Here is a 49,887-nt window from a genome sequence, read left to right as displayed (position 1 = left end):
GCACGTGCCGGTGCCGGCGACCGTACGCTCACGCTCCCGCGATCGCTGCCCCGGCCTCCCGGCACACGGGGCAGCGGTCCTTCCCGTCCCGTGAACTCCGGATACACCGCACGCCGCCGAGCCCCGCCCCCGCGCTCGCCCTCCCGGCGATGCCGCAGACAGTCGGCCGGCACGGTCCCGGAAATCGCGATCGACCCGCCACTGAACGTGGCGACGAGCGTGCCCCAGTCCACGTCTGCCTCCCCACCAGTCCTGCGGCCGCGCTCAGCCCCCGACAGCCGCCTGGTACTGCTCCGCCGTGAGGAGGTCGTCCGTCGGCTCGTCCTGGGCCGGGGTCAGCTTGAAGAGCCAGACTCCGTACGGGTCGGTGTTGACCGTTTGCGGGGTGGCGACGGCGTCCGCGTTGGTGGCGACGATCTCGCCGGCGAGCGGCGCGTAGATGTCGTTCGCCGCCTTCACCGATTCCACCGTGCCGACGGCCTCCTTGCGGGAAACGGTCTTTCCGGCGTCGGGCAGTTCCAGGAACTCGATGTCGCCCAGGGCCTGCCGTGCGTAGTCGGTGAGGCCCACCGCGAGGACGCCGTCGCCCTCGTCTCGGACCCACTGGTGGAACAAGGTGTAGCGCAGGTCGGTGGGAATGTTCGACATGCTCGGGCTCCATTCGGCACACGCGGCACACTCGGCACACGTACGTACCGTCCACGGCGGACGATCACTAGAGCAGCTTGCCTGTCCGGCGGCCGTTGGGAGACGGTTTTTGGACACCGGGGAGATGTGAAGAAACACACCGTCACAGGTTGCGGGCGATCGTGCTGATGACCTCGTCCAGGGCGATCTCCTTGAGCCCCGTGCCCGCCACCGAGGGGACGAACAGGGTCTTGTCCCAGGTCTCCGCGATGTCGCGCCACGGCTTCTGCTCCGGCGCGAAGATCAGCAGTCGCTTGGCGGACTGGTCCATCACGGCGCCGTCCTGGCCCTCGCGGCCCCACTGGTCGTGGAGTTCGTCCAGGCTGCGCGGGTAGACGTCGACGTCCTCGGGGGAGGCGGACGCTCCGGCCCCGCGTCGGGGCGACCACCACGGCGGGCGGGCCGAGGGGGACTTGGCGGTGCGCCGGCGAGGGGTGTGTCTGCCCAGGGGGTGGGCCGGCGCGTCGGTGAAGAGGACGACGATGTGCCGCCGGTCGTCGCTCGACTCGTTCCTCGCCGACCAGGGCGACCGGACCGCGAGCGCGAGCGCCTCCAGGCCCGACTCGGGGACGTCGCCCCCACCGGTCGCCCTGAGCCCCGCGATGAACTCCGCGAACTCCGCGTCCTGTTCGGGCAGATCGAGGAACGAGGTGCGCTCGATGACGCGGTCGCGGTCCGCGCCGAAGTCGCGGAAGGCGATCACCCGTAACCGCATGCGGCCGATGTCCATCCCGCGCCGGGCCATCACGGCCTTCAGCCGCCCGTGGAAGGACAGCGCCCCTTCCTTCACCTGTTTCAGGACCGGGGACATGCTGCCCGTCACATCGATGCAGAGCACGATGTCCACAGCCCAGCCGTCTGTCGCCGGAGCGTCCGGCATCGCCCCACCCCCGCCGCCGAGTTGCCCGCGCCGTTGCGCGGACATCAGGCTGAAAGGGTGGGGGAGGCGGCGGCGTTTTGGGAAGGGTGTGTGCCCGACGCGGTTGCCCGACGGGGTGGTGTCCGGCACGGGACTCCGTGCCGGACACCACCCCATCACGCGCGCTGTGCTCAGCAGGCCCCCAGGTCCTGCCAGACACCCCACTCACCGGTGGTGCCGGGCTCCTCGCCCTGCGTCCACCACTTGGCCTTCCAGTGGTGGCCCTTGTGCGACACCTGCATACCGCCCGTGTAGACGGACGTGGCGTTCCACGGCGTGGCCGTGCACTGGTGGCCGTTTCCGCCGGTGATGGTCAGCGTGTACGTGGCCGAGTGAGCGGCGGAGGCGTTGGAGCCGGTCACGGTGAGGGTGTATGTGCCCGACACGGCCGCCGAGGTCGTCGACACCGTCAGCGTGGACGAGCCGCCCGCCGTCACCGAGGTGGGGCTCAGGGAGGCGGTGACCCCGGCCGGGGCGCCGCTGACGGTGAGGTTCACGGACTGCGCCTGGCCCGCCGTGACCGCCGTCTTGACCGTGGTGGTGGCCGAACTGCCCGCCGTCACCGAGCCGCTGGCGGGCGAGGCCGTCACCGAGAAGTCATGGGAAGGAGCAGTGGTACCCGAGGTGAAGGGCTCGAAGATGTGGCTGAAGTCCCAGGTGTTCTGCTGGATACCGGAGCAGTTGTCCGCGGCCGCGCCGCCGGGGCAGCCGCCGTTGTCGCGCTGGAGCGCCCAGAACGAGAGGGTGTTGATGCCCTTGGAGACCGCCCAGTTGTAGACCTGGGTGGCGTTGGCCGGGGTGAACGTCTCGGCGGGCCCGAAGTCGTCGACGCCCGGCATCTCGGTGACGCCGATCATGCCCCACAGCTGGGCCGAGGTCTTGCCGGGGTACAGCTGGGCGAGCTGGTTGTACAGCCCCTGGGCCGCCGTCTGGGTGTCGTTGGCCATGTTGTGGGAGGCGTTGTCGTAGTAGTCGAACGTCATGATGTTGGCGACGTCGACACGCGCCCCGTTGCTCACCGCGTTGCGGAGCACGGCGAGGCCGCTGGAGGCGAGACCCGAGGTGGTGGTGGGGAGGGTGTACGAGATCTCGACCTTGCGGCCGTTGGCCGTCGCCCAGTCCTGGACCTGCTTGATCGCCTTGTTGCGCCGGTCGATGCCGGCGCTGTTGTCCAGCGAGTCGACCTCGATGTCCATGTCGAGGCGGGAGAGGTCGTAGGTCGTGATGACCTTCTCGTACGCGGCGGCGATCTGGCCGACGTCGGTGCAGCTGTCGGCGATCTCGGTGCCGGTGGTGTCCGCGGTGTAGCCGCCGAAGGAGGGGATGACGTCCCCGCCGTTGGCCTGGATGGTCCTGATGTCGCTGCCGAAGGTGGACGAGGCGATCGGCATACCGCTGTTGCCGTTCCAGTACGGCGTGCAGGAGCCCTTGGACGCCGTCTGGATGAACGCCATCGTCAGGTGCTTCGCGCCGGACTGGGCAGCCAGCGCGGCGGGGCTCTCGCCGGTCCAGGCTTCGAAGTAGGGGGCGAAGACATGGGCCGGCAGAGGGGTCGCGGCCTGGGCGGAGCCACCGCCGAGCACGGTGAGGCCCGCCGTGGCCACGGCGGTGACGGTCGCGGTCAGGACCGCGCGGAGGGTACGCATGCGTCTCATGTCCGTCCAAGGTGTGAGGGGGGCGTCCGCCAATTCCCGTGGGGCGCGGCGGTGTTGGATAGGGGATATCTCCGCGATCAGAGACATGTCAATGGACTGGACCAAAATAGGACTAGACCAATTTCGGGGGATGGGCGGCTGCGGCGTTGGTCACCGGGGATGCGGCGCACTGGACCACTGGCCGTGGGAATTTCGGGGGAGAGGTGGTGCGGGGCGGCGCGGTGCCCCGGCGGCGTCACCCGTACGCCCCATGCCGTTCGCAGCCCCCCGCCGCCGTGGGTACGTTCGGACCGTCGATCGTTCACACCCGCCCGCCGCCCAAGGAGAAGCGCTCATGGCCGGTCTCGTACGGAAGAGTTTCGATGCGCCGGAGGAGGTCCGTCCGTTCGAGGACGGCAAGGGGCGCCTGGAGCTGGTCAATGTGGGCGGGGGGCAGGTCGGCCGGGCCACGTTCGAGTCGGGCTGGAAGTGGTCCGAGCACGTCAAGCCGATCGCGCAGACCGACAGCTGTCTGGTCGCCCACGCGGGCTATGTCGTCTCCGGCCGCATGAAAGTCGTCATGAACGACGGCCAGGAAGAGGACTTCGGCCCCGGCGACTACATGAACGTCGCGCCCGGCCACGACGCCTGGGTCCTCGGCGACACCCCGTGCGTCGTCGTCGACTGGATGGGCTTCTCGGACTACGCCAAGAGGTAGCCGCACGCACCCACCCCCACACGCGTACGCACCGCGCCTCCTCCGCCTGGAGGGGGCGCGGTGCGTCGCGACTGCCGCGCGAACGGCCGGTTTCCGTCTGTCCGTTACGCCGTTGCCTCGCGGCGGAACAGTGCGGTCCACAGGAACGGCTCACCGAAGCGCGGGGAGTCCGGTGGCTCGTTGCGCATGCGGCGCAGTTCGACCTCCGCGAGGTCGGAGAAGATCCAGCGCAGGGACTCCGGGGTGTAGGCGAGGCCGCCATGGAGGCCGTTCTGGCGGTAGAAGTCGCCGTCGGGGAGTTCGGATCCCATCTCCCCGGACGCGAAACAGCTGAGGGCGAGATGGCCGCCGGGCGCCAGCGTCCGGTCGAGCAGGTCGAGATAGCTGATGCGCCGGTGCGGCGGCAGATGGTGGAAGCAGCCGGAGTCGTAGACCAGGTCGTACGGGCCGGCCAGCACCGTGTCGGCGAGCGTGAACGCGTCACCGCGGTGGAACCGGATGTCGGCCCCCGCCTCCTTGGCGCGCTCCTCGGCCCAGTCGATGGCGCCCGGGGACAGATCGACCGCGTCCACCTCGAAGCCCAGCGCGGCGAGGTGGAGTGCGTTGCGGCCCGGCCCGCAGCCCAGATCGAGCGCCCGGCCCGGAGTGATCAGCCCGCGGTCGAGATACGAGACGAGGTTCTCGTCCGGCTTCGCCACGAAGAACGGCACCGGCTTGGTGTGGTCCGCGTAGAACTCGTCCCACCAGGTCGCCGCGCCGGCTGTCCAGCGGTCGGCCTCGGGTGCGAACAGGCCGTCCATGAGCTTGAGCACGTCGTCGATGGTGCGGATGTTCCGGTCCATCCGGTCCCCCCTTTCCCTGTCCCGTGATCGTAGGTATGACGGACACGAAAGGCCAGATCAGGCGGGGTGTGGGGAGGCCGTGGGCGGCCGCTTGAGGGCCTTTCATGATCATGGAAAGGGTCCCACCCGCGGGTGGGGGCGCGATGCCGCCCCAGAGCCTTCCCGCGGCCTTCTCGGGGGGGATTGCCGAGGCGGTTGGGCGGGGATTCTCAAAACCAGTTGGCCGGTGTTCGGGGTGAGCCGATACTGGCGCGATGTTCTCGGACGACGATGCCGCCGCACTCTACGACCTGCTCAGTCCCTGGGACCCCGCACGATGGCCCGCCGACGCGTACTACGACGGGCTCGTCATGGCCGCGGGTTCCGTCCTGGACGTCGGCTGCGGTACCGGCGCGATGCTGCACCGGGTGCGCGAACACGGCCACACCGGGCGCCTGGTGGGCCTCGACCCGGACCGGGCCGCGCTCGCCCGGGCCCGGCTCCGTACCGACGTCGAGTGGGTCGAGGGAACGGCGGCGGACGCCCGGTGGGAGGGGGAGTTCGACCTCGTGACCATGGTCAGCCACGCCTTCCAGTGCCTCGTGGGCGACGACGACCTGCGGGCCTCGCTCACGGCGATCCACGCGGCGCTGCGCCCCGGGGGTCGCTTCGCCTTCGAGACCCGCCATCCCCGGGCACGCGCGTGGGAGGAGTGGAACCCGGCGAACGCGACCGAGGTCGTCGACGCCGCCGGGCGCGAGCTGCGCGTCTGGTACGAGGTCGAAGCCGTCGTCGGGGACCTCGTCACCTTCACCGGGACGACGGCCGGGGCCGACGGCACGGTGCTCCGCGTCGACCGTACGACCCTGCGCTTCCTCGACGCCACGACGCTCGACGCCTTCCTCGACGACGCGTGGTTCGACATCGAGGCCCGCTACGGAGACTGGCACGGCGGCCCCGTGACCGACTCCAGCCGCGAGCTCGTCACCGTGGCCCGCCGTAGGTGGACGGGACCGGTGGCGGGCGGCACCGTCAGCGGTTCAGCGGCCGGGACCGGTGCCCCGATGCCTCGTCTATCTCGATGTGGGCCTTCTGCAACAGCTGGGACGCGAGGTCCATCAGGACCCGCGAGCCCGCGATCTCCTCTCCGACCCGCAGCTGCTCGGGGTCCGAGGGGTGGCGCATGGCGTAGCCGTGCCCCTTCACCTCGGTGCCGTCACCGAGTCTGACCAGGCCCACCGCGCTGGTGCGGTCCCCGACCTCGGAGAACTCCAGCTCCACATGCCACCCGACCAGTGTGGTCATGACGGATCACCTCCAGGACTCGCCCGTACCTCCAGGGTCCCTCCGCGGCGCCCCGGCCGCGACGCGGAGCCGGGGTGCGGCGGCCGCCAGGCGTTCCTACCATGGATGCCAGACCCCGGAGGACGCGATGACCAGCGAGCCCGACCCGCATCTGGCCATGATCCGCGACGTGGTGCCCCGGACCCCGGAAGGCTGCGAGGACTGTATGCGCCTGGGCTCCCCGTGGGTCCATCTGCGGCTCTGCCTCATCTGCGGCCACGTCGGCTGCTGCGACTCCTCCCCGCTGCGCCACGCCCGCGCGCACGCCGCGAGCGAGGAGCACCCCGTTGTGCGCTCCTTCGAACCCGGCGAGGACTGGCGCTGGTGCTTCGTCCACGACGCCCTGGTCTGACGTCGGGGCGCGGGCCGTCGACCATCCCACCACCTGAACAACGTGCCGCGCCGTACCCAACGTTGGGGATACCGGGCGCCGGGCACGTGGTTCGACGATGGACGGGCGTCACGGCGACGGGGGCAGTGGAGTACGGACGGAGACCGGTTCGGCCCGGGGGAGACGGTGGCGCGGCGGGGCGAGCGGTGCTGGAGGGCGCGTTCTCGCTGCTGGAGGCGCCGGCGCGGGTGGGGGAAGGGGGACTGCGCGAGCCGGCGGCCGGCGCGGGGCCGTCCAAGACCACCGTGCACCGCATGCTCGACCAGCTCGTGGTGCTGGACGCGGTGGAGCGCCGGCCGGGCCGGTAGCGCACAGGCCGGCGATCGTCCGGCCGGGGCGGGCCTGGAGCCCCGGCCGGCCGCTGCGCACAGCCGCCGCCGTGCCGCTGCGGCACCTCGCCGCGGCCACCCGCGCCGGCGTCAGCGCGACGGCGCCGGGCACCGGGAGCCCGCTGGTAGTGGCCGCGCTGCCCGGCGAAGTGGACGACGTCTTCCCGCTGTGGGCCGGCGTGGTCCTGCCGCCCGGGAGCGCCGCCGAGGTGGTCCTGGTGGCAGGCGGACCGGCCGCGGCGCCGTCCGAGGGCCACCGCGCCGCGCGCCGGCGGCGAGGGATCGAGGTGGCGCGCGAGCAGGGCACGGCCGTCGACCATGACGAGGCCGACGTGCTGGTGGCCTGTCTGGCGGCGCCCGTCCGCGCCCCCTCGGGACAGGTCGTCGCCGCGCTCGCCGGGTCCGTCCTCGACCGCCGTCTGCTCGCCGGCGCGGGCGAACCGCTGCGCCGTGCGGCCCGCATGATCGGCGCGAATCCGGTACGGATGCCGCAGGCGTGGCAACTCTGGGGCACGGGCGCGGTGGCCGCCGAAAACGGTCGCCGCCGAAAATCGTGGGGGCGCGGCCCCGGACCGTGTTTCCATGACGCGGTGAAGAGCGAGAACACCGACCTGTCCGGCGCCCGCCCGGCCCCGTACGTACGCCCCCGAACGGATCACGACCTCGACGCGTGCGTCCACACGCTCGCCGCCGTCCACGAGCACGACGGCTACCCGGTGAACTGGCCCGACCGCCCGGGCGACTGGCTAGCCCAGCCGTCGCTCCTCTCGGCCTGGGTGGCGGAGCTGGACGGCCGAGTCGCCGGTCATGTCGGTCTCTCGCTCAGCGGTACGGGGGATGTGGCGCCCGGTCTTTGGAGCGCGCGCACGGGGGTGAGCCGCGACGCGACCGCCGTGGTCAGCCGGCTGTTCGTCGCTCCCGAGGCGCGCGGCCACGGGCTCGGACGGCTGCTTCTGGCCCGGGCGGTGAGCGAGGCCCGTGCCCGCGGTCTGCATCCGGTGCTCGACGTGGTGGCCTCCGACACCGCGGCGACGGCACTGTACGAACGCCTGGGCTGGGAGCTGCTGGCCGAGGTCGAGCAGGAGTGGGGGCCCCGGCAGAGGGTGGCCGTCCGCTGCTATGCGGCGGGCGGCTGACGGCGCCGGGGCTCCACCCGCGCTCAGACCGCCGCGTGCGTCTCGCGCAGGAAGTCGACGAGTACGCGGTTCACCTCGTCGGGGCGCTCCAGGCCGGGCAGATGGCCCGCCCAGGGGAGTTCGAGGTGGCGGGCATCGGCGAGCAGAGTGCTGAGGTGGACGGCGATCTGCCGGAAGTCCGCGAAGTCGTGGTCGCCGGAGACGAGCAGGGTGGGGGCGGTGATCGCGGAGAGGTCGGGCTCGACCTTGATCTGGCCGAACTCCTCTTCGGCGGCCAGCTGGACGTCGAAGGCGTTGCGCTGCATCCGGCGTACCAGCTCGCGGGCGGCCGCGTCGGCGTCGGGGCCCACCCAGGCGTCCACGTTGAGGTCGGTCGCCCCGGCGATGTCACCGGCCTCGATCAGCGCGTCCTCGCGGTCGCCGAACGCCTCCAGTTCGGCACTGGGTTCGTGTCCGGCCAGCGCGGTGCAGAGCAGCGTCAGCGAGGTGACCCGCTCGGGCCGGCGGGCCGCGATCTCCAGCGCGACCCGGCCGCCGCCGGAAGACCCGATCAGCGCCGTGCGCTCGATGCCGAGCGAGTCCAGCAGGGCGACGACGTCCTCTGCGTTGTTGTACGGCCGGTCGGGCATCGGCGTCTCGCCGAAGCCCCGGAAGTCGCAGCGCACGACCTGGTAGCCGGCGCCGACGAGCGCGGGCACCTGCGGGTCCCACATCCGCCGGTCGCAGACGGTGGAGTGGAGCAGGAGCACTGCGGGGCCGCTTCCGACCACATCATGGGAAAGAATCACCGGGCCACAGTAGATGATCACACGCGCGCCGCACGCCCCAATTTTCCGGCCGCACGGTAGTCCGCCGGATTCTGTGCCTCGGTACCGTCGGCTGCCGTCGGCAACGTGGCCACGGGCCACCAGAAGTCATCCCGGTTGCCGTCCTCGGTGGGGGTGTCGGTCTCCGGCTGTTCGCCGGTCGGGCGTCGAGTCATACGGTCAAGTGTGGTCGGTGAGGCGCCCGTTGAGGAGTCGATTTCTAGAACAGTTTTCTACAGATTGCTACGCTAGGGTTGCCGTCATGGCAGACAGCATCCCGATCGGTGCCCCCTGGGGCACCCCAAGCGCCCGAGGTCGACGCGGCGGGCACGGTACGCACCGAGCGGGGCCCGGTCATGTCGCCTAGGCAGCAGCGCGGTGAGGTCACCATCGACCGCCTGCTGACCGCCGCGTTGCGGGTGTTCGCCGAGTCGGGCCAGCAGGGATTCACCGTCAGTGCCGTCACGCGCGCCAGCGGGGTCAGCCTCGGCAGCCTCTATCACCACTTCGGCAGCTTCGACGGTCTCGCCGCCGCTCTCTACACCCGGTGCATGGAGCAGCTGTTCGACGAGATGACCGCCGTGCTCACCCGGGCGCGTACCGCCCGCACCGGCGTCCGCGCGCTCGTCCAGTGCTATCTGCGCTTCACCGAGGAGCACCCGGACGTCGCCCTCTTCCTGCACGCCTCCGCCTACTCCGGCTACCTCGCCGCGCACGCCGACGAGATCCGCAGGGCCAAGGCGAACAAGCTGGCCGCCATCGCCGCCTGGCTGGGCCCCCGAGTCGAGGCCGGCGAGATCGCGCCCCTCCCCTCGCCCCTGATCGACGTCCTCATTCTCGGGCCCCCGGCCGAAACCGCCCGCCGCTGGCTGTCCAGCACGTACGACATCGATCTCGCCCAGGCGTACCGGATCCTGCCCGACCGGGTCTGGCGCTCGCTTCAGCCGGACTGACCGGAGGGGACGCGGGCGGGGGCCGGGGCGGCGGGCACGGCCCGGCGCGCGCTCCTGAGCGTCGCGGGGCCCATCGCGTACGAGGCCACCAGGATCATCCCGCCGAGCAGCAGCCATCCCGGGCTGCCCCAGTCCACCAGGAGCGCGGTCAGCAGGAGCGGGCCCAGGGTGCGGGCGACGGTGACGCCCGTGCCGAACAGGCCCTGGTATTCGCCGATCCGGTCGGCCGGTGCCAGATCGAAGCCGATCTGCCAGGAGCCCGCCGAGTGCAGCATCTCGGCGACCACCAGGAGCACCGAGCCGCCGACGAGCGCCGCGGCGGCCACCCACGGTTCGTCGCCCGCGGCCGACAGGGCGAAGACCGCGCAGGCCGCCAGCATCACCGCGCCGGAACGGCGCACGGCCCGCACGGCGCTCTCAAGTCCCTTGACGTTCCGGGCTGTTCGCACCTGAAAGAGCATCACCGCACCGGTGTTGAGCACGAACAGCGCCGATACCAGCCACGCCGGTGCGGCCGTGCGCTGAGTGATCCACAGCGGAATCCCCAGGCTGAGCAGCGGCATCCGCAGGAGCAGCACGGTGTTGAGGAGCGCGACGACGACGTACGGGCGGTCCCTGAGGACCGTCGGGCCGCCGGGCCCGCCGGTGGGCGACGGCACGGGCGCGACCCGGGGGAGCCGTGCGAGCAGCAGCGCGCACACCAGGAAGCTCGCCGCGTCCAGGGCGAAGACCGTGAGGTACGCGCCGGTCGTACCGGAGTGCAGGGCCACGCCCCCGAGCGCCGCGCCCACGGCGAGCCCCGCGTTGAGCGTGGCCTGGAGGCGCGCCAGTGTCGCGGTCCGATCCCCCTCGGCCACCAGCCCGGCGAGAAGCGACTGACGGGCCGCCGACAGCCCCGACTGGGCCGTGGCGTAGAGGCAGGCGGCCAGGAGGAACGGTACGAAGGAGCGTACGACCAGGAACGACGCCACCGCCGCGCTGGTAGCCAGGGCGAGCAGCACCGCCGTCCCCCGGGGCCCGCGCCGGTCCGCGAGCCGTCCGAGCGGTACGCCCGCGACCGAGCCGACCGCCCAGGCGAGGGTCAGCCCCAGGCCGATGCGCGCCGGGGCGAGGCCGACGACGCGCGTGAAGTACAGGGCGGAGGTGACGAGGTACGCGCCGTCGCCGACGGAATTGGTCAGTTGGGCCAGCGCGAGAAGGCGCCGGGGGCCTGTGGGGGACACCGCTCTGGTCGTCATGCACTGGACACTATGGCTCTGGTGGCCCCTTCCTCTGGTCCATTTCCCATGGGTGTGAGTGGGCCATTTGCCGACCGCCGGGGGGTCGGTGGATCACGCCGCGTCCCGGGGCCTGCGGCGGTGGCGGGCGGCGGGGCCGTGTTCGGTGTGCGGCGTAAGCCGCGGGGGCAGGGCCTTGGTGCTGCCCTTCGGTACGGCGTGCAGATGGCGCCCGCGCTTTCGTACCGCCCCGGGGTCGCCGAACATGCGTTCCTCGTAGCGCGCGAGGGCGAGCAGCGCGCCCAGCATCAGGGGCGGGATCAGTACGGCCACGATGACCACGACGACTCCTCAAAGGCGGACGGGTCCGCTGGACCGCGTAGCCCCGGACGCGCATCGAAAACATCGAGGTGGCGGGGAGGGGGGTGACGAGAGTGATGTTTTCGATTGGAGGAGCCAGGTAATGGGTGACGTATGGTGCAAATTGGCTACACGATGATGACCGAGCAGACCGGCCCCCGCGCCCTCGTCTCCGACCTGGTCGCCGCGGAGCGCGCGGGCTTCGACTTCTCCGTCACCTCCGACCACTACTTCCCCTGGCTGGAATCCCAGGGACACGCGTCCTACGCGTGGAGCGTGCTCGGCGCGGCCGCCCAGGCCACCGCGCGGATTCCGCTGATGACGTACGTGACCTGCCCGACGGTCCGCTACCACCCCGTCGTCGTCGCGCAGAAGGCGGCGACGATGCAGCTGCTGTCCCAGGGGAGGTTCCGCCTCGGCCTGGGCTCCGGGGAGAACCTCAACGAGCACGTGGTGGGCTCCGGCTGGCCCTCTCCGCAGGTCCGCCTGGAGATGCTGGACGAGGCCGTCGACGTCATCCGCGCCCTCTTCGAAGGCGGCAACGTCAACCATCAGGGCGCCTTCTTCGACGTGGCGAACGCACGGCTGTGGGATCTGCCGGACGAGCTGCCGCCCATCGGGATCGCCGTCTCCGGCGAACGCTCGTGCGCCCTGGCGGGCCGCTCCGCCGACCTCGTCATCGCCACCGAGCCCAAGTCGGAGCTGCTCGATGCCTTCGACCGGCACGGCGGCAGCGGAAAGCCCCGCGTGGGCCAGCTGCCGGTCTGCTACGACACCGACCGGGACGCGGCGATCGCCCGCGCGCACGACCAGTTCCGCTGGTTCGGCTCCGGCTGGCCGGTGAACTCGGAGCTCCCGGGGCCGTCCGGCTTCGAGGGCGCCACCCGGTTCGTCACCCCGCAGGACGTGGCGAAGGCCATCCCGTGCGGCGACGACGTCACCGCCTTCGTCGAGGCGGTACGCCCGTTCGTCGACGCGGGCTTCACCGAGGTCGCCCTCGTCCAGATCGGCGGGGAGCACCAACTCCCCTTCATCCACTGGGCCGAGACGAAGCTACTGCCCGCCCTGCGCGAGCTGTGACGCCGCCTCGGGGCCGAGCCGGGCCCGAGGCGGCAGGACGGTGTACCCGGGGTTCTCGGCCGAGGCGATCCGGGCGGCGTACACGCCGAGCCCGCGAGCAGCGCGAGCCCGTTCGCGCGGCCACCGCACGCCGGCGCCCGCCCAGTACCGAGCCGACCGCGCCGCGGGCGGTAAGGGTGCGGGCCGCCCGGAGGAGGGCCCCGGCTCGGCCCTCGCGCCAGGTCTCGGCGACCATGCCGAGGCGTCGCCGGGCCGCCCGGGTCGCGGCCGTCTCGGCGAGCGCCGCCGGCGCCGCCGCACACCGGGCCGGGGCCACCTCGTGCGGGAGCCCGACGGCCAGGGCCGTTCCGGCGGCAGTAGCGGTCGCGGTCGCGGCGGAGAGACAGGGCAGTGCGCGGGGGGCGCCGTGCCGGGCGGGCCGGTCGCCGAACCGCTCGCGCACGCCCATGGGGCTTCCACTCGTGTCTGCCGTCCGCGGCCCTGGCGGCCGCACCGCTCCCAGACTCACCCGCCGGAGCCCGGGCCCCGGCGTCGGGGAGCCGCGGCGGGGTACCCGTTCGGCCGACCCCGATGCCCGCGGGGCGCGGTCAGCCCGTGAGGATGCCCGGCAGCGCGAGCGCGCCGAGCAGGGCGGTGCCCGCCAGGAGCCAGGCGACGTAGTCGCCGATGTGGCCGGAGTGCAGCCGCCGCAGCGGCTCGGTCCAGCGGTACGGTTCGGGGCGCGCCTGGCCGCGTACGGCTGCCGCGGCGAGGCCCGCCGCCAGCACCGCCGAGGCGAGCCCGAGGAGTACGCCGGGCGGGTTCCAGTGCGGCGCGTGGTGCGCCTCCACGCCGAACGCCCGGCCGGTCGCCTCCGCAAGGCCCGGCACCAGACCCGTCGCCAGCGACCCGGCGAGCAGCACCGCGGGCACGCCGGTCATGGTGGCGGGCACCCGCCCGATCCGGCCCTCGGTCTCCGGCTCCTCGTCCTCGCCGCTCGTCTCGTACGCCGGTTCGCTCAGGGGCGGGGGCCCCAGGCCGAGGAAAACCCGGGCGGCCACCCTGAGGACGGCGCCCGCGGTGATGGCCGACACGGCGACGAACAGCACGGTGAAGCCGCCGCCCGCCGCCTCCTCCGCGACCGACTTGCCCAGTCCCGTGCCGAACGGCGGCAGCCCCGCGAGAGCCAGCGCCCCCACCGTGAAGAGGACCGCGACGACCGGCAACTTCCGGGCACGGCCGTGCAGTTCGTGCTCGTCGACGCTGCCGTAGCGGTCGAGCAGGATGCCGGTGCAGGCGAACAGGGCGGCCTTCGCGCCCGCGTGGCCCAGGACGTACAGCGCCACCCCGCCGCTCGCCTCCGGCCGCAGCAGGCCGATACCGATGAGGAAGAGCCCGGTGTGGGCGACGGTCGAGTAGGCGAGCAGGCGCTTGATGTGGCGCTGCTGCCAGCACATCACCGCGCCGACCAGCGCGGTCAGCGTGCCCAGCACCACCAGCGCGCGCGTCGCGTCCGGCGCGGGCAGCCCGCCCGGTCCCGCGAAGACGGTGGTGTGGACGCGCCACGTGCCGTACACCCCCAGCTCCACCATGACCCCGGACAGCAGCATGCACACCGGCGTCGGCGCGACCGCGTGTGCGTCGGGCAGCCAGAAGTGGAACGGCGCGGCGGCCGCCTTCACCAGGAGGCCGGTCAGGACGAGGGCGAAGGCGGCCAGGGTGAGTGCGTCCGGCCCGCCGTGCGCGTCCAGGCGCGCCCCGATCTGCCGCATGCCGAGTTCGCCGGTGCGGGCGTAGAGCAGCACGATGCCGGTCAGCGTGGCGTACGCGCCCAGGGAGTTGACCACCCCGAAGGTGAGCGCGCCCTGGACCGCCTTGGCCTCCTCGACGCGGTAGCCGGTCAGGGCGTACGCCACCACGCTCATCAGCTCGAAGAAGACGAACGCGTTGAAGAGGTCGCCGGTGAGCGCGAAGCCGCACATGCCCGCCTGGAAGAGCAGGACGAGCGCGGGGAAGGAGCCCGCGTGGCGTCGCGGCGGCTCGTCGAAGTAATGCCAGGAGTAGACGAGCACGGCGACGACGAGGACGGACACCAGGGCGGCGAGCCCGGTGCCGGGGCCGTCCCCGACCAGGACGATGCCGACGCTCGCGCCGTCCTCGGGGCGCCAGCCGCCGACCCACTCCTCGGCGCCGGGCGAGGAGCGGACGAGCAGGACGACCGCCAGTACGGCCGTCGCCGCCGCGGTGCAGGCGCCGATCGACTCGGCGGCGACCCGCGGCAGTCTGCGCCCTGCGGCCACCAGGGCGGCGGCGCCCAGCAGCGGCAAGGCCACGACCAGCGGCAGCAGATGGTTCATCCGCGCAGCTCGGAGAGCTCGTCGGGATCCACCGTGCCGTGGCGTTTGGCCACCTGCATCACCAGCGCGAGCAGCAGCGCGGTCACCGTCGCCCCGACCACGACATCGGTGAGGGCCAGCGCCTGCACCACGGGGTCGACGACCGGCCGCGAGCCCGGTGCCAGATCGGAGTGGACCGGCGCCGTGGCCCCGTCCCGGTAGCCCACGGCGAGCAGCAGGACGTACGTGGAGGACTGGCAGACCGCCAGACAGCCCACCGCGTGGACCAGATGGCGGCTGGTGGCGAGGCCGTAGCAGCCCGCCAGGAAGATCCAGCCGGCCACCAGATACGGCAGTACGGACATCACCGCGCGCTCGCGCCCCCGTTCATTCCCCTCGTTCCTTCCCGGTTCCGGTGCTCTTCTCGATCTCCACGGCCTGGTCGAGGAAGCGGGCGAGCAGTACCACCACCGCACAGCCCACCTCCATGCCGACCGCCGCGTTCAGCAGCGGCACGGTCCCGCCCGACGCCAGGGTGTTGAACGTGCCGTACGGCAGCAGGGTGTTGGCGAGGAACGCGGAGCCGCCGACGAGTCCCGCGACGCCGAGGATCAGATACGCCGCCTCGCCCGCCGCGTCCCCGACCTCGTACAGCCCGACTGGCCGGATCCGCTCCAGAGAGCGGTAGTCCGCCCCGATGTAGAGCAGGTGCAGTGCGGTCGCCACGACCACGCCGCCCTGGAAGCCGCCGCCGGGGCTCAGTTGTCCGTGCGCGATGACGTAGAGGCCGGTCAGCAGCGCGACCGGCAGCATGATCAGCGCATAGCGGCGGACGGCGGCGGCGACCTTCTCGGGGGCGGGGCGCACATGGTGTTCGTCGCGGGTCTGGCGCAGCAGGACGACGGTCCCGAGCACCGCGGCGAACAGGATGGTCTCCTCGCCCAGGGTGTCGAAGGCCCGCTGGTCGAAGTTGACGGACGCGATGGTGTTGGAGGTGCGGCGGGCGAGGGAGGCCTTGACGGCGCGCTCCCCGTACGGGTGGACGTCGCCGCCGAAGCCCGGCAGCCGCAGATACGCGGCCGCGAGCAGCACGGCCACGCCGAGGCTCCCCACCGCCAGCACCCACATCCGCAGCCGCCGGCTCACCGGCCGCCGTCCTTCTCCTGGCCCCGGCGACGGACCTTGCGTACGGACAGCAGGATCAGCAGCGGGGTGAACGCCGAGCCCACCGCGAGCTGGGACAGGGCCACGTCCGGCGCCTGCAGGACGGTGAACAGGACGGCAAGGGCGAGCCCGAGCACCGCGAGCACCAGCGCCTGGTGGGCCGGGTCGCGGACCGCCACCGCCGCGGTCGCCGCCACGGCGACGAGGAACAGGGAGAGGACGGTGAGCACATCAGCCATGGGATGCCGCCTCCGCGTTCTGGTAACCGCCCGACACCGCCCGGGACGCGATGACGTTCCCGGCGACCAGGAGCGCCCCGGTCACCAGCAGCTTCACCATGGCCCGGCCCGGTCCCGTGGCCGCGCACACCGCGACGACCACCGCCGTGGTGGCCAGGGAGGCCACCACGGTCAGCACACGGGTGTGCGGCGGACGGGGGGAGAGGTCGTCGGCGAGCAGCCGTGCGTAGACCAGGGTGCCGACCGGGCCGAGCACGGCGAGCACCAGGGAGAGGTCGGTGTACGACGGCCGCTGGTAGCCCTGGGCGAGCAGCAGCATGACCAGGCAGACGGCCGATGTGCCGAAGTTCTGGGCGACGACCCGGCGCCCCACCGTCCCGGACGCGACGGCCCACACGACCGGCCCGAAACCTGCCGCGAGCAGTACCGTCGCGGTCCACAGCCACCCGTTCACCGGTCGCTCATCGCCCGCCGGGCCGCGCAGGCGGCGAACGCCGCCAGCAGGGCGCACCCCGCCCCGACGAGCCCCTCCAGGGCGTCGACCGTACTGATGAACACCAGCCACGCGGCCATCAGCAGCAGCCACCACGCGAGGAGTTCGGCGGTCACGGCCGCCGCTCGACCCATCCGTACATCACCTCGACAGCAGTCAGGAACCGGTGGGCGCACCCGTTCGGGCGCACCCGCGTCGCATGGAGTGGGCTCATGAAAGCACCGCGGGCACACGGGCCGCCGACGGCGCGCGGCGCCACCGTGCACCGCACCGCGCGCCCGGTCACCCCGGCTCCTCCGGGCGAGCGGGTACCCGGCGGTCCGCCGGGCAATCCCCCAGAAGGCGGTGCCACGGTTTCGTGAGCACCGGGAGGGGCACCCTGCTCCACGACACAACCGGGGCCGGGGCGGAGCACGCCGCGGCCCGTGCGCCGTGCGGCCCATGTGGCCGGATGCCCGGCGGTCGGAGATGCTCGGTCAGGAGACGGCAGACGACCGGGGCCGCATCCGCGCGCGGTGCGATGGGAAGGGAGCGCACGCCATGCAGGTGGCATTTCTCGTGGCGGCGGAGGGCGTCGAACAGGTGGAGCTGACCGAGCCGTGGGAGGCCGTCACCAAGGCGGGCCACACCGCCAAGCTGGTGTCCACCGACAGCGGGCGCGTGCAGGCCTTCGACCATCTGGACAAGGCCGACACGTTCGCCGTCGACCTCACGGTCGGCTCGGCCCGGCCGGACGACTTCGCCGCACTGGTCCTGCCCGGCGGGGTCGCCAACCCCGACGCGCTGCGCATGGACGAGGACGCCGTCGCCTTCGCGAAGGCGTTCTTCGACCAGGGCAAGCCGGTGGCGGCCATCTGCCACGCGCCCTGGACGCTGGTGGAGGCCGATGTGCTGAGCGGGCGGACCCTCACCTCGTGGCCGAGCCTGCGCACCGACATCACCAACGCGGGCGGCGCCTGGGTCGACGAGCCGGTGCGGATCTGCACCGACGGCCCCAACACCCTCATCACCAGCCGCAAGCCGGACGACCTCAAGGTCTTCTGCGACACGGTCCTGCGGACCCTGCGAGAAGGCACCGATTGAACCCGTGGGTGCGCGATGACGTCCGTGGGAACTGACGGCGAGGACGGCCGCGAGCCGGAGCAGTCGGCCTCCGCGGAACCGGGGCCGACGGGCGGGCGTGCCCGGGGCGTGAGCAGGAAGGGCGTCGGCGGCCGGTCCTGGTTCGCCGTCGGCTTCTCGCTGGGCCTGGGAGCGACGCTGGCGTGGCTGACGGTGCAGACCGTCCTGGAGGTCGGCAGCCTGCTCACACTGCTGCTGCTCGCCGTGTTCCTCGCGTTCGCCCTCGAACCCGTCGTCGTGTGGCTCACCCGCCACCGGATGCGCCGGGGCTGGGCCGTCGCGGTCGTCCTGGTCCTGCTGCTCGCGCTGTTCGCCGGGTTCCTGGCGCTGGTCGTACCCCCGGCAGCCGACGAGGTCAACGCGCTGGTGAATGCCGTTCCCGGCTGGCTGCGGGACCTGCACGACCACAACTCCACGCTGGGCCGCTTGGAGGACCGCTACCACCTGGTGGACAAGGCCAAGCAGCAGTTCTCCTCCGGTGGGGCGGCCGGGCTCGCCGGCGGGCTGCTCGGCGCCGGGAAGTTCGTGGTCGGCGCGATCACCTCGGCCGCCATCGTCATTGTCGTGACGGTGTACGTGATGGCCTTCCTGCCCGCGCTCAAACGGTTCTGTCTGCGCTTCGTGGCGGCCCGCAAACGCCCGCACGCCCAGGAGGTCACCGAGGAGATCCTCAACCGGGTGGGGCGCTACATGCTCGGCAACGTGGCCACCTCGGTGATCGCCGGTGCGGCCACCTTCGTCTGGTGCGCGGTCCTCGGCGTGCCCTACCCCGCGGCTCTCGGCGTCTTCATCGCCCTGATGGACCTCATCCCCATCGTCGGCACCACCATCGGCGGCTTCGTCGTCAGCCTGGTGGCCCTGTCGGTGTCCCTGCCGGTCGCCCTGGCCACCGCCGGCTTCTACGTCGGTTTCCGGCTGGCCGAGGACTATCTGATCGTGCCCCGGGTCATGAAGTTCGCCGTCGACGTCCACCCGCTCGTCACGGTCGTGGGCGTACTGATCGGCGGGGCGCTGCTCGGCATCATCGGCGCCCTGGTCGCCATCCCGGCCGCCGTCGCCATCGGCATCGTCCTGGACGAGCACGTCTTCTCCAGGACGGACGCGTCCTGACGCGCCTGCTGTACGAGGGGAACGCTTTGGTACGGGGCGTCGGCGGTCAGGCCGACGCCGTGCGCGGAAGGCACGGGTGAAGCCGAACCGCGGGGAGTACGCGGGTTCGGGGGTTCGTGCGGGAGGAACACCTCACGAGCTCACGCTCTCAGCGAGGCGGGGGCGACCGGGTCAGACCGTCGCCCGGGACGAGAGGGCGGTCCGGGCGCTGCTCTTCGCAGTGGCCTTGAACGCGGCCATCAGCCCTACCTCCCTTTCATCCTCAATTCGAAACGCCACGAACCCTTGGAACATGTCACTTTGTCGGGAATCATTCCTTGGAATTCATGGGCGGCTGCCATGCGCTAGCTGCTCGGTGACGACGGGGGAGCGGCCGGGGCGAAGGGAGGGCGGGGCGCCGGGCGGCCGTGGCTGAGGTACCGCTCGGCGGCGTGCACCGCCTCGCGTGCCGTGCGCTCTCCCATGAGCACGCAGAGCGTGTAGGCGGTGTCCTCGAAGCGTCTGCGCAGGGCGGGCTCATGGGGCTGTGCCAGGACCGCGCGTTCGTGCGCCCGGTAGTGCGAGAGCAGCCGTGCGAGCGTCTGTTTGTCGGGCAGCAGCATCATGTCCTCCTGCACATGGGCGGGCCCCAGCCCACCCATCCTGACGGGGTCCGGGGACCTGCGCGAGCCGTAGTGCTGCACTCCGTGACGACCCGCCGAAACGGGGCCCGGCGGAGTGACTCCGCCGGGCCCCGCAGCGCCGGGAACCGCTTACTTCCTGAACGCGTCCTTGGCCTTCTCCTTGGCCTGCCGGAGGTCGCCCTTCGACTTCTCGGCACGGCCTTCGGCCGCCTTGCTCTCATTGCCCACCGCGCGGGCCGCGGTCTCCTTGGCCTTTCCCTTGGCCTGCTCGACCTTGGCCTTGGCCTTCTCATTCTTTGCGGTCACGGTACTCACACCCTGATCTTTTCCGAAGTCGGTGGTCACGTCCGAGTCTGACCGTTCAGCGGATTCTCAAACGTCTGCTTCACGCGCCGAGAATTCCTTGGGTACCGCATTCACCACCGATACCAGCGGCTCCGGCGTCCGCCGCCGGCGGCGGGACGCGCGACGAATCCCACCAGCCACAGGACCAGCACGGCAATGGCGACCCACCACAGAACCTGGACCGCGAAACCGGCGCCGAAGAGAAGCAGCGCGAGCAGCAGAACGACAAGAAGGGGAACCATGTTATGCACCTCCACAAAAGCGGGTTCCCCTGTCGGGCCGTGTCATGCACGGTGAATTCCGGACAGGGGCCCCCGCCCGCAATTCCGGGCGGGGGAGTGCCCCTTCACGGTGTACGGCTCAGTCAGTCACCGCCCGGGCTTACGGGCATCGGCCGTCGCCGCGTCCGTGACGTCCAGGAACACCTGGTCGGCGTCGGGCCAGATGTTGGCCACCGAGTCCTTGATGCGCTCGCAGACCAGCTCGATCTCCTCGCTCTCCAGCCCCGGCGCCAGGTCGATACGGGCTGCGACCAGCGCCGAGTCGGTGCCGAGCCGCATGGTGAGCAGGGCCTCCACACTGTCGATCTCCGGCTGCGCGTCCAGCAACGCCCGGATGCGGTCGCGCATTTCGGGGTCGACCGCCTCCCCGATGAGCTGGTCGCGGGCGTCCTTGCCGAGCCGGTACGCCACGTACCCGAGGAGCACGCCGATGGCCAGCGAGGCCGAGCCCTCCCACACCGCCTGACCGGTCGCCATGTGCAGGGCCATCCCGGCGGTCGCGAGGGCGACGCCGAGCACGGCCGTCCCGTCCTCCGCGACCACCGTGCGCAGCGCGGGATCGCGTCCGATGCCGCCGCCCGGCTGCCCGCGCACCTGGTGCAGGGCCCGCAGCAGGGAACCGCCCTCGGCGAGGAAGGCGACCCCGAGGACGACGAGCCCGGCGATGTACCCGGAGTGCGACTCGTTCGCGCCGGAGCGCAGCGCCTCGATGCCCTGGAAGACGGAGAAGCAGCCGCCCATCACGAAGATGCCCACCGCCGCGAGCAGGGACCAGAAGAAGCGTTCCTTGCCGTAGCCGAAGGGGTGGCGGCGGTCCGGCGGGCGGCGGCTGCGGCGCAGCGCGGCCAGCAGGAAGACCTCGTTGAAGCTGTCCGCGACGGAGTGGGCCGCTTCGGAGAGCAGCGCCGGCGAACCGGCGAAGACCCCGCCGACCGCCTTCGCCACGGCGATGAGCAGATTCGCGCCGAGCGCGACGAGGATGGTGAGCCGGGTGCCCGCGTCCTTGCGGCCGCTCTTCTCCGGTGCCGTGCCGTCGGTGTTCGCGCTCACTGTCCGCGCTCCTCGTGGGGGCCGCGCGCGGAGGGCTCGGTGGGCAGCAGCGGGCCGAGCGGTCCGAGGTCGATGTTGAGGTCTTCGGGGCGGAGCCCGAACTTCGACCGCAGCTCGCCCATCCGGTCCTCCAGGAGCATCAGGGTGAGCCCGATCCGCTCCTCCTGCTCGCCCGTGAGCTCGCCGGTCTCGACGCGACGCAGGGCCTGACGTTCCATCAGCTGACGGAGAAGCTCCACCACGGTCAGGACCAGCCGGGCGAGATCGCGCTCCACCGTGTCGGCGTCGAGCTCCACGCGCCGTCGCCCGCTCATGTGCCCTCCCCCAACAGGCCGTACGGGCTTGCCGGCAGCGCGGCCCCGTCACTCTCGTACGCGCTCTCGAACGGCGAGGGGACCTCCGCGCTCACCGAGCTGACCAGCGCGTTGAGGTCGACCCTGACCAGGTCCACGTCCGCGATGCGCAGGGTCAGATCGCCGGCGAGGACCACGCCTCCCGCGAGGAGCCGGTCGAGCAGATCGACGAGGGCGATCTGCCGCTCGCCGTACCCGCCGTCAGCGGATGCCGTCCGAGTCACCGGCTCCCCCTCCGTCCGCGTCCACGGTGCCCGCGAAGGAGTACGGCGGCCACGGTCCCGTCACCTCGACGCGCACCCCCTCGACCCGCGACCTGTGCTGCTCGACGAGCGCGACGAACTCCGCGCTGCGCTCACGCGGCACCAGATAGGCGGCGTTGAGCACGTTCTCGCCCGGCTGCCCGGAGACCCGCGCGTTCTGCGGCCGGTGCAGCCGCTCCGCCTCGGCGTGCCCGGACAGCTCCTGGTGCAGACCGCGGGAGAGGGCGCCCGCCTGGCGCCAGGTGTCCTCACGGGCCTGGCGCTGCCCCAGCCTGCGGCGCAGATAGTCCCGCCCGCTCGCGGGCTTCGCCCGCGGCGCCGCCGCGGGCTCGGGGTCCCCGGCCTCCGCGTACACCTTGACGCCCCATTCGACCCGTCCGTCCAGCCGTTCCAGGGCCGGTACGAAGCTGGCGCGCCCGGAGTCCAGCAGCCGGCGCACCCCGCTCGTATCCCGGCACACCGTGGCGAGCCGCAGGGGAATCGCGCAGGTCACCGAGGACAGTGCGGCCACCACCGCCTGATGGGCGCGGGCGGTGGCGGCGAGCCAGTCCAGGTCCTCCAGATGGGCGCGGAGCGGGGCGGCGTCGAAGTCCCCGGCGGGCACCGGGCTCGCCGCCGCGCACAGACCGTCGTGGACGATCAGCCGCGGCGGCTCGCCGTCCAGGCCGCTCACGCCCTCGGGCAGCACCCCGTCGAAAGGCCGCACCACCGCGTAGACGTACCACAGCGACTCATTCATCACGTACCACCTCCGCGTGCGCGTCCCGGGAATCGTCGTGACGGCTCTCCAGTTCGGCGATCCGGGCCTGCAATTGCTCGTTCTCGCGGGCGAGTTCACGTCGGCGGGCGGCGCCGGAGAGTGCCGGGTCGTCCTCCCACCAGTCGATGCCCATTTCCTTCGCCTTGTCCAGGGAGGCGACGATGAGGCGGAGCTTGATGGTGAGCAGTTCGATGTCGAGGAGATTGATGCGAATGTCCCCGGCGATGACGATTCCCTTGTCGAGGACGCGTTCGAGAATGTCGGCGAGATTCGCGCCGCCGCCGTCCGACGCATACGGATCGGAGAGCCGTCCCGGGGTCGTCATCAGCGCCTCCGCGAGCCGGACTTGACGTGCCGGCGCCCGGATTCCTCGGGCTCGGGCTCCTCGGCCGCATCCTCTTCCCATTCGTCGTCATATTCGACGGCGTCGCTTTCCTCGGAGTCCTCGGGAACGTCCTCGTCCCCCTCCGGCTCCTCCTCGTACTCGCCCTCCAGAGGCTCCTCGTCCTCAGGGGCCTCGTCGTAGGTGTCCTGGGAAGCCTTCTCGTCGTCGTACCCATCCTGGTCGCGCGTCTTCTCCTCGTGCGCCAGCGCGTCCTCGTGGCTCAGGACGACCTCGCCGTCGCGGATCTCGCCGCGCCAGCCGTCCGGGGCCTCGCCGCGCAGGGCGATGTGCCGGGCGAAGTTCTTCAGGTCGAGCCGGGCCCGGCGGCCCTGGGCGCGCCAGATGTTGCCGGTCCGCTCGAACAGGCCCTTCGGGTAGTACTCGACCACCAGCAGCACCCGGGTGAGGGAGTCGCCCAGCGGGTGGAAGGTGACCACGCCCTTGGTGGTGCCCTTGGCGCCCTCCGAGGTCCACGCGATGCGCGCGTCGGGGATCTGCTCGGTGGTGTGCGCCTTCCAGCTGCGGCTCGACCAGAAGACCTTCAGCTTCCAGTCGGAGGTCGTGTCGTCGGTGCTGTCCGCGCTGCGGACACCCTTGGTGAAGTGGGAGAACTCCTGGTACTGGGTCCACTGGTCGTACGCGTCGCGGACCGGTACGCCGACATCCACCGACTCCATGATGACGGTGGGCTTGCGGCCGCCGCCGCCCTTGCCCCGCTTGCCGCCCAGGTTCTTGAGCGTGTCGGTGACGTTCTCCTTGAGGTGGCCGGCGCCGAGCTCCAGGGCGGTACGGACCGGTCCCTTGCCCTCGGTGAGCTTGCGGCCGCCCTTCAGCGCCAGCGCGGCGAACCCGGGGCTGCGCCCCTCGGCGATGTCGTTCAACTTCCCCGTGGATTCACCGAGTTTGCGCCCGATGCCGGTCAGCGCCCGCTCCAACTGGGCGAGCGCGAGGGCCTGCAGCTCGGACTTGAGGCGGTCCGCGACCGCGCTGTCGACCAGACCCGTCGTCTGTTTCGTCTCAGTCACGGGAACGGCCCCCCTTCGCCTCGGCGCGCTCCGAGGAGCGGCTCTTGGTGCCCGGGGCCCGGCGCGCCGCGGTCTTCTTCGCGGTGACGGCACGGCGTACCGGCTCGGACTTCTTCGCCGACTCCGCCTTCTTCGCGGGCGCGGACCGCTTCGCCCGATCGGTCGTCTTCCTGGCGGGGGCGGTGGCCTTGTCGGCCGCCTCGGTCCCGCTCTCCGCGTCCGGCACCACCCCGGCGATACGGTCCTGCACATCGAGGGTGCGGTCGTGCAGCCGGTCCGCGATCCCTTCGAGCTGCCGGTTGACCAGGGCGCCGGTCGCCGCCTTGCCCACCCCGCGCAGGTCCTCGCGCAGTTGGCCGCCGATCTCCTTGAACTGGGGGTTGCTCTCCAGCTGCCCGGCCGCGAACTCCGCGAGCGCCCCGGGGCTCAGCTTGAGCCGCTTGCCGAGCACCATGGTGCCGATGCCGAACGCGAGCTTGGCCTTCTTGGTGCGGCCGAGCACATAGCCCGCGCCTACCGCGAGCCCTATTGCCAACCGGTTGTTCATCGTGAGGAATTCCTGTTCTCCAGCCGGTCGAGGAGTTCGTCCTCGCGGCGGTCGAACTCGGCCTCGTCGATCTCGCCCGCCATCAACTGCTCCTCCAGCAGGGCGAGTTCCTCGCGAATGGCCGAGGGGTCGTAGTACTGCTGCTCCGCCTGCGCGACCACCTGCTCCAGCACCCAGAAGGTGCCGCGCACAGGGGCCGCGGGAAGCAGCAGCAGTTCTTTGAGCAGGCCCACGCGGAGCCTCCCATCGGGTCGGGCGCGTCAGTCCGTGAAGCTGTACGGGGGCAGCGGGCCGTGCACCTGGACGATGAGGTGCGGCGCCTCCTTGCGCAGCGTCTCCACGGACGCCACGAACTCGTCGGCGCGCTCGCGCGCCACCAGGTACGAGAGGTTGGTCAGCCAGCCGGTGGACTGCGGCCCGGGCCGCTCGTCCTCGGCGGCGCGTTCCAGCGCCCGCTGGATCAGCGCCGCGTCCCGCGCCTCGCGCTGCTGGACCGCGGCGGCGATCCGCTCGCCGAGGTGCAGCTTCTGCTCGTAGGTGCCGCCGCCCGCCCGTCGGTTGGCGTCGCTCATGGCGCGCAACTCGGGGCTGTCGGCGAGCACTTGGTGCAGCACGGCCTCCTCGTCGTGGGCGGCCTTGATGTTGTACTCGACCCTGCCCTCAAGAGCTTCGAGGCGCTCCAGATACCGTTCGCCGTGCTCGGCGAGCGCGGCCTTCACGGCCTCGTCGTCGGGTGAGACGCCGCCGAACCGCATCGGCAGGACCGGGCCGCCCGCGCCCGCCTCGGCGAGCACACTCTGATGGGCCAGCAGATCGCGCCGCTTGGGCCGCAGGTCGTCGGGCGCGTCGCTGACCAGCGCCATCAGCTCGCCCTGGGCGACGGTCCGCACCGGGCGCGGCGGATCCCCGACGCCGCCCATCTCCTCGGGCAGGTGCGCGTGGGCGCGGTGCGCGATCCCGTAGACGTACGTGGTCATTCCTGCTCCTCCTTGCGGCGCGCGGCGGTACGCCGGGTGCGCGGACGCTGCTCGGGTTCGGATTCCTCGCGGGCCTGCTGGAAGGCGTCGGAGATGGTCTGGGCGGCGCCCGAGAGCGCGCCCTTGGACTTGCCGCGCGCACCGGACTCGGTGATCTCCCCGACCAGGTCGGGCAGTCCGGGACTCTTGCGCGGGCCGGCCTCCAGGTCGAGCCGGTTGCACGCCTCGGCGAAGCGCAGATAGGTGTCGACGCTCGCGACGACCACCCGTACATCGATCTTGAGTATCTCGATGCCGACGAGGGAGACGCGCACGAACGCGTCGATCACGAGCCCCCGGTCGAGCACCAGCTCCAGGACGTCGTAGAGACCACTGGTCCCGCCGCTGCCGCCTTGTTGTGCCGGGACAACCGTCATGGTGTCCGGACCTCCTTGTCTGTGAAGTCGTCTGTGTCGTCTGTGCCGTCTGTGAAGTCGTGTCTCAGGGGTTGCGGTCGGCCCGCCCCCGCTCGTACCGGCGCAGTTGCCGGTAGCCGGTCAGCTCGCCGCGCCGGTCCAGCTCCACCTCGTACGAGGCGAGCAGGCTCATGGTGTCCGGGACCCGGACGAGTTCGAGGACCTCGATGCGCAGCACCCAGCCGTCCTCGGCGCGTTCGAAGGACGAGACCGACTCCGCCGTCATACCGGTGAGTTCGGCGAGCTGGGCCCGTGCGCCGCGCAGCACGTCCATCGCGCCGGGCAGCTCCTCCTGGGACTTGCGCTTGTTGCCGGACGAGTTCTCTGATGTGTTCGCCATGTCACCTCGCATCTGAGACCTTCCGGGTAGCCCCGCGCGGGCGGGGCAAACCCGTTGGATCAACTCGTGACGACCCGCTCGTACAGCACCCGGACCGTCGCCGTGATGGACGCGCCGCGTCGATCCCGGCCTCGGCCAGTTGCTCCTCGGGGGTCGCGGAGCCGGGCATGTTCTCGACGGCGAGCCTGACGAGGCGGGGCATCGGGCGGCCGTCGGCGAAGCACTCGGCGACCGCGTCGCCGATGCCGCCCTGCGCGCGGTGGTCCTCTACGGTGACCAGACACCCCGTCAGCGCCGCCGCCTCCTGGAGCACCCGCTCGTCGACCGGCTTCACCGAGTACAGGTCGATGACCCGCACCGGGATGCCGCCCTCCTCCAGCGCGTCCGCCGCGACCAGCGCCTCGTGGACGGTGACACCCGCCGCGACCAGGGTCACCTTGTCCTGCGGCGAGGACCGCAGCACCTTGGCGCCGCCGACCGGGAACTCCTCGTCGGGCCCGTAGAGGACCGGGGTGTCGCCCCGGGTGGTGCGCAGATAGCGGATGCCCTCGCCGTCCGCGGTCGCTGCGACGAGCTTCGCCGGTCGTTGGCGGGGTGCTCGGGCCGCTCGAAGTCGTACCGCAGATGACCGGCCAGGAGCACGGCGGCCAGGTCGGCGCGGACATCGAAGAGGTGGGGTGGCCGGACCCGGCGGCATCGGCGGCGCGGACCGAGTCGACCCTCAACTGCTGCCCCAATTCGGTCAGTTCGGTGCGGTCGGCGGTGTGGGCGCTCTTCATGGTCAGTCCTTTCGGGTCGTGGGTGCCGGGCCGCCCGGGATGCGGGCCTGCTCCGGGGTCGCCGTGTCCAGCGGCACCGACCAGGACCGCACAAGGCCCAGCTGGACGCCCTGGCGGGGGAGTACGGCGTCGAGCAGCCAGTCGGCCGCCACGCGCACCCGGTTGCCGGGCATGGCGGCGAGGTGGTAGCCGCGGGTGACGGCGCCGGCGAGGATGCCCGAGAGCGGTACGCCGAGCGGGTTGGCCGCGGCCTGCACTCCGCCGAGGTCCACGACGAACCCCAAGTCGTTGTGTTTGTAGGGTTGTTGGGTGCCGAAGCCGAGCGAGGCGGCGACGTTGAGCGCGGCCGTCTTTCCCTGCCGGGAGGCGTGCTGCGCGGTCATCGGGGTGAACTCGCCCGGCCGGGTGAGGTCGGGCACGGCCGCCGCGTCGCCGCAGGCGAACACCTCGGGGCGGCCCGGCACGCTCAGCTGCGGCCCCACCAGCAGCCGTCCGCGCTCCACGGACAGACCGAGCTCCGAGACCAGCGGATCCGGCCGCACGCCCACGCACCAGATGAGGGTGCGGGTCGGGATGAACTCGCCGTCGTCCAGGTGCACCCCGTCGTCGGTCGCCTCCTTCACCGAGGTGCCCGTGCGTACGTCGACACCCCGGCGGCGCAGCACCCGGTCGGCCGTGGTGGACAGCCTGCGGTCGAGTTCGGGCAGCAGCCGGTCGGCGATGTCGAGCAGGATCCAGCGCGCCGGTTCGCGCCGGTCGAGGGCGTCGGTGAACAGCTTTCCGTGCGCGGCCACCTCGGTGCCGGTGTAGCCGCCGCCCACCACCACGAAGGTGCGCCGCGCGGCCCGTTCCTCCGGCGTGTCGGTGCCCTGCGCGGCCAGTTCCATCTGCCGGGTGACGTGGTCGCGCAGATACAGCGCCTCGGGCATCCCACGGAAGCCGTGTGCGTGCTCGGTGACCCCGGGCACCGGAAGCAGCTTGTTGACGCTGCCCACGGCGAGCACCAGCCGGTCGTACACCAGCTCGCCCGGCACCCCCTCCGGCCCCGTGTAGTGCACCTTCGAGGCATCCAGATCGACGCTTCCGGCCTCACCGAGGACGAGCCGCACCCCGGGAAGCGTCCCGGTCAGGGAGACGGTGACCCGGCGCGGCTCCAGGATCCCGGCGGAGACCTGGGGGAGCAGCGGGAGATAGAGGAAGTAGTCGGTGGGGTTGAGCAGGGTGATCCGGGCGCGGCCGCGCATACGGCGGGAGAGGGTGCGGGCGGCCTGGTATCCGGCGAACCCGGCCCCGACGACGACGATGCGGGGACGGTCCGGAGTCTGGGTGGTCACGTTCGGCTCCCGGTGGCTGGGGGCAGGCGGACAGGCTTCCCGCGTGCCCTCCGCGGGCGGGGTCAAACACGGGGCGGGGCGCTTCGGCGGGCGGTGGATGGCCGCGGTGGATGGCCGTGTCGGACGGCCGTGTCGGATGGCCGTGTCGGATGGCCGTGTCGGACGCCGGTGGTCATGGCCGTCCGACATCGAGGTCGTACCGGTCCCGGTGGACGGCCTGTGGGCCAGGGACACGGTCCCGGTGTTCGTGGAGGACGGCGGGAAGGTGCGCGGCGTCGGCCTCGACCTCAGCGGCCGGGGCGGCAAGCAGCGGTACGCCGACGACGCCGGGGTCGCCCGCGCGGTGCTCGCGAAGTGCGGCATCCCGCGCGAGCGGACCTGGCACGTGGCCGAGGGCGGTTCGTTCGAGACCGACGGCGCGGGCACGCCGATGGTCACCGAGAGCTCGGTGGTCAACGACAACCGCAGCCGCGGCAGGTCCCGGCAGCAGATCGAGGACGAGCTGAAGCGGCTGCTCGGCATGGCGAAGGTGATCTGGTTCGACGGCGTGCGCGGCGAGGACATCACCGACGCGCACGTCGACTCGCCGGCCCGTTTCGTCGCGCCCGGAGTCGTCCTCCTGGACCGGGCGTTCCCGGGCGAGCCCGCGGACTCCTGGTCCCGCTCGGCCGATCAGGCCAGGCGGGTCCTCAAGGACGCCACGGACGCGCGCGGAAAGAAGAACGAGGCCATCGACCTGCCGCAGCCCGCCCCCGCCCCCGACCGCACCGGCCCCGAGATGCCCACCTCGTACGTCAACTTCTACGTCGCCAACGGGGCCGTGTTCGTACCGGAGTTGGGCGACGCCAAGGCCGACGACCGCGCCAACGGGATCCTGCGCGACCCCTTCCCCGGCCGCGGAGTCGTCGCCGTGAAGATCGACGCCATCGCCTCAGGCGGGGGCGGCATCCACTGCTCGACCCACGAACAGCCGGGCGCCCGCGGAGTGAGGCGGGGGCGCCCGGTCCGGTGGGGAGGCGGGGCGGTCCGCCGGGAACCCACGCCCTGGATCCTCCGTCTGCCGGGGCAGGAAGTCGGTCCCGGCGCTGTGGCCCGAACGCCTCGATCTCGTCCGGGTGTTCACGCGGCGGGCCGGCAGGTGGTCGTCCCGGGCGGTGGCGCGGCATCTCTTGGAGGGCGGCGTCTGGCCTCGTTCAGAACTCGGAGTTGGCGAACCAGCGCTCCAGCAGCTCCGCGTCCCCGCTCGTCTCCACCGACCCGGCCGAGCGGTCGAGGCGGCCGTAGACGAGCAGCAGGAGGTCGGCGGCGGTTCCCCGGACGGTGGCGTCGGCGGCCGTGCCGTTCGCGTCCGGGACGAGGCCGAAGCCGTCGGGGCGCAGCTGTACGAGCCATTCGCCGTCCGTGTCCGCGCACACGAAGCGGATGTGCTGGACGGACCCGGCGGCGCGCAGATTCGCGACCTTGGGTGCGAAGAACGCGGCGAAGGGGAGGTTGACCAGGAACTCGTCGACGCCGTCCCGGGCGAGCGCGCGGTCGATCTCGGAGTCCAGCCCCAGAGTCCGCTCCGCGTCGAAGCGGTGCACCAGGACCTCGAACAGCATCCGGCGCACCCAGAAGCGGGCGTGGCCGTCCGCGCCCCAGACCCACATCGGCGCGTCGAGGTCCGTGCTCGCGAACGCCTGCGCCGCCTCGGCCGCGCCCGACGCGAGCCAGTCGGCGTAGCCGTCCTCCCGCTCCGGCAGCCGCAGGTCCACGTCGCGGCTCTTGGGCCGCTCCTGGACGCGACCGCGCAGCAGCGCCGTGAACATGCGCTGCGCGCCGCCGGTGTGCTTGATCAGGTCGACCAGGGTCCAGCCCGGGCAGGTGGGTACGGCGAGCGTCAGGTCGGCGCCCTTGACCAGGCCCGCGAACCGGGCGCTCTCCGCGGCGACGGCCGTGCGGTGGTCGAGCGGTTCGGCAGTGTTCATGGTGTCGCGCCTCCTGGCATACCGGTTCTGCTTCACCGGCAGCGTGTCACAGCCGCCCCGGCCGGGTGCGGGCGGGCAGGCGGCTCGCGCGTGGGGTGCGCCCGCTACTTCACCGCGGCACTGGCCAGCACCGCGTCGACCACCTGGCTGTCGGTCGGCTCGGGTGACTCGGTGACGCCGAGCAGGAAGGCCGAGCGGTCGCCGCTCCGCGTGACGATGGTCAGGCGCAGCCGGCCCGCCCTGCCGGTGTCGTCGTGCACGCTCAGCGCCACCGTGTACGCGGGACGGCCGCTCACCGCCGTGGCCCTGGACTCCTCCACCACCGACTTGCCGTCCGGGTAGAAGAACTCCGCGTTGGACCGGGCCGCCGTCTCCGTACACTGCTTCAGGGCCGACTCGTCGATCCCCCTGCCGCGCCCGGCGAGTACGGCGGCGCCGCCCTGGCCCTCGGGCCCCTTGGTGGTGATCGAGGAAGTGAAGGCCTGGATCAGATCCTTGCCGTCGTTGCGCTTCCAGCCCTCGGGCACGGCGTACGAGAGCCCGGCCGAGGCATCCGTCACGCGCGGCCGCCCGGCCAGCGGGGAGCTGTCCTCGTCCCGGGTCAGCCACCACACCGCCGCCCCGGCCACGAGCACCAGGACCAGCGCGCCGACGATGACGCCTACGATCCGGGCGCGCCGGGTGCGCGGCTGTCCGGGCTGGACCGGAGCCATCGGCTGAAGGGGCGGCGGGCTGACGGAGGGCGGTGTTGTCATGGCCCCAGCTTCCGGGGCGAGGCCGGGCGCGGACCTGAGCGGTCGTACTCAGCCCGGTGCCCACAGGTACTCACCACTACTCAGACCACTCACCCGTACTCAGACCACTCACCCGTACTCAGACCACTCACCCGTAGCCGGCTCCCTGGGGCACGCCAGTTCCATCCGTCCCGTTTCGGTCCGCCGCGACCAGGGGAAGTAACCCCGCCATGACCACACTTGGCGCTGTCTTCCGTCCGCAGAACGCTCCCGAACGCCTCCGCTCCGTCGCCCTCGCGGCCGACTCCGCCGGTCTCGAACAGCTCTGGCTCTGGGAGGACTGCTTCCTGGAGAGCGGCATCGCCAGTGCGGCGGCGGCGCTGGCGTGGACCGAGCGGCTGCACGTGGGCGTCGGGCTGCTGCCGGTGCCGCTGCGCAATGTGGCGCTGACCGCGATGGAGAGCGCGACGCTGCACCGGCTCTTCCCCGGCCGCGTCACCCTGGCCGTGGGCCACGGGGTGCAGGACTGGATGGAGCAGGTCGGGGCGCGGGCCGAGTCGCCGCTGACGCTGCTGCGGGAGCATCTCGGTGCGCTGCGCGGCTTGTTGGGCGGGGAGAGCGTCACCGTCGCCGGACGCTATGTGCGGCTCGACGGGGTCGCGCTGGACTATCCGCCGCACGGGCCCGCCCCGGTGCTGTCGGGCGCGACCGGCCCGCGCACCCTGCGTCTGTCCGGCGAGGCGTCCGACGGCAGCGTCCTGGTGGCGGGCACCGGCCCGGACGGGGTGCGCCGGGCCCGTACGCTCGTCGACGAAGGCCGGGCCGCGGCCGCCCGCACCGACCACCACCCCCTGGTCGTCCATCTGCTCGCCGCCACCGGGCCGGACGCCGCCGAGCGGGTGCGTGCGGAGCTCACGGCGAAGAAGGGCGGGGACGGCTTCGCCGTGGCCGGGGACGCCGCTGCCGTCGCGGAGGCGGTGCGGCGGCTCGCCGAGGCCGGGGCGGACAGTGTGATCCTCGAACCCACCGCCGACGAGCCGGACGCCGAGGCGTTCGTCCGGTTCACCGCCGAGGAGGTCCGCCCGCTGGTGCCGTGACCGCCCGCCCGTTCCTCACCCGACGGTCGAGGGCGCGAGGGTGAAGCCGGAGCCCTCGCGCCGGACCTCGACGAGACCGGCCCCGGCGAAGTGTGCCGGAACGACCAACTCCCGCTCGGTCGCGGCCCGTTCGAGGATGCGGCGGCGGCTGGCCACTGCCTGGCCCGCGTCGAGGCAGAAGCCGCTGTTGCAGGACGGGTCGAGGATCTGCACCGGGCTGTGCAGCAGGTCCCCCACGAAGACCGCCCGGTCGGTCCCGGACGCGAGCCGCAGGACGGACGAGCCGGGGGTGTGGCCGGGGGCGGACTCCAGGGTGAGGTGTTCGTCGATGCGGTACGAGCCGTCCCACAGCACGGCCTGCCCCGCCCGGTGGACCGGCGCCACGCTGTCCTCGTAGAGCAGCCGGTCGTCCCGGCGGACGCCGTTCGCGTACGAGTTGTCCGGTCCGTAGTGGAAGTCGTCGGCGGCGGGGAGGAGATAGCGGGCGTTGGGGAACGTGGGCACCCACTCCCCGTCGACGTCCCTGGTGTTCCAGCCGACGTGGTCGCTGTGGATGTGCGTGTTGACGACGACGTCGACGTCCTCGGGGCGCACACCGGCCCGCGCCAGAGCGCCGAGGAAGTCGCCCTGCCAGTGGTGGAAGCGCGGCGAGTCGGGCCGCTCGCGCCCGTTGCCCACTCCGGTGTCGACCAGAACGGTCCGTCCGCCGCTGCGCAGCACCCACGTCTGGAGCGCGAGCACCGCCGTGTCGCTCTCCGGCTCCCAGTGGTCGGGTGCCAGCCAGTCCTCGTTGTCCTTCCACACCTCGGCGCCGGACTCCGGGACGAGGCCACGGGCGGGCACGAACGGCCCCTGCCACTCGACGGCCCGCGTGACCTCGACGTCCCCCAGCGTGATGCTCTGCTCGCTCTCCATGCTCATGCCTTCGACCGTACGGCGGAGCGGGTGAGCTTCTCAATGCCTGTTCGGCTCATCTGGATACGCATACGTCTCATCGTCGGCCCAGGAGATACGCTGCCGGGGTGGACGTGGTGAGCGATGCGATCTCAGCCGTACGGATGGGGCGGCCCTCCTCCAACCGGGTGCGGGCCAGCGGAAGCTGGTGCACACGCCTCGCCCCGTACGACGGAGCCGGTTTCCACATCGTCCTTGAGGGCTCCTGCTGGCTGCTGCCCGACGCCGGCGCCCCGGTCGCGCTCGGCGTGGGTGACGCGGTGCTGCTGCCGCACGGCGCGGGGCACGTGCTCGCGGACTCCGCCGTCGACGCGGAGGCCGTGGCGCGGGCGCTGCCGTTCGACGACTGGTCCGGTGGCGGGTATCCGCCCTCGGGGCCGATGTCTTCCGTCTCCGCCGACGCGCAGGCGCAACTCCATGTGCTCTGCGGGAAGTACCGGCTCGACCACAGCCGTGTCCACCCGCTCATGGCGGAGCTGCCGCAGGTCGTCCATCTGCCGCACCGAGTGGGCCGCCACCCCGAACTCCGTGCCGCGATCGACCTGTTGGGCGGCGAGCTCGGCGGCCCGCGCCCCGGCGCGGGCATCGCGGTCACCAGCCTGCTCGACCTCCTGCTCGTCTATATGATCCGGGCCTGGATGAGCGAGAGCACGGCCGGAGCGTGGTCGGCCGCGCTGGGCGACCCGGTGGTGGCGAGCGCTCTGCGCGCGCTGCACGCGGATCCGGCCGCCCCGTGGAGCAACGACCGGCTGGCCGCCGAGGCTGGTGTCTCCCGCCCCACCCTGGCCCGCCGGTTCACCGCGCTGGTGGGCCGCCCGCCGATGGCGTACCTCACCTGGTGGCGGCTGACCCGCGCGGCGACCCTGCTCCGCGACACGACCGACCCTCTGGCCGCCATCGCCGCCCGGATCGGCTACGGCACCCCGTACGCCTTCTCCCACGCCTTCAGCAGGGAGTTCGGCACCACGCCCGGCCGCTACCGCGAAGGCCGTCAAGGAGATCGCGCCCGCGGACCGGCCTAGCCGGGGGAGCATGGTGGTGTGCCGATACGCAGAGGAACACCACCGCAGCCCACCCCGGTCGACGACCCCCTCCTGGAGCAGGCCCTCTCCGACCTCGACTGGTACGCGCGGACACGCGACCGGGCCCGGCGGTGGCACTGGACCACCGAACTCGGCGCGCTGCTCACCGGCGCCGCCACCGTGGTCGCGGCGGGCATCCCGGCGCCCGCCGCGGCCACCGCCACGCTGGCCGGACTCACCGTCTTCATCGGTGGATTCCGGCAGGTGTTCAACCACACCGAGCGCCATGTGCTCGCCGCGGAGGCCTGGTCGAGGCTGCGGCTGGCGATCCGGCGCTACCGGCTGATCCCGGAGGGGGAACGGGACGAGGCGAGCCGCCGCCGGCTGCAGGAGGAGATCGAGGACGTGGCGACCACCGAGCTGCAGAACTGGGCCGCGGGCCGCCGTGGACTGCGGCCGGGAGCGATGCCGGGAAGTCAGCTGCCGCAGTGACACCGTGGGATCTGTTTCCATAGAGGCTCGTCACCGGCGCTGTCTGCAAGGAGTTGGCCCTGAACACCTGGGGTGCGGAGGTGGTGTCGGCCGCGCTGCTGCTGGCGGTGCTGGTGTGCGCGGTGGTACGGCCGTGGGGCTGGCCCGAGGCGGTGGTGGCGGTTCCGGCGGCGGGCGTGGTCATCGCCTGCGGGGCGATCTCACTGGAGCACGCGCAGGCCGAGGCCGCACGCCTCGGGCCGGTCATCGGCTTTCTGGCGGCGGTGCTGGTGCTCGCCCGGCTCTGCGACGACGAGGGGTTGTTCCAGGCCTGCGGGGCCTGGATGGCCCGCACCGCCGCGGGGAGGCCGCGCCGCCTGCTGGCGCAGGTGTTCGCGGTCGCCTCGGTCATCACGGCGGTGCTCAGCCTGGACGCCACGGTTGTACTGCTCACCCCGGTGGTGTTCGCCACCGCCGCGCGGCTCGGCGCACGGCCAAAACCCCACGTCTACGCCTGCACCCATCTGTCGAACACGGCGTCGCTGCTGCTGCCCGTCTCCAACCTCACCAACCTGCTCGCGTTCGCGGCGAGCGGGCTCAGCTTCACCCGGTTCGCCGCACTCATGACGTTGCCGTGGCTGGCGGCCATCGGGGTCGAGTACGTGGTGCTGCGGCGGTTCTTCGCCACCGACCTGGACGCCGGGGCCGTGGTCCCGTCCGGCGCCGAGCCGCCCCGACTGCCGCTGTTCGCCCTGCTGACCGTGGCGGGCACACTGGCCGGGTTCGTCCTCACCTCGGCGGTCGGGGCCGACCCGGCCTGGGCGGCGGCGGCCGGCGCGCTCGTGCTTGCGACCCGCGCGCTGGTGCGGCGCCGCACCACACCCGCCGCCCTCGTCGGTGCCGCGGCGCTGCCGTTCCTCGCCTTCGTGCTCGCCCTGGGCATCGTGGTCCGCGCCGTGGTCGACAACGGGCTCGCCTCCGGCCTCGCCCATCTGGTCCCCGACGGCACCGGCCTGCTCGCACTGCTCGGCGTGGCCGCGCTGGCCGCCGTACTGGCCAACGTCATCAACAACCTGCCCGCCGTCCTGGTCCTGCTGCCGCTGACCGCGCCGACCGGCCCGGGCGCCGTGCTCGCGGTGCTGCTCGGCGTCAACATCGGGCCCAACCTCACCTACGCCGGATCACTCGCGACCCTGCTGTGGCGGCGCATCGTCCGGGAGCACGACAGTGACGTCGACCTGCGGGAGTTCACCCGGCTCGGTCTTCTCGTCGTGCCCCTCGCCCTGGCGCTCGCCGTGCTGGCACTGTGGGGGTCGCTGCACGTGCCCGGAGGCTGATGCACCATGACCGTCGTCGTCTGGATCACCGAAGGTTCCTGGCCCGCGTGCGTCGACGCCGCCCGCGCCCACACGGCGGACGGCGCCGACATCGTGCTCCTCCATGTCACCGGCCAGGACGTCCCGGGCGTCGCCCACGGCGCCTACGCGGGTCTCCTCGGCCGCGGCCACCCCGAGCGCGACCCCGGCACCCGCCTGGAGCACCTGGCCGATGTCTCCGCCCAGGACCTGCTGCGCGCCGCCGCCGAACGCCTTGGCCGCCCGTGCCGGTGCCAGGAGCGCACCGGACGCACGGAACGGGAGGTCGTGGCCGAGGCCGAGGGCGCCGACCTGCTGGTCTTCGCCCGCGACGGCGACCGCTCCCGGCTGGGACCGAAGAGCCTGGGCCCCGCCTCCCGTTTTGTCCTCGACCATGCCCCCTGCCCCGTCCTCGTGGTCTGGCCCGAACCGGCGCCGGGGGCCGCCACGCTCCCGCCGGTGCCGCCGGACCGGGGGTAGCCCCGGCCCCGGTACCACGGCTCAGGTGACCTGCCACTGCTGGTACGTGGAGCCGTTGGCCGCCTGCTGGGTGACCAGGGCGCCGTCGGCGGCGGACGCGGTGGTCAGCAGGAGCGCGCTGTTCTTGTTGGCGACCGTGTAGCGGCCTCCGCCGAGGCCGGTGAGCTGCCAGTGCTGGCTGTCGCGGGCGGTGCAGGTTGCCTGGACGACGGCGGCGCCCGCTGTGGTGGCGCCTCCGGCCACGTCCGCGCAGAGCTTGGAGGAGCCGTTCACCATCGTGTAGCTGCCGTCGCCGTTGAGGGTCAGCCGCCACTGCTGGTTGGGCCCGCCGTGCGGGGTCCAGGTGATCAGCTGGGTGCCGGACGTGCCGGAGCTCGCCGGGTCGTCGAGGGCCTTGCCGCCCGCGGTGAGGGTGCGGGTTCCGCCCAACTGGCCTCCGTACGCCTCGAATTCGTACAGCGAGTACCCGTACGAGGTGCCGCGCTGGGTGGCGTACAGGCGGATGTGGCGGCCGGAGCCGGACAGCCCGGTGAGGTCCTGGACACCGCCGGTGCCGCTGGTGGTGGAGTAGAGGGTGCGCCAGGTCGTGGCGTCGTCGGAGAGCTGGATCTGGAAGGCCTTGCCGTACGCGGCCTCCCAGCGGAGCACCACGCGGTTGACGTTCTGGGTGGAGCCGAGGTCGACCTGGAGCCACTGCGGGTCGGTGTACGCGCTGGACCAGCGGGTGGCGGGGTCGCCGTCGGTGGCCGAGGCGGGCGGGAAGTTCGCGGTCTCGGTGCTGGAGGCGGTGGTGGGTCGGTTGCGGGCGAGATTGCCCGGCTGGGCCGGGCCGGGCCAGGCGGGGTTGTGGCCGACGGCCGCGACGATCGGGGTGAACGAGGCGTAACCGCTCGTGGGCTTCGGGGACCCCCAGGTCTGCTGGGCCAGGCCGCGCAGCGGGTACATGATGCCGCCCGCGATCTGGTCCTCGGTCTCGGCGTTGGGGTTGTCGCACCACACGTGGATCAGCGAGCCCGGGTTCCCGGCCGGGTCGGTGAGGGTGTTGCCGCCCTGGAAGAGGTCCGGCGTCCACGTCTCGTACATCCACTTGGTGTCGGGTTTGGCGCCCCCGAGGACGTAATAGGTGGGTGTCCAGGACTCGTTGGCCACGGTGTGCCCGGCCGCCGCCAACTGCTGGGGGGTGAGGCCGTAGTTGTACCAGTACTCGACGAGGATGTCCGCGTTCGGGGTGACGGTGCCGTCACCGGACTTGATGCCGTCGTTCCACATCCGGGTGGTCTTCCCGCCCGCCCGCACCAGCGTGTCGGCCCAGTTGACGTACCCGTAGTAGGTGTCCTTGGCGGTGGCGTTCGCGCCGTAGTGGGCGCGGGCGTAGCTGAGCAGCTGGGGGTAGCTGTTGTAGTCGGTGACGTACTCGTCCGCGCCGATGTGCCAGTACCGGGCGGCGAAGAGCGGCAGGTACTCGTTGATCAGGTCTTTGATCAGGGTGTACGAGCCGGGCAGCGAGAGGTCGATGAACTCGGCGCTGGCCGTGCCGGAGCTGTTCTTGAGCTTGAGTTCGGGGTGGGCGGCCAGGACCGCGTTCATGTGCCCGGGTGTGTCGATCTCCGGGACGATGGTGACGTGGTATTTCTGCCCGAGCGCCACCAGGCCGGCGATGTCCTGCTTGGTGTAGTGGTCGGCGGAGACGATCTCGGGGTGGGTGGAGCTCTCCAGGCGGAAGCCGAAGGTGTCCGACAGATGGAAGTGGAAGTAGTTGAGCTTGAGGTAGGCCAGCTCCTTGATGTGCTGCTGGACCCAGGCGACGGTGAAGAACTTCCGGCCCTGGTCGATCATGATGCCGCGCTCGGGTTTGGTGGGCCAGTCCACGGCCGTCCCGGCGGGTACCGAGGCGGACTGGTGCAGCAGTTGGAGGAGGGTGCGGGTGCCGTAGAAGGCGCCGGTGTCGGTCCCGGCCCGGATGGTGACGGCCTGATCGACGGTCATCCGGTAGCCCTCGGCGGGCAGTGTGCCCTCGCCGAGTGTGAGCCCGATGTCGCCGGCGGCGGGCGTCCCCGTGACGACGGCCACGGTCCGCCCGGTCTGCGCGCCGAGATCGTCCGCCAACGTGGCTGCCTCGTCGGAGAGTTGGGCGGTGTAGGCGGGGTCGACGGTGATCCGGCTGGTGGCGGTGAAGGTGTAGGTGCCGGAGCCGGCCGTCCACTGCCGCAGTGCCGGAACGGTCTGCGGGGGCGCGGCGGCCGCCCGTGCGGGCGCGGCGGCGACGCCGGGCAGGGCGAGTGCGGCCAGCGCGCAGACCGCGGCGATCAGGAATCTGAGCAGTCGCATGGCGTATCCCTGGTCATGAGAGGGGCAGGGGGCTTGCGAGGCATGTGGCGCACCAGTGCAGCGCAGTGGCGCGCACATGTCAATAGATGCTCGAAACGGCGCCGTATCGAGCGCGATCGCGCAGGAACGTCGTCGGGAACCGGCCGTGTCCGTGCGAGAAAACCTGAGAAGCGATGACGAAGACACATGTACTCCGGCTGTCCGCGGCAGTGGGATCGGGCCACCGCTCCTCGGAGGGAAAGGGCGACGACCTGTGCCACGCCTGCGAAGAGCCCTCGCGGCAGCGGCAGCGGCAGCGGCCGCGGCCATCCCCCTGATTGCCGACGTGGACCGACGCCCATACGGCGCTTCAGCAGTGGACGATCACCTGACGGGGCCGCGAACGGCCGCGCACCTCAGCCCTGTGCGGTCGTGAAGACCCCCGCACGTGCGGCGGCGGCCGCGGCCTCGGCGGCGCGGTCCGCGGCCGCCTCGTCGAGCGGGGCGCCGGTGGTCAGGAGGCGGTAGTAGAGGGGGGCCGAGACCGCGCGGATCACTTCGCGGGTGTCGGTCCCCTCCGCCAACTCCCCTCGCTCGACGGCCTGTTGGACGCACACAGCCCATTCCTCGACGCGCGTCTCGTAGAAGCGGTGCAGGGCGGCGGCCGTCTGGGCGTCGCAGGTCGCGGCGGCGATCACCGCCTTGAAGAGGGCGCCCTGGCGGGCGTCGGCCAGGGTGCGCCGGACGAGCCGGGCGTTGGCACGCAGATCGCCCAGGAGTGTCCCCGTCTCCGTGCGCGGCAGCGACTGCTCGGCCATGTCCGCGAGCAGGTCGGCGACGAGACCGGCCGGAGTGCCCCAGCGCCGGTAGACCGTGGTCTTGCCGACCTCGGCGCGGCGGGCCACATCGGCGAGGTCCAGCTGGGCGAGACCGCCCTCCGCGAGCGCGTCACCGGCGGCGCCGAGCACCGCGGCCCGTACGCGAGCGGTCCGGCCACCGGGGCGGAGGGTCCCGGGGTCTGCGTCTCCCGAAGCCATAACGGGACTCCTGTTCCATTAATGGGTGAGGCTCTGCTACGTTGTGGACATCGTAACGGAACCACAGAACCGTTAGCGATCGCCGACCGGCGACCGCACCGGCTGTGCACGGAGAGGAATCTGTCATGGAATACAGGAGGCTGGGCGCGTCGGGGCTGATGGTTCCGGCACTGAGCTTCGGCGCCGGGACGTTCGGCGGGCGCGGAGAGCTCTTCAGCGCCTGGGGCGACACCGACGCGGAGCAGGCGCGCCGACTGGTGGACATCTGCCTGGAGGCCGGGGTCACCATGTTCGACACCGCCGACGTCTACTCCGCCGGCGCCTCGGAGGAGGTGCTCGGCGCGGCGATCAAGGGTCGACGTGACGAGGTGATCCTCTCCACCAAGGCCGGACTGCCGATGGGCGACGGGCCGGGCGACGCGGGCACTTCCCGCTCACGCCTCATCCGCAGCGTCGAGGACGCGCTGCGCCGCCTGGGCACGGACTACATCGACCTCTTCCAACTGCACGCCTTCGACGCGGGCACCCCGATCGAGGAGGTCATGTCCACGCTCGACGACCTCGTACGGGCCGGAAAGATCCGCTACACCGGCGTCTCCAACTTCTCCGGCTGGCAGCTGATGAAGTCGCAGGCCACGGCGGACCGGCACGGCTACCGGCGCTATGCGGCGCACCAGGTGTACTACTCCCTCGTGGGCCGTGACTACGAGTGGGAGCTGATGCCGCTCGCGGCCGACCAGGGTGTCGGCGCGGTGGTGTGGAGCCCGCTCGGCTGGGGCCGGCTCACCGGCAAGATCCGCCGCGGGCAGCCGCTGCCGGAGCAGAGCCGTCTGCACCGCACCGCGGACTACGGCCCGCCCGTCGAGGACGAGCTGCTCCACCGGGTGGTCGACACCCTCGACGAGCTGGCGGAGGAGACCGGCAGGACGATCCCGCAGATCGCCCTCAACTGGCTGCTGCGCCGCCCCACCGTCTCCTCCGTCATCATCGGCGCCCGCAACGAGGAGCAGCTCCGGCAGAACCTCGGCGCGCTCGGCTGGACCCTGACGACCGAGCAGGTGGCGCGCCTGGACGCCGCGAGCACCCGGACCGCGCCCTACCCGTACTACCCGTACGAGCGCCAGGAGGGGTTCGCCCGGCTCAACCCGCCGATGACGGGCCGGGCGGTGGCCGGAAAGGCGTAGGCCCCGCCGGGGATCAGGCGGTGTACTCCGGGATGTTCGCCTCGGCCCAGGCGGCGAGGACGCGGGCGCAGTCGGCGACCGACTCACGCCATGTCCTGGCAGCGCCCTCGCCCGCCTCGTCGCTGACGTGCTTGACGATGTCGAGGGGGACCCCGGCCCGCCGCGCGACGGACGCGAGCGCGTAGCCCTCCATGTCGACGAGGTGGGCCCGCAGCGCCAGACGGGCGCGCGCTTCCTCGTCGGCTATGAACGAGTCGCCGGTCGCCAGCGTCGGCCCGCCCCGGTCGGACACATCGAGCGGCGGACCGTACATCTCGCCGGTCAGCGCGGCCAGTACGTCACTGTCCAGGTCGTGCTGGAGCACCGAGCCGATGACATGGGTGCCGGTCCACCCGGGGCGCAGTGCCCCGGCCGTCCCCAGGTTGACGATCCGGGAGGGGTGCGGCCCGCGCCCCAGGACCGTGGCCAGCGCGCCCGCCGCGTTCACCTTGCCCATACCGGTGAGGAGGACGGGCAGATCCGTGTCGAGGAACTGCGCCTCTTCCTTGACGGCCAGCACGAGCAGCGGGCGGTTGGTGGCGATGTGTCCTGAGAGCTCCATGGGGACCAGGGTATTTCCGCGCGCCCAGTGCTACAGCGGCGGGTCATGTGCGGGGAGGGGTGCCGTGTGGAGGTGTGCCCCTGACCTGCGCCCAGTTTGATCCTCGCGTTTCAAGGAAGGCGCAGCGGAGGGACGGCACACGCGTCCCGCCCGCATCCCGTTGACCGGGATCGCTACCCAGGAATGGAGAACACAGTGGCTGCCGTGAAGAGCTCGTTGCCGGATGCCGACCTGAAGGTCGTGGGGACCGCGCTGCAGGGTGCCCTGGTGGATTTGGTGGATCTGTCGCTGGCGGCCAAGCAGGTGCACTGGAACGTGGTCGGCCCGCGCTTCCGCTCGGTCCACCTCCAGCTCGACGAGGTGGTCACCACAGCGCGTCAGCACTCCGACGTGGTGGCGGAGCGCGCCTCCGCGCTCGGTGTCGCGCCGGACGGCCGGGCCGCCACCGTGGCGGCGACCTCCGCTATCGGCACCGTTCCGGAGGGCTGGATCAAGGACACCGAGGCCGTGCAGGTGCTGGTGGTCGCCCTGGGCAGGGTGATCGAGCGTATGCGCGAGCGGATCGCGGCGACGGAGAAGCCGGATCCGGTCACCCAGGACCTGCTCATCGGCCTGACCGGGGAACTGGAGAAGCACGCCTGGATGTTCCAGGCGGAAGACGCCTGACCTCGCCGGGCAGCCGACGGCTAGAGGTGGTGGTCGTGCTCCGGGCCCTCCGGCCCCTGCGGCGCTTCGGTGTCGGGGGTGTCGGGCGTCTGCCAGGAGTCCGCGCGCGGCTGGGGCTCCTGCGGGGGCTTCGGCTGCCGCGCGGCCCGGCGGCTGCCGTACCAGAAGGCCGCGAGCAGTACGGCCACGACGAGGATGCCCACGATCAGGAACAGCCAGGAGGACGAGCTGCTCGCGGCGAGGGTCTGGGAGAGCGTGAGGGTGTTCATGGGTGGCTCCTAAGCGGGCGGTGGCTTCTGTCGAGCGGGTGGCTTCTATGCGAGCCGCGGCAGGACCTTGGTGCGGTAGAAGTCGAAGAAGCCGCGCTGCCCCTTTCCGATCTGGTTGACGTACACGGTGTCGAACCCGGCGTCGGCGTACTCGCGCACCGCGGCGACGTGCATGTCCACGTCGTCCCCGCAGGGCACGTTCTCGCCGACGCGCCCGGGCGTCACCAGCTCGGACGCCTGCTCGAAGTGGCGCGGTGTCGGCAGCACCTGCGGCAGCTCGCCGGGCAGCTGCTCGTTGGCCCACAGCCGGTGGGCCTCGCGGACCGCCTCCTCGCGGTCGGGACCCCAGCACACCTTCAGACCGGCGAGCACGGGTTTGCCACCGCCCCCTCCGCGCCGGAAGCGCTCGATCAGCGCGGTGTCGGGTGCCATGGCGATCAGACCGTCCCCGGCCCGGCTTGCCAGCTCCCCGGCCTGCGGTCCGAAGGCCGACACGTCGATGGGCACGGGCTCGTCCGGGACGGTGTACAGGCGGGCGTTCTCCACGGTGTAGTGCTTGCCCCGGTGGCTGATCTGTTCACCGGTGAACAGCAGCCGCATCACCTGGATGGCCTCTTCCAGCATCTCCAGCCGCACCGCGGCCTCCGGCCAGGCGTCGCCGAGGATGTGCTCGTTGAGCGCCTCGCCCGAGCCCACGCCGAGCCGGAAGCGGCCACCGAGCTGTACGGCGCTGGTGGCGGCGGCCTGGGCCACGACCGCCGGGTGGACGCGTACGGTCGGGCACGTCACCGCGGTCTCCACCGGCAGGGACACGGCCTCCGACAGCGCGCCGATCACCGACCAGACGAACGGGGACTGGCCCTGGCTGTCGTTCCAGGGGTGGTAGTGATCGGATATCCAGAGTGAGGTGAATCCCGCCTGCTCGGCCATCCGGGCCTGTTCGACCAGCTCGGCGGGTGTGTGCTCCTCGCTGGACAGAAAGTAGCCGTACTCGGTCATGGCCGCTCCTTCGGACGCGCTGGTGCACGCCGGGTGACCGGTGGGCGCGAAAGGAAACATCCACCCCGCGACCGTGTGAGGCGCCCGCACAGGGGTACCGGCGGAAGCGCGTCGGTCGGGCCCGTGGCAGGCCCGGTCGGTGGCGGAGTGGTTTCGACGGAGAGGGTTTTCCATGGGCGCGACCGGCGGGACGGCTCCACATGACGGTGTGCGGCAGGACCGCCCCTCGCTGGAGCAGGCGCTGCGCGACCGGGTGGACGGCGAGGTGCGCTTCGACCCGGGCAGCCGCGCGGCCTACGCCACCGACGCCTCCCACTACCGCCAGGTGCCGATCGGCGTCGTGGTGCCGCGCACGGTCGAGGCCGCGGTCACCGCGATCGAGGTGGGCCGGGAGTACGACGCTCCGGTGCTCTCGCGGGGCGGCGGCACCAGTCTGGGCGGGCAGTGCACCAACGCGGCTGTGGTCGTCGTCGACTGGACCAAGTACTGCCACCGGCTCGTCTCCGTCGACCCCGGGCGGTGTACGTGCGTCGTCGAGCCCGGTCTCGTACTGGACGAACTCAACCGCAAACTGGTGCCCCACCGGCTGAAGTTCGGGCTCAAACCCGCCACCCACAACCACTGTTCGCTGGGTGGCATGATCGGCAACAACTCGGGCGGCGCCTCGGCCCAGGCGTACGGGAAGCTCGTGCGGCGCCTCGGCCCAGGTGTACGGGAAGACGGCCGACAACGTACGGCGCCTGGAGGTCCTCACCTACGACGGCACCCGCCCACGATGAGCCGGGCCGCCACCGTGCGGACCCACTGCCACCAGCACGCGGTGCTCAAGGGCGACGCCGACCGCGAGCTGATGCGCCGCAGCGGCCTGGACGCCGGATGCTGCGGTCTCGCCGGGAACTTCGGCTTCGAGCGCGGCCACTACGAGCTGTCCATGAAGATCGGCGAGCAGGGCGTGCTCCCCGCCGTGCGTGACACCGCGCCCGGCGCGCTGGTGCTCGCCGACGGCTTCAGCTGCCGCACGCAGATCGAGCAGGGCGGCACCGGCCGCCGCGCACTCCACCTCGCGGAGGCGCTCGCCCTGGGCCTCGACGGCCCACTTCCCGCGCACCACCCGGAAAGGGCCGCCGACCGCCCCTCCACCCGCTGACACCCGCTGACACCCGCTGAGTGTCCCCGAGTCCCCACCCCTGGAAAGGTCATCCCGTGTCGATGAAAGTCTCCGACTACGTTCTGGAACGGCTGCGGCAGTGGGAGGTCGAGCACGTCTTCGCCTATGCGGGCGACGGCATCAACGGCCTGCTCGCCGCCTGGGGCCGGGCCGACGACAAGCCCCGGTTCATCCAGGCGCGGCATGAGGAGATGGCCGCGTTCGAGGCGGTGGGGTACGCCAAGTTCTCCGGGCGGGTGGGGGTGTGCGCGGCCACGTCCGGCCCCGGCGCGATCCATCTGCTCAACGGCCTCTACGACGCCAAGCTCGACCATGTGCCGATCGTGGCGATCGTCGGTCAGACCAACCGCAGCGCCATGGGCGGCTCGTACCAGCAGGAGGTCGATCTGCTGAGCCTGTACAAGGACGTGGCCTCCGAATACTGCGAGATGGTGACCGTCCCCGAGCAACTGCCCAACGTCATCGACCGGGCCATGCGCACCGCCGCCGCCCGGCGGACCGTGACCGCCGTGATCATTCCGGCCGATGTGCAGGAACTCGACTACACCCCGCCCGGCCACGCCTTCAAGATGGTGCCCTCCAGCCTCGGCGCCGCCCACTACGCCCCCGTCCCCGCCGACGACGAGATCGCCAGGGCCGCCGAGGTGCTGAACGCGGGGGAGAAGGTGGCCGTGCTGATCGGGCAGGGCGCGCGGGGCGCCCGGGCCGAGGTCGAGCAGCTCGCGGACGTGCTGGGCGCGGGCGTCGCCAAGGCGCTGCTCGGCAAGGACGCGCTCCCCGACGACCTGCCGTACGTCACCGGCGCGATCGGCCTGCTGGGCACCCGGCCCTCGTACGAGCTCATGCAGGACTGCGACACGCTGCTCGTGGTGGGGTCGAGCTTCCCGTACACGCAGTTCCTGCCCGGATTCGACCAGGCGCGGGCGGTGCAGATCGACATCGACCCGTTCATGGTCGGACTGCGCTACCCGTTCGAGGTCAACCTCGTCGGCGACGCCCGCGAGACGCTGACCCGGCTGCTGCCCAGGCTCAAGCGCAAGAAGCACGACAAGTGGCGGAAGAAGATCGAGAAGGACACCGCCCGCTGGTGGCAGGTGATGGAGCGGCGCGCGGCGGTCGACGCGGACCCGATCAACCCCGAGTACGTGGTGCACGCCCTCGACGCCCTGCTGCCCGACGACGTCATCCTCGCCGCGGACTCCGGTTCGGCCGCCAACTGGTACGCACGGCACCTGCGGATGCGCGGCACCATGCGCGGTTCGCTCTCCGGCACGCTGGCCACGATGGGGCCGGGCGTCCCGTATGTGATCGGCGCCAAGTTCGCCCACCCGGACCGCCCGGCCATCGCGATCGTCGGCGACGGGGCGATGCAGATGAACGGGCTCGCGGAGCTGATCACCGTGTCCAAGTACTGGCGCGAGTGGGAGAACCCCTCTCTGATCGTCGCCGTGCTCAACAACCAGGACCTCAACCAGGTCACCTGGGAGATGCGCGCCATGTCCGGCGCGCCGCAGTTCCTGCCGTCCCAGGAGCTGCCCGATGTGCCGTACGCGGACTTCGCGCGCTCCATCGGACTCGACGGCGTACGGGTGGAGAAGCCCGGTGACGTCGAGGGCGCCTGGCGGCGGGCGCTCGACGCGGACCGGCCGTTCGTGGTCGAGTTCCGCACCGACCCGGCGGTGCCGCCGATCCCGCCGCACGCCTCGCTCGACCAGATCGAGGCCGCCGCGGCCTCGATCGTGAAGGGCGACAGCGACCGGGTCGGCATGATCCGGCAGGGGCTGAAGGCGAAGGTGCAGGAGATGCTGCCGGGCAGCAGGCGCCGGGAGGACCGGCCCGGCGCCGGCGGCGACGCCTGACGCGATGCCGCAAAGAGGCGGCGGCCCCGGAACGCGGGCAGAGTGGCACCGGCGGGATTCACCGCCCGGGCACGGGCAACCCGCCGGGCCACGTCAGGACGGCCCGAACTGGCCGACTGAGCGACCGACCGACCGAGCGACCGACCGACCGAGCGACCGACCGACCGACCGACTGACCGACCGACTGACCGACGCAGGAGGAGTGCCCCCATGAAGCCCACCGCCGCATCCCAGGCGCCGCCGGAACAGCGCGTAGAGGTGGTACTCAGCGCGTGTTCGGCCGCCGACGCCGAGTCGGTCCTGGGCGCGCTGCGCCGGTACTTCTCGGCGGACGAGCCGAACAGGCCGGGGCACGGCGCCGAAGAGGCGAGCCACGGGCCCACGAGCCACGGGCCCACGAGCCCCGATCCGGCGCGTCCGACCGTGTGGACGGCGACCTTCGACACCTCCCGGGTGCCGGGGGAGGTGAGCCGGGCGGCGCTGGGCGGCACGGTGACCGTCGACGTCCAGGGCGGCCCCGTCGCGGTGGCCCGGCTCCGCGACGTCCTGCACCGGACCTTCGAGGTGGAGGACGCCGGGACGGCCTCGGGCGACCAGGAAGTGGATCTGCAACTGCGGCTTCGGGGGCGGTAGGAGCAGGCCGCGCGTATACGCGTATACGCGCCCGCAAGTCGTGCCCGCCGCTCAGCCGCGGCGCTCCAGCTCCGCCACCGGACTGTCGTCCAGCGCGGCCAGCAGCGCCGCCGGGTCGTCGTAGACGGCCACCGCGCCCGCCTCTTCCAGATCGCCGCGCGGGATGCCGCCCGCCAGCACCGCCACGGGCCGCACCCCGGCCTTGGCCGCCGCCTTCATGTCCCAGACCGTGTCGCCGACGAACACCGACGCCCCGGCGTCGCCGTCGACCAGCCCCAGCGCGTGCTGGACGGGGTCGGGGGCCGGTTTCCCGGACTCGACGTCGTCCGCGCTGGCCACCCCGGCGATCACGTCGTCGGCGTCGATGGCCTCGCGCAGCGCGCCCAGTTCGGCGCCGCCCGCCGAGGTGGCGAGAACCACCCGCCAGCCACGCCCGTCCAGCGCCCGCAGCAGGTCCGCGGCGCCCGCGATCGGGGCGAGCCGCGCGAAGTACGTGGCGTACAGGGTCGTGTGCGCGGAGCTGAGGTCGGAGTCCTCGTCCTTGTCGCGGTCCTCGCCCAGCAGATGCGCGATCAGGTCCTCCGAGGGCAGCCCGACCGCCCGGTGGATGGCATGCGTCGCCACATCGTGGCCGGCCTGCCGGAACGCCTCCCACCAACAGACCACATGCAGATGATTGGTGTCGACGAGAGTGCCGTCGACGTCGAAGATCGCCGCGCGCGTCATACCGTGCCGCCTTCCGTGCCGCTCTGCCTTGCTCCGACCGTACGGGCCCGTCGGTTCAGCCGCCCGCGCGGCGGGCGCTCACCCACCGCAGCACGGCCGCCGCGGCCAGGGCGCCCGTGCCCGCGGTGAGTGCGGGGTGGCGGGCGAGGGCCGCCTGGGCGGAGCGCGGTGTCGAACGCTCGTCGAAGACGCCGTGGGCGCCGTGGTCGTCGCCCGGACGGTCATCCAGCGGCTGCCACAGGTTGCCGGGCCCGGTGACGGGCGCGAGGGAGTCGGTCTGCTGCGCCGCGTAGCCCGTACGGGCCAGATAGCGGTCGAGTACGGCCGGGGCGAGCCGGTTGGCCCAGAGGGTCGCGACCGTGGAGGCGCCGACGTAGTACTGCTTGCGGCGGGGGTGGTCCGCCGCGTGCACGATGGTCCGGGCGACGACCTCGGGCTGGTAGATCGGCGGCACCGGCTGGGGGTGCTTGGGCAGCCGTGAGCGGACCCAGGAGAACTGCGGGGTGTTGACCGCGGGCAGCTGCACCACGGTGATGCGCACGTGGCTGCCGTTGTGCAGGAGTTCGGTGCGCAGCGATGAGGTGAAGCCGTTGATGGCGTGCTTCGCGCCGCAGTAGGCCGACTGGAGCGGAATGGACCGCTCGCCGAGGGCCGAGCCGACCTGCACGATGGCTCCCCGGTCACGGGGGACCATCCGGTCGAGGGCGGCACGGGTGCCGTTGACGAAGCCCAGATACGCCACGTCCGTGACGCGCTGGAACTCCTCCGGCCCGATCTCGGTGAAGGGTGCGAAGACGGAGGTGAAGGCGACATTGATCCATACGTCGATCGGCCCGAACTCGGCCTCGGTCAGCTCAGCCGCCTTCTCCACCTCCTGGTGGTGGGCGACGTCGGTGGGCAGCACCAGAGCCCGCCCGCCGGCTTCTTCGACCTCCGCGGCGGCGGCGTCGAGGCCCGCCCGGCCGCGTGCGAGGAGCGCGATGTTGGCTCCGCGCCGCGCCAACAGCCGGGCGGTGGCGCGGCCGACCCCGGCACTGGCGCCGGTGATCACAACGGTTTGCGGCATGATCTCGTCCCGTCCCTCCGGGCATCGGCAGCCCTGCGGTGGGATACCCCCCCACAAGCCTCCCCATTCCCTCGAACGAGGAGGTGAATGAGCGCGGCACGGCCGCCGGGAATGGTCCACCGACAAATCGTCTCCTGAAATGTGTGTGGCCGCCCGATGGGGGCACACGGAGGGCTGGAGGTTGATTGCCATGGTCCCGTTGCTCCTCGTTCTACTGCTGGTCCTGATCCTTTTCGGCGCCGGCTTCGCACTCAAAATCCTGTGGTGGGTCGCGATCGCTGTACTGGTTCTGTGGCTCATCGGCTTCGTCGCCCGGCCCAAGGGCGGATCCGGCCGCTGGTATCGCTGGTAGCGGTCTTCCGAGCGGCAGGTTCCGTAAGGGCTGAAAAGCAATGTGTCGGCCGGAAGAACTCGGGCACCCGGCCCGTCGGGAGAGAGCGTCACCGAGTGGTTTACGCGGCGACGCTCTTCCGGTGCACAATGAAGAAAGGAATCACGTTTCATGACGGACAACATCTGGGGCTACCCGGAAACCAGTGGCCATCTCGCGGGCGCGGATCTGCGGGGCTGGAGCGTCGAGGCCACCGACGGAAGCATCGGCAAGGTCGACAAGCACTCGGACGAGGTGGGCTCCGCGTACATCGTGGTCGACACCGGCGTCTGGATCTTCGGCAAGCACGTGCTGCTGCCCGCCGGTACCGTGACGCAGCTCGACGCGGCCGAGAAGAAGGTCTACGTGGACCGCACAAAGGACCAGATCAAGGCCGCCCCCGAGTTCGACAGGGAAAAGCACGTCGGGGACGCCGGCTACCACGATCAGGTCGGTGGCTACTACGGCGGTCGCCCGCCGGTCGTCTGACGTCGCCATCACGACCATCCAGCAGGACATAGAGCAAGAATTCATGCAGCGGGGCCGCCCGGGCCGAGAGCCCGGGCG

The 49,887-nt window shown here is 72.1% G+C and carries 60 protein-coding genes and 5 pseudogenes; 24 read left to right on the top strand and 41 right to left on the bottom strand.

The window, feature by feature from the left end:
* Positions 1-264: 264 nt before the first annotated feature.
* From gcvH to ACFWA7_RS24090, 3 genes are all read right to left on the bottom strand, one after another.
* The gene (gcvH, locus tag ACFWA7_RS24100) at positions 265-648 is read right to left on the bottom strand and encodes a glycine cleavage system protein GcvH (RefSeq protein ID WP_385825129.1); all 384 of its coding nucleotides are present in this window, start codon (positions 646-648) and stop codon (positions 265-267) included.
* A 142-nt stretch (positions 649-790) separates the two neighbouring features.
* Positions 791-1,567, bottom strand: coding sequence for a vWA domain-containing protein (locus ACFWA7_RS24095; protein WP_385825127.1), 777 nt, complete (start codon positions 1,565-1,567; stop codon positions 791-793).
* Between the two features lie 170 nt (positions 1,568-1,737).
* Positions 1,738-3,261: a chitinase gene (locus tag ACFWA7_RS24090; RefSeq protein WP_385825126.1), complete on the bottom strand. Its 1,524-nt coding sequence runs from the start codon at positions 3,259-3,261 to the stop codon at positions 1,738-1,740.
* Between the two features lie 334 nt (positions 3,262-3,595).
* Here ACFWA7_RS24090 and ACFWA7_RS24085 point away from each other — a divergent pair, with 334 nt between their 5' ends.
* Positions 3,596-3,958: a cupin domain-containing protein gene (locus tag ACFWA7_RS24085; RefSeq protein WP_385541452.1), complete on the top strand. Its 363-nt coding sequence runs from the start codon at positions 3,596-3,598 to the stop codon at positions 3,956-3,958.
* 104 nt (positions 3,959-4,062) lie between these two features.
* On the opposite strand, the gene ACFWA7_RS24080 is transcribed toward ACFWA7_RS24085, so the two are convergent.
* Positions 4,063-4,800: a class I SAM-dependent methyltransferase gene (locus ACFWA7_RS24080; protein ID WP_385825124.1), complete on the bottom strand. Its 738-nt coding sequence runs from the start codon at positions 4,798-4,800 to the stop codon at positions 4,063-4,065.
* A 254-nt stretch (positions 4,801-5,054) separates the two neighbouring features.
* Between ACFWA7_RS24080 and ACFWA7_RS24075 the strand changes: the two are divergent.
* Positions 5,055-5,522 (top strand): annotated as a pseudogene (locus tag ACFWA7_RS24075) (class I SAM-dependent methyltransferase); the annotation flags it as partial.
* 289 nt (positions 5,523-5,811) lie between these two features.
* Here the strand turns inward: ACFWA7_RS24075 and ACFWA7_RS24070 are convergent.
* Positions 5,812-6,084 (bottom strand): DUF1876 domain-containing protein, encoded by a 273-nt coding sequence (locus tag ACFWA7_RS24070; protein WP_385541455.1) that lies wholly within the window; start codon positions 6,082-6,084, stop codon positions 5,812-5,814.
* A 127-nt stretch (positions 6,085-6,211) separates the two neighbouring features.
* Here ACFWA7_RS24070 and ACFWA7_RS24065 point away from each other — a divergent pair, with 127 nt between their 5' ends.
* The 4 genes and pseudogenes from ACFWA7_RS24065 to ACFWA7_RS24050 all read left to right on the top strand — a co-directional run bounded on the left by ACFWA7_RS24065 (position 6,212) and on the right by ACFWA7_RS24050 (position 7,979).
* Positions 6,212-6,475 (top strand): UBP-type zinc finger domain-containing protein, encoded by a 264-nt coding sequence (locus ACFWA7_RS24065; RefSeq protein WP_385541457.1) that lies wholly within the window; start codon positions 6,212-6,214, stop codon positions 6,473-6,475.
* A 227-nt stretch (positions 6,476-6,702) separates the two neighbouring features.
* Positions 6,703-6,822 (top strand): helix-turn-helix domain-containing protein, encoded by a 120-nt coding sequence (locus ACFWA7_RS24060; protein WP_385825122.1) that lies wholly within the window; start codon positions 6,703-6,705, stop codon positions 6,820-6,822.
* A gap of 71 nt (positions 6,823-6,893) precedes the next feature.
* A pseudogene (locus tag ACFWA7_RS24055) lies at positions 6,894-7,253 on the top strand (IclR family transcriptional regulator C-terminal domain-containing protein); the annotation flags it as partial.
* Between the two features lie 180 nt (positions 7,254-7,433).
* Complete coding sequence (locus ACFWA7_RS24050) at positions 7,434-7,979, top strand: GNAT family N-acetyltransferase (RefSeq protein WP_385541551.1); 546 nt, start codon at positions 7,434-7,436, stop codon at positions 7,977-7,979.
* 23 nt (positions 7,980-8,002) lie between these two features.
* On the opposite strand, the gene ACFWA7_RS24045 is transcribed toward ACFWA7_RS24050, so the two are convergent.
* Together ACFWA7_RS24045 and ACFWA7_RS24040 are read right to left on the bottom strand one after the other, a co-directional pair.
* Positions 8,003-8,767 (bottom strand): alpha/beta fold hydrolase, encoded by a 765-nt coding sequence (locus ACFWA7_RS24045; protein WP_385825120.1) that lies wholly within the window; start codon positions 8,765-8,767, stop codon positions 8,003-8,005.
* A 17-nt stretch (positions 8,768-8,784) separates the two neighbouring features.
* Positions 8,785-8,961 carry a hypothetical protein gene (locus tag ACFWA7_RS24040; protein ID WP_385541462.1) on the bottom strand — a complete coding sequence of 59 codons (177 nt, stop codon included), beginning with the start codon at positions 8,959-8,961 and terminating at the stop codon, positions 8,785-8,787.
* A 180-nt stretch (positions 8,962-9,141) separates the two neighbouring features.
* On the opposite strand from ACFWA7_RS24040, the gene ACFWA7_RS24035 reads away from it, so the two are divergent.
* Entirely contained in the window at positions 9,142-9,738 is a 597-nt protein-coding gene (locus ACFWA7_RS24035) for a TetR/AcrR family transcriptional regulator (RefSeq protein WP_385541553.1), read from the top strand.
* Here ACFWA7_RS24035 and ACFWA7_RS24030 read toward each other — a convergent pair.
* On the bottom strand, positions 9,726-10,976 hold the full coding sequence (locus ACFWA7_RS24030) for an MFS transporter (protein WP_385541464.1): 1,251 nt from the start codon (positions 10,974-10,976) through the stop codon (positions 9,726-9,728). The two genes, ACFWA7_RS24035 and ACFWA7_RS24030, sit on opposite strands and share 13 nt — an antisense overlap.
* A gap of 93 nt (positions 10,977-11,069) precedes the next feature.
* The gene (locus ACFWA7_RS24025; protein ID WP_385541466.1) at positions 11,070-11,297 is read right to left on the bottom strand and encodes a hypothetical protein; all 228 of its coding nucleotides are present in this window, start codon (positions 11,295-11,297) and stop codon (positions 11,070-11,072) included.
* 132 nt (positions 11,298-11,429) lie between these two features.
* Between ACFWA7_RS24025 and ACFWA7_RS24020 the strand changes: the two genes are divergently transcribed.
* Positions 11,430-12,395 (top strand): LLM class F420-dependent oxidoreductase, encoded by a 966-nt coding sequence (locus ACFWA7_RS24020; RefSeq protein ID WP_385825118.1) that lies wholly within the window; start codon positions 11,430-11,432, stop codon positions 12,393-12,395.
* A 587-nt stretch (positions 12,396-12,982) separates the two neighbouring features.
* Here ACFWA7_RS24020 and ACFWA7_RS24015 read toward each other — a convergent pair.
* From ACFWA7_RS24015 to ACFWA7_RS23990, 6 genes are read right to left on the bottom strand one after another with little or no spacing between them, the layout of a single operon-like run.
* A complete protein-coding gene (locus ACFWA7_RS24015; protein WP_385825116.1) occupies positions 12,983-14,731 on the bottom strand; it encodes a complex I subunit 5 family protein in 1,749 nt (582 codons plus the stop codon).
* On the bottom strand, positions 14,728-15,075 hold the full coding sequence (locus tag ACFWA7_RS24010) for a sodium:proton antiporter (RefSeq protein ID WP_361378109.1): 348 nt from the start codon (positions 15,073-15,075) through the stop codon (positions 14,728-14,730). Before ACFWA7_RS24010 ends, ACFWA7_RS24015 begins: the two co-directional genes overlap by 4 nt.
* Before the next feature lie 22 nt (positions 15,076-15,097).
* The gene (locus tag ACFWA7_RS24005) at positions 15,098-15,856 is read right to left on the bottom strand and encodes an MnhB domain-containing protein (protein ID WP_385825113.1); all 759 of its coding nucleotides are present in this window, start codon (positions 15,854-15,856) and stop codon (positions 15,098-15,100) included.
* On the bottom strand, positions 15,853-16,113 hold the full coding sequence (locus ACFWA7_RS24000; protein WP_385541474.1) for a Na(+)/H(+) antiporter subunit B: 261 nt from the start codon (positions 16,111-16,113) through the stop codon (positions 15,853-15,855). The genes ACFWA7_RS24005 and ACFWA7_RS24000 overlap by 4 nt, the downstream gene beginning before the upstream one ends.
* Positions 16,106-16,567 carry an MrpF/PhaF family protein gene (locus ACFWA7_RS23995; protein WP_385541476.1) on the bottom strand — a complete coding sequence of 154 codons (462 nt, stop codon included), beginning with the start codon at positions 16,565-16,567 and terminating at the stop codon, positions 16,106-16,108. The genes ACFWA7_RS24000 and ACFWA7_RS23995 overlap by 8 nt, the downstream gene beginning before the upstream one ends.
* On the bottom strand, positions 16,564-16,740 hold the full coding sequence (locus ACFWA7_RS23990; protein WP_385541478.1) for a hypothetical protein: 177 nt from the start codon (positions 16,738-16,740) through the stop codon (positions 16,564-16,566). Before ACFWA7_RS23990 ends, ACFWA7_RS23995 begins: the two co-directional genes overlap by 4 nt.
* A gap of 406 nt (positions 16,741-17,146) precedes the next feature.
* Between ACFWA7_RS23990 and ACFWA7_RS23985 the strand changes: the two genes are divergently transcribed.
* Positions 17,147-17,689, top strand: coding sequence for a type 1 glutamine amidotransferase domain-containing protein (locus tag ACFWA7_RS23985; RefSeq protein ID WP_385541480.1), 543 nt, complete (start codon positions 17,147-17,149; stop codon positions 17,687-17,689).
* Positions 17,690-17,704: 15 nt separating this feature from the next.
* Positions 17,705-18,838 (top strand): AI-2E family transporter, encoded by a 1,134-nt coding sequence (locus ACFWA7_RS23980; RefSeq protein WP_385541482.1) that lies wholly within the window; start codon positions 17,705-17,707, stop codon positions 18,836-18,838.
* A gap of 344 nt (positions 18,839-19,182) precedes the next feature.
* Here ACFWA7_RS23980 and ACFWA7_RS23975 read toward each other — a convergent pair whose 3' ends face one another.
* The 16 genes and pseudogenes from ACFWA7_RS23975 to ACFWA7_RS23900 form a co-directional block, all read right to left on the bottom strand.
* Complete coding sequence (locus ACFWA7_RS23975) at positions 19,183-19,440, bottom strand: DUF5133 domain-containing protein (protein WP_385541555.1); 258 nt, start codon at positions 19,438-19,440, stop codon at positions 19,183-19,185.
* 150 nt (positions 19,441-19,590) lie between these two features.
* On the bottom strand, positions 19,591-19,767 hold the full coding sequence (locus ACFWA7_RS23970; protein ID WP_385541484.1) for a CsbD family protein: 177 nt from the start codon (positions 19,765-19,767) through the stop codon (positions 19,591-19,593).
* 110 nt (positions 19,768-19,877) lie between these two features.
* Entirely contained in the window at positions 19,878-20,048 is a 171-nt protein-coding gene (locus ACFWA7_RS23965; RefSeq protein ID WP_385541486.1) for a hydrophobic protein, read from the bottom strand.
* 126 nt (positions 20,049-20,174) lie between these two features.
* Positions 20,175-21,137, bottom strand: a complete 963-nt coding sequence (locus tag ACFWA7_RS23960; protein ID WP_385825111.1) for a cation diffusion facilitator family transporter — start codon at positions 21,135-21,137, stop codon at positions 20,175-20,177.
* Positions 21,134-21,451 (bottom strand): gas vesicle protein K, encoded by a 318-nt coding sequence (locus ACFWA7_RS23955; RefSeq protein WP_385541490.1) that lies wholly within the window; start codon positions 21,449-21,451, stop codon positions 21,134-21,136. The genes ACFWA7_RS23960 and ACFWA7_RS23955 overlap by 4 nt, the downstream gene beginning before the upstream one ends.
* Positions 21,448-21,714, bottom strand: a complete 267-nt coding sequence (locus tag ACFWA7_RS23950; protein WP_385541492.1) for a gas vesicle protein — start codon at positions 21,712-21,714, stop codon at positions 21,448-21,450. The genes ACFWA7_RS23955 and ACFWA7_RS23950 overlap by 4 nt, the downstream gene beginning before the upstream one ends.
* Positions 21,692-22,492, bottom strand: a complete 801-nt coding sequence (locus ACFWA7_RS23945) for a GvpL/GvpF family gas vesicle protein (protein WP_385825109.1) — start codon at positions 22,490-22,492, stop codon at positions 21,692-21,694. The genes ACFWA7_RS23950 and ACFWA7_RS23945 overlap by 23 nt, the downstream gene beginning before the upstream one ends.
* Positions 22,485-22,838: a gas vesicle protein gene (locus ACFWA7_RS23940; protein ID WP_385541496.1), complete on the bottom strand. Its 354-nt coding sequence runs from the start codon at positions 22,836-22,838 to the stop codon at positions 22,485-22,487. Before ACFWA7_RS23940 ends, ACFWA7_RS23945 begins: the two co-directional genes overlap by 8 nt.
* Positions 22,838-23,923 (bottom strand): SRPBCC family protein, encoded by a 1,086-nt coding sequence (locus tag ACFWA7_RS23935; RefSeq protein WP_385541498.1) that lies wholly within the window; start codon positions 23,921-23,923, stop codon positions 22,838-22,840. The genes ACFWA7_RS23940 and ACFWA7_RS23935 overlap by 1 nt, the downstream gene beginning before the upstream one ends.
* Positions 23,916-24,470 (bottom strand): DNA primase, encoded by a 555-nt coding sequence (locus tag ACFWA7_RS23930; RefSeq protein ID WP_385825107.1) that lies wholly within the window; start codon positions 24,468-24,470, stop codon positions 23,916-23,918. The genes ACFWA7_RS23935 and ACFWA7_RS23930 overlap by 8 nt, the downstream gene beginning before the upstream one ends.
* Positions 24,467-24,703: a gas vesicle protein GvpG gene (locus ACFWA7_RS23925; RefSeq protein ID WP_385541502.1), complete on the bottom strand. Its 237-nt coding sequence runs from the start codon at positions 24,701-24,703 to the stop codon at positions 24,467-24,469. Before ACFWA7_RS23925 ends, ACFWA7_RS23930 begins: the two co-directional genes overlap by 4 nt.
* Before the next feature lie 27 nt (positions 24,704-24,730).
* Positions 24,731-25,447, bottom strand: coding sequence for a GvpL/GvpF family gas vesicle protein (locus tag ACFWA7_RS23920; protein WP_385825105.1), 717 nt, complete (start codon positions 25,445-25,447; stop codon positions 24,731-24,733).
* Complete coding sequence (locus ACFWA7_RS23915) at positions 25,444-25,863, bottom strand: gas vesicle structural protein GvpA (protein ID WP_385541506.1); 420 nt, start codon at positions 25,861-25,863, stop codon at positions 25,444-25,446. The genes ACFWA7_RS23920 and ACFWA7_RS23915 overlap by 4 nt, the downstream gene beginning before the upstream one ends.
* 64 nt (positions 25,864-25,927) lie before the next feature.
* Positions 25,928-26,242: a gas vesicle protein gene (locus ACFWA7_RS23910; RefSeq protein ID WP_385541508.1), complete on the bottom strand. Its 315-nt coding sequence runs from the start codon at positions 26,240-26,242 to the stop codon at positions 25,928-25,930.
* Positions 26,243-26,301: 59 nt separating this feature from the next.
* A pseudogene (locus tag ACFWA7_RS23905) lies at positions 26,302-26,822 on the bottom strand (transketolase C-terminal domain-containing protein); the annotation flags it as partial.
* Positions 26,823-27,023: 201 nt separating this feature from the next.
* Complete coding sequence (locus tag ACFWA7_RS23900; protein ID WP_385541510.1) at positions 27,024-28,355, bottom strand: NAD(P)/FAD-dependent oxidoreductase; 1,332 nt, start codon at positions 28,353-28,355, stop codon at positions 27,024-27,026.
* Here ACFWA7_RS23900 and ACFWA7_RS23895 point away from each other — a divergent pair.
* A pseudogene (locus ACFWA7_RS23895) lies at positions 28,324-29,268 on the top strand (agmatine/peptidylarginine deiminase); the annotation flags it as partial. The gene ACFWA7_RS23900 and the pseudogene ACFWA7_RS23895 overlap by 32 nt on opposite strands.
* Before the next feature lie 280 nt (positions 29,269-29,548).
* Here ACFWA7_RS23895 and ACFWA7_RS23890 read toward each other — a convergent pair.
* Positions 29,549-30,322 carry a maleylpyruvate isomerase family mycothiol-dependent enzyme gene (locus ACFWA7_RS23890; RefSeq protein ID WP_385825103.1) on the bottom strand — a complete coding sequence of 258 codons (774 nt, stop codon included), beginning with the start codon at positions 30,320-30,322 and terminating at the stop codon, positions 29,549-29,551.
* A gap of 104 nt (positions 30,323-30,426) precedes the next feature.
* The gene (locus ACFWA7_RS23885; RefSeq protein ID WP_385825101.1) at positions 30,427-31,077 is read right to left on the bottom strand and encodes a hypothetical protein; all 651 of its coding nucleotides are present in this window, start codon (positions 31,075-31,077) and stop codon (positions 30,427-30,429) included.
* 209 nt (positions 31,078-31,286) lie between these two features.
* On the opposite strand from ACFWA7_RS23885, the gene ACFWA7_RS23880 reads away from it, so the two are divergent.
* Positions 31,287-32,153: an LLM class flavin-dependent oxidoreductase gene (locus ACFWA7_RS23880; protein WP_385825098.1), complete on the top strand. Its 867-nt coding sequence runs from the start codon at positions 31,287-31,289 to the stop codon at positions 32,151-32,153.
* Positions 32,154-32,168: 15 nt separating this feature from the next.
* Here ACFWA7_RS23880 and ACFWA7_RS23875 read toward each other — a convergent pair whose 3' ends face one another.
* A complete protein-coding gene (locus ACFWA7_RS23875; RefSeq protein ID WP_385541518.1) occupies positions 32,169-33,074 on the bottom strand; it encodes an MBL fold metallo-hydrolase in 906 nt (301 codons plus the stop codon).
* A 101-nt stretch (positions 33,075-33,175) separates the two neighbouring features.
* On the opposite strand from ACFWA7_RS23875, the gene ACFWA7_RS23870 reads away from it, so the two are divergent.
* Genes ACFWA7_RS23870 through ACFWA7_RS23855 form a run of 4 tightly spaced genes read left to right on the top strand, consistent with a single transcriptional unit; the run spans position 33,176 to position 36,435 of the window.
* On the top strand, positions 33,176-34,129 hold the full coding sequence (locus ACFWA7_RS23870; RefSeq protein WP_385825096.1) for a cupin domain-containing protein: 954 nt from the start codon (positions 33,176-33,178) through the stop codon (positions 34,127-34,129).
* Between the two features lie 18 nt (positions 34,130-34,147).
* On the top strand, positions 34,148-34,621 hold the full coding sequence (locus ACFWA7_RS23865; protein WP_385825094.1) for an SLATT domain-containing protein: 474 nt from the start codon (positions 34,148-34,150) through the stop codon (positions 34,619-34,621).
* Between the two features lie 59 nt (positions 34,622-34,680).
* Positions 34,681-35,937, top strand: a complete 1,257-nt coding sequence (locus ACFWA7_RS23860; RefSeq protein WP_385541557.1) for an SLC13 family permease — start codon at positions 34,681-34,683, stop codon at positions 35,935-35,937.
* Positions 35,938-35,943: 6 nt separating this feature from the next.
* The gene (locus tag ACFWA7_RS23855) at positions 35,944-36,435 is read left to right on the top strand and encodes a universal stress protein (RefSeq protein ID WP_385541524.1); all 492 of its coding nucleotides are present in this window, start codon (positions 35,944-35,946) and stop codon (positions 36,433-36,435) included.
* Between the two features lie 21 nt (positions 36,436-36,456).
* Here ACFWA7_RS23855 and ACFWA7_RS23850 read toward each other — a convergent pair whose 3' ends face one another.
* On the bottom strand, positions 36,457-38,763 hold the full coding sequence (locus ACFWA7_RS23850; RefSeq protein WP_385825092.1) for a family 20 glycosylhydrolase: 2,307 nt from the start codon (positions 38,761-38,763) through the stop codon (positions 36,457-36,459).
* Between the two features lie 395 nt (positions 38,764-39,158).
* Positions 39,159-39,779 (bottom strand): TetR-like C-terminal domain-containing protein, encoded by a 621-nt coding sequence (locus ACFWA7_RS23845; protein ID WP_385825090.1) that lies wholly within the window; start codon positions 39,777-39,779, stop codon positions 39,159-39,161.
* A 125-nt stretch (positions 39,780-39,904) separates the two neighbouring features.
* Here ACFWA7_RS23845 and ACFWA7_RS23840 point away from each other — a divergent pair, with 125 nt between their 5' ends.
* Positions 39,905-40,963, top strand: coding sequence for an aldo/keto reductase (locus ACFWA7_RS23840; RefSeq protein WP_385825088.1), 1,059 nt, complete (start codon positions 39,905-39,907; stop codon positions 40,961-40,963).
* Between the two features lie 13 nt (positions 40,964-40,976).
* Here the strand turns inward: ACFWA7_RS23840 and ACFWA7_RS23835 are convergent, their stop codons facing one another.
* Positions 40,977-41,564: a nucleosidase gene (locus ACFWA7_RS23835; RefSeq protein ID WP_385541531.1), complete on the bottom strand. Its 588-nt coding sequence runs from the start codon at positions 41,562-41,564 to the stop codon at positions 40,977-40,979.
* 195 nt (positions 41,565-41,759) lie between these two features.
* Between ACFWA7_RS23835 and ACFWA7_RS23830 the strand changes: the two genes are divergently transcribed.
* Positions 41,760-42,230 (top strand): Dps family protein, encoded by a 471-nt coding sequence (locus ACFWA7_RS23830; protein WP_385541533.1) that lies wholly within the window; start codon positions 41,760-41,762, stop codon positions 42,228-42,230.
* A gap of 20 nt (positions 42,231-42,250) precedes the next feature.
* Here the strand turns inward: ACFWA7_RS23830 and ACFWA7_RS23825 are convergent, their stop codons facing one another.
* Together ACFWA7_RS23825 and ACFWA7_RS23820 are read right to left on the bottom strand one after the other, a co-directional pair.
* Positions 42,251-42,499 carry a DUF6479 family protein gene (locus ACFWA7_RS23825; protein ID WP_385825086.1) on the bottom strand — a complete coding sequence of 83 codons (249 nt, stop codon included), beginning with the start codon at positions 42,497-42,499 and terminating at the stop codon, positions 42,251-42,253.
* A 45-nt stretch (positions 42,500-42,544) separates the two neighbouring features.
* Complete coding sequence (locus tag ACFWA7_RS23820) at positions 42,545-43,498, bottom strand: LLM class F420-dependent oxidoreductase (protein ID WP_385541537.1); 954 nt, start codon at positions 43,496-43,498, stop codon at positions 42,545-42,547.
* 172 nt (positions 43,499-43,670) lie between these two features.
* Here ACFWA7_RS23820 and ACFWA7_RS23815 point away from each other — a divergent pair.
* The 4 genes and pseudogenes from ACFWA7_RS23815 to ACFWA7_RS23800 form a co-directional block, all read left to right on the top strand.
* Positions 43,671-44,268, top strand: a pseudogene (locus tag ACFWA7_RS23815) (FAD-binding oxidoreductase); the annotation flags it as partial.
* A 5-nt stretch (positions 44,269-44,273) separates the two neighbouring features.
* Positions 44,274-44,645 carry a hypothetical protein gene (locus ACFWA7_RS23810; RefSeq protein ID WP_385825084.1) on the top strand — a complete coding sequence of 124 codons (372 nt, stop codon included), beginning with the start codon at positions 44,274-44,276 and terminating at the stop codon, positions 44,643-44,645.
* A 62-nt stretch (positions 44,646-44,707) separates the two neighbouring features.
* On the top strand, positions 44,708-46,525 hold the full coding sequence (locus ACFWA7_RS23805; RefSeq protein ID WP_385825082.1) for a thiamine pyrophosphate-requiring protein: 1,818 nt from the start codon (positions 44,708-44,710) through the stop codon (positions 46,523-46,525).
* Positions 46,526-46,735: 210 nt separating this feature from the next.
* Complete coding sequence (locus tag ACFWA7_RS23800; RefSeq protein ID WP_385541543.1) at positions 46,736-47,158, top strand: hypothetical protein; 423 nt, start codon at positions 46,736-46,738, stop codon at positions 47,156-47,158.
* A 51-nt stretch (positions 47,159-47,209) separates the two neighbouring features.
* On the opposite strand, the gene ACFWA7_RS23795 is transcribed toward ACFWA7_RS23800, so the two are convergent.
* On the bottom strand, positions 47,210-47,884 hold the full coding sequence (locus ACFWA7_RS23795; RefSeq protein WP_385825080.1) for an HAD family hydrolase: 675 nt from the start codon (positions 47,882-47,884) through the stop codon (positions 47,210-47,212).
* Between the two features lie 55 nt (positions 47,885-47,939).
* Entirely contained in the window at positions 47,940-48,950 is a 1,011-nt protein-coding gene (locus tag ACFWA7_RS23790; RefSeq protein WP_385541547.1) for an SDR family oxidoreductase, read from the bottom strand.
* A 190-nt stretch (positions 48,951-49,140) separates the two neighbouring features.
* Between ACFWA7_RS23790 and ACFWA7_RS23785 the strand changes: the two genes are divergently transcribed.
* Positions 49,141-49,302, top strand: a complete 162-nt coding sequence (locus ACFWA7_RS23785) for a hydrophobic protein (protein WP_283450316.1) — start codon at positions 49,141-49,143, stop codon at positions 49,300-49,302.
* Positions 49,303-49,452: 150 nt separating this feature from the next.
* Entirely contained in the window at positions 49,453-49,809 is a 357-nt protein-coding gene (locus ACFWA7_RS23780; RefSeq protein ID WP_385541549.1) for a PRC-barrel domain-containing protein, read from the top strand.
* The last annotated feature ends 78 nt before the right edge of the window (positions 49,810-49,887 follow it).

The organism is Streptomyces sp. NPDC059994 (assembly GCF_042737755.1).
GTDB lineage: Bacteria > Actinomycetota > Actinomycetes > Streptomycetales > Streptomycetaceae > Streptomyces.
This window is presented reverse-complemented; position numbering and strand designations above follow the sequence as displayed.

What these genes read in the sequence shown, in the direction of transcription:
- ACFWA7_RS23835 (WP_385541531.1), bottom strand. Translation starts at nt 41,564, where the DNA reads ATGGAGCTCTCAGGACACATCGCCACCAACCGCCCGCTGCTCGTGCTG.
- ACFWA7_RS24010 (WP_361378109.1), bottom strand. Translation starts at nt 15,075, where the DNA reads ATGTCCGTACTGCCGTATCTGGTGGCCGGCTGGATCTTCCTGGCGGGC.
- ACFWA7_RS23825 (WP_385825086.1), bottom strand. Translation starts at nt 42,499, where the DNA reads ATGAACACCCTCACGCTCTCCCAGACCCTCGCCGCGAGCAGCTCGTCC.
- ACFWA7_RS23800 (WP_385541543.1), top strand. Translation starts at nt 46,736, where the DNA reads ATGAAGCCCACCGCCGCATCCCAGGCGCCGCCGGAACAGCGCGTAGAG.
- ACFWA7_RS23795 (WP_385825080.1), bottom strand. Translation starts at nt 47,884, where the DNA reads ATGACGCGCGCGGCGATCTTCGACGTCGACGGCACTCTCGTCGACACC.
- ACFWA7_RS24065 (WP_385541457.1), top strand. Translation starts at nt 6,212, where the DNA reads ATGACCAGCGAGCCCGACCCGCATCTGGCCATGATCCGCGACGTGGTG.
- ACFWA7_RS24040 (WP_385541462.1), bottom strand. Translation starts at nt 8,961, where the DNA reads ATGACTCGACGCCCGACCGGCGAACAGCCGGAGACCGACACCCCCACC.
- ACFWA7_RS23910 (WP_385541508.1), bottom strand. Translation starts at nt 26,242, where the DNA reads ATGGCGAACACATCAGAGAACTCGTCCGGCAACAAGCGCAAGTCCCAG.
- ACFWA7_RS24030 (WP_385541464.1), bottom strand. Translation starts at nt 10,976, where the DNA reads ATGACGACCAGAGCGGTGTCCCCCACAGGCCCCCGGCGCCTTCTCGCG.
- ACFWA7_RS24000 (WP_385541474.1), bottom strand. Translation starts at nt 16,113, where the DNA reads ATGGCTGATGTGCTCACCGTCCTCTCCCTGTTCCTCGTCGCCGTGGCG.
- ACFWA7_RS24015 (WP_385825116.1), bottom strand. Translation starts at nt 14,731, where the DNA reads ATGAACCATCTGCTGCCGCTGGTCGTGGCCTTGCCGCTGCTGGGCGCC.
- ACFWA7_RS23875 (WP_385541518.1), bottom strand. Translation starts at nt 33,074, where the DNA reads ATGAGCATGGAGAGCGAGCAGAGCATCACGCTGGGGGACGTCGAGGTC.
- ACFWA7_RS23930 (WP_385825107.1), bottom strand. Translation starts at nt 24,470, where the DNA reads ATGAACAACCGGTTGGCAATAGGGCTCGCGGTAGGCGCGGGCTATGTG.
- ACFWA7_RS23855 (WP_385541524.1), top strand. Translation starts at nt 35,944, where the DNA reads ATGACCGTCGTCGTCTGGATCACCGAAGGTTCCTGGCCCGCGTGCGTC.
- ACFWA7_RS24095 (WP_385825127.1), bottom strand. Translation starts at nt 1,567, where the DNA reads ATGCCGGACGCTCCGGCGACAGACGGCTGGGCTGTGGACATCGTGCTC.
- ACFWA7_RS23940 (WP_385541496.1), bottom strand. Translation starts at nt 22,838, where the DNA reads ATGACGACCCCGGGACGGCTCTCCGATCCGTATGCGTCGGACGGCGGC.
- gcvH (WP_385825129.1), bottom strand. Translation starts at nt 648, where the DNA reads ATGTCGAACATTCCCACCGACCTGCGCTACACCTTGTTCCACCAGTGG.
- ACFWA7_RS23810 (WP_385825084.1), top strand. Translation starts at nt 44,274, where the DNA reads ATGAGCCGGGCCGCCACCGTGCGGACCCACTGCCACCAGCACGCGGTG.
- ACFWA7_RS23945 (WP_385825109.1), bottom strand. Translation starts at nt 22,492, where the DNA reads ATGAATGAGTCGCTGTGGTACGTCTACGCGGTGGTGCGGCCTTTCGAC.
- ACFWA7_RS23990 (WP_385541478.1), bottom strand. Translation starts at nt 16,740, where the DNA reads ATGGGTCGAGCGGCGGCCGTGACCGCCGAACTCCTCGCGTGGTGGCTG.
- ACFWA7_RS24085 (WP_385541452.1), top strand. Translation starts at nt 3,596, where the DNA reads ATGGCCGGTCTCGTACGGAAGAGTTTCGATGCGCCGGAGGAGGTCCGT.
- ACFWA7_RS23840 (WP_385825088.1), top strand. Translation starts at nt 39,905, where the DNA reads ATGGAATACAGGAGGCTGGGCGCGTCGGGGCTGATGGTTCCGGCACTG.
- ACFWA7_RS23805 (WP_385825082.1), top strand. Translation starts at nt 44,708, where the DNA reads ATGAAAGTCTCCGACTACGTTCTGGAACGGCTGCGGCAGTGGGAGGTC.
- ACFWA7_RS23915 (WP_385541506.1), bottom strand. Translation starts at nt 25,863, where the DNA reads ATGACGGTTGTCCCGGCACAACAAGGCGGCAGCGGCGGGACCAGTGGT.
- ACFWA7_RS23965 (WP_385541486.1), bottom strand. Translation starts at nt 20,048, where the DNA reads ATGGTTCCCCTTCTTGTCGTTCTGCTGCTCGCGCTGCTTCTCTTCGGC.
- ACFWA7_RS23975 (WP_385541555.1), bottom strand. Translation starts at nt 19,440, where the DNA reads ATGCTGCTGCCCGACAAACAGACGCTCGCACGGCTGCTCTCGCACTAC.
- ACFWA7_RS23785 (WP_283450316.1), top strand. Translation starts at nt 49,141, where the DNA reads ATGGTCCCGTTGCTCCTCGTTCTACTGCTGGTCCTGATCCTTTTCGGC.
- ACFWA7_RS24035 (WP_385541553.1), top strand. Translation starts at nt 9,142, where the DNA reads ATGTCGCCTAGGCAGCAGCGCGGTGAGGTCACCATCGACCGCCTGCTG.
- ACFWA7_RS23955 (WP_385541490.1), bottom strand. Translation starts at nt 21,451, where the DNA reads ATGAGCGGGCGACGGCGCGTGGAGCTCGACGCCGACACGGTGGAGCGC.
- ACFWA7_RS24090 (WP_385825126.1), bottom strand. Translation starts at nt 3,261, where the DNA reads ATGAGACGCATGCGTACCCTCCGCGCGGTCCTGACCGCGACCGTCACC.
- ACFWA7_RS23880 (WP_385825098.1), top strand. Translation starts at nt 31,287, where the DNA reads ATGACCACACTTGGCGCTGTCTTCCGTCCGCAGAACGCTCCCGAACGC.
- ACFWA7_RS23885 (WP_385825101.1), bottom strand. Translation starts at nt 31,077, where the DNA reads ATGACAACACCGCCCTCCGTCAGCCCGCCGCCCCTTCAGCCGATGGCT.
- ACFWA7_RS23790 (WP_385541547.1), bottom strand. Translation starts at nt 48,950, where the DNA reads ATGCCGCAAACCGTTGTGATCACCGGCGCCAGTGCCGGGGTCGGCCGC.
- ACFWA7_RS23845 (WP_385825090.1), bottom strand. Translation starts at nt 39,779, where the DNA reads ATGGCTTCGGGAGACGCAGACCCCGGGACCCTCCGCCCCGGTGGCCGG.
- ACFWA7_RS23890 (WP_385825103.1), bottom strand. Translation starts at nt 30,322, where the DNA reads ATGAACACTGCCGAACCGCTCGACCACCGCACGGCCGTCGCCGCGGAG.
- ACFWA7_RS23980 (WP_385541482.1), top strand. Translation starts at nt 17,705, where the DNA reads ATGACGTCCGTGGGAACTGACGGCGAGGACGGCCGCGAGCCGGAGCAG.
- ACFWA7_RS24070 (WP_385541455.1), bottom strand. Translation starts at nt 6,084, where the DNA reads ATGACCACACTGGTCGGGTGGCATGTGGAGCTGGAGTTCTCCGAGGTC.
- ACFWA7_RS23920 (WP_385825105.1), bottom strand. Translation starts at nt 25,447, where the DNA reads ATGACCACGTACGTCTACGGGATCGCGCACCGCGCCCACGCGCACCTG.
- ACFWA7_RS24020 (WP_385825118.1), top strand. Translation starts at nt 11,430, where the DNA reads ATGGTGCAAATTGGCTACACGATGATGACCGAGCAGACCGGCCCCCGC.
- ACFWA7_RS23820 (WP_385541537.1), bottom strand. Translation starts at nt 43,498, where the DNA reads ATGACCGAGTACGGCTACTTTCTGTCCAGCGAGGAGCACACACCCGCC.
- ACFWA7_RS24080 (WP_385825124.1), bottom strand. Translation starts at nt 4,800, where the DNA reads ATGGACCGGAACATCCGCACCATCGACGACGTGCTCAAGCTCATGGAC.
- ACFWA7_RS23780 (WP_385541549.1), top strand. Translation starts at nt 49,453, where the DNA reads ATGACGGACAACATCTGGGGCTACCCGGAAACCAGTGGCCATCTCGCG.
- ACFWA7_RS23850 (WP_385825092.1), bottom strand. Translation starts at nt 38,763, where the DNA reads ATGCGACTGCTCAGATTCCTGATCGCCGCGGTCTGCGCGCTGGCCGCA.
- ACFWA7_RS23985 (WP_385541480.1), top strand. Translation starts at nt 17,147, where the DNA reads ATGCAGGTGGCATTTCTCGTGGCGGCGGAGGGCGTCGAACAGGTGGAG.